General features: G+C 69.6%; 51 protein-coding genes and 1 pseudogene (1 of these 52 only partly in view). 26 read left to right on the forward strand and 26 right to left on the reverse strand.

The genetic code is table 11. From position 1 onward, the window contains the following. Positions 1–73: 73 nt before the first annotated feature. From AWC03_RS26100 to AWC03_RS26120, 5 genes are read right to left on the reverse strand one after another with little or no spacing between them, the layout of a single operon-like run. A complete protein-coding gene (locus tag AWC03_RS26100; protein ID WP_085243600.1) occupies positions 74–1,276 on the reverse strand; it encodes a thiolase family protein in 1,203 nt (400 codons plus the stop codon). After that, positions 1,273–1,728, reverse strand: coding sequence for a hotdog family protein (locus AWC03_RS26105; RefSeq protein ID WP_085243601.1), 456 nt, complete (start codon positions 1,726–1,728; stop codon positions 1,273–1,275). The genes AWC03_RS26100 and AWC03_RS26105 overlap by 4 nt, the downstream gene beginning before the upstream one ends. 7 nt (positions 1,729–1,735) lie before the next feature. Further along, complete coding sequence (locus AWC03_RS26110) at positions 1,736–2,221, reverse strand: MaoC family dehydratase (RefSeq protein WP_085243642.1); 486 nt, start codon at positions 2,219–2,221, stop codon at positions 1,736–1,738. Between the two features lie 4 nt (positions 2,222–2,225). Next, complete coding sequence (locus tag AWC03_RS26115) at positions 2,226–3,362, reverse strand: acyl-CoA dehydrogenase family protein (RefSeq protein WP_085243602.1); 1,137 nt, start codon at positions 3,360–3,362, stop codon at positions 2,226–2,228. A gap of 3 nt (positions 3,363–3,365) precedes the next feature. Continuing rightward, on the reverse strand, positions 3,366–4,556 hold the full coding sequence (locus AWC03_RS26120) for an acyl-CoA dehydrogenase family protein (protein WP_085243603.1): 1,191 nt from the start codon (positions 4,554–4,556) through the stop codon (positions 3,366–3,368). 259 nt (positions 4,557–4,815) lie between these two features. Between AWC03_RS26120 and AWC03_RS27570 the strand changes: the two genes are divergently transcribed. Beyond that, on the forward strand, positions 4,816–4,980 hold the full coding sequence (locus AWC03_RS27570; protein ID WP_167542718.1) for a hypothetical protein: 165 nt from the start codon (positions 4,816–4,818) through the stop codon (positions 4,978–4,980). A 15-nt stretch (positions 4,981–4,995) separates the two neighbouring features. Here the strand turns inward: AWC03_RS27570 and AWC03_RS26125 are convergent, their stop codons facing one another. From AWC03_RS26125 to AWC03_RS26135, 3 genes are all read right to left on the reverse strand, one after another. After that, positions 4,996–5,715, reverse strand: a complete 720-nt coding sequence (locus tag AWC03_RS26125) for an aquaporin (protein WP_085243604.1) — start codon at positions 5,713–5,715, stop codon at positions 4,996–4,998. Positions 5,716–5,826: 111 nt separating this feature from the next. Beyond that, complete coding sequence (locus tag AWC03_RS26130; RefSeq protein ID WP_085243605.1) at positions 5,827–8,493, reverse strand: FHA domain-containing protein; 2,667 nt, start codon at positions 8,491–8,493, stop codon at positions 5,827–5,829. An 89-nt stretch (positions 8,494–8,582) separates the two neighbouring features. After that, positions 8,583–9,620, reverse strand: coding sequence for an alpha/beta hydrolase (locus tag AWC03_RS26135; RefSeq protein WP_085243606.1), 1,038 nt, complete (start codon positions 9,618–9,620; stop codon positions 8,583–8,585). A 184-nt stretch (positions 9,621–9,804) separates the two neighbouring features. On the opposite strand from AWC03_RS26135, the gene AWC03_RS26140 reads away from it, so the two are divergent. Beyond that, positions 9,805–10,650, forward strand: a complete 846-nt coding sequence (locus tag AWC03_RS26140) for an SDR family NAD(P)-dependent oxidoreductase (RefSeq protein ID WP_085243607.1) — start codon at positions 9,805–9,807, stop codon at positions 10,648–10,650. A gap of 12 nt (positions 10,651–10,662) precedes the next feature. Here AWC03_RS26140 and AWC03_RS26145 read toward each other — a convergent pair whose 3' ends face one another. From AWC03_RS26145 to AWC03_RS26155, 3 genes are all read right to left on the reverse strand, one after another. Continuing rightward, complete coding sequence (locus AWC03_RS26145) at positions 10,663–11,166, reverse strand: isoprenylcysteine carboxyl methyltransferase family protein (protein WP_085243608.1); 504 nt, start codon at positions 11,164–11,166, stop codon at positions 10,663–10,665. Between the two features lie 11 nt (positions 11,167–11,177). Next, a complete protein-coding gene (locus AWC03_RS26150; protein WP_085243643.1) occupies positions 11,178–12,284 on the reverse strand; it encodes a type III polyketide synthase in 1,107 nt (368 codons plus the stop codon). Positions 12,285–12,403: 119 nt separating this feature from the next. Further along, positions 12,404–14,638, reverse strand: coding sequence for a molybdopterin-dependent oxidoreductase (locus AWC03_RS26155; protein ID WP_085243609.1), 2,235 nt, complete (start codon positions 14,636–14,638; stop codon positions 12,404–12,406). 205 nt (positions 14,639–14,843) lie between these two features. Between AWC03_RS26155 and AWC03_RS27340 the strand changes: the two genes are divergently transcribed. The 4 genes from AWC03_RS27340 to AWC03_RS26170 all read left to right on the forward strand — a co-directional run bounded on the left by AWC03_RS27340 (position 14,844) and on the right by AWC03_RS26170 (position 18,070). Continuing rightward, complete coding sequence (locus tag AWC03_RS27340; protein WP_158090007.1) at positions 14,844–15,020, forward strand: hypothetical protein; 177 nt, start codon at positions 14,844–14,846, stop codon at positions 15,018–15,020. Positions 15,021–15,143: 123 nt separating this feature from the next. Beyond that, complete coding sequence (locus tag AWC03_RS26160; protein ID WP_085243610.1) at positions 15,144–15,578, forward strand: nuclear transport factor 2 family protein; 435 nt, start codon at positions 15,144–15,146, stop codon at positions 15,576–15,578. A gap of 182 nt (positions 15,579–15,760) precedes the next feature. Then, a complete protein-coding gene (locus AWC03_RS26165; protein WP_085243611.1) occupies positions 15,761–17,149 on the forward strand; it encodes a WS/DGAT/MGAT family O-acyltransferase in 1,389 nt (462 codons plus the stop codon). Positions 17,150–17,197: 48 nt separating this feature from the next. Then, on the forward strand, positions 17,198–18,070 hold the full coding sequence (locus AWC03_RS26170; RefSeq protein WP_420845700.1) for an alpha/beta fold hydrolase: 873 nt from the start codon (positions 17,198–17,200) through the stop codon (positions 18,068–18,070). An 84-nt stretch (positions 18,071–18,154) separates the two neighbouring features. Here the strand turns inward: AWC03_RS26170 and AWC03_RS26175 are convergent, their stop codons facing one another. After that, entirely contained in the window at positions 18,155–18,625 is a 471-nt protein-coding gene (locus AWC03_RS26175; protein ID WP_085243613.1) for a nuclear transport factor 2 family protein, read from the reverse strand. A gap of 319 nt (positions 18,626–18,944) precedes the next feature. Here AWC03_RS26175 and AWC03_RS26180 point away from each other — a divergent pair, with 319 nt between their 5' ends. The 4 genes from AWC03_RS26180 (at position 18,945) to AWC03_RS26200 (ending at position 27,407) form a co-directional block, all read left to right on the forward strand. Continuing rightward, complete coding sequence (locus tag AWC03_RS26180) at positions 18,945–23,372, forward strand: HAD-IC family P-type ATPase (protein ID WP_085243614.1); 4,428 nt, start codon at positions 18,945–18,947, stop codon at positions 23,370–23,372. 436 nt (positions 23,373–23,808) lie between these two features. Beyond that, positions 23,809–24,993, forward strand: coding sequence for an acyl-CoA dehydrogenase family protein (locus AWC03_RS26190; protein WP_085243615.1), 1,185 nt, complete (start codon positions 23,809–23,811; stop codon positions 24,991–24,993). Between the two features lie 9 nt (positions 24,994–25,002). Beyond that, positions 25,003–25,911 carry a biphenyl-2,3-diol 1,2-dioxygenase gene (gene bphC, locus AWC03_RS26195; RefSeq protein WP_085243616.1) on the forward strand — a complete coding sequence of 303 codons (909 nt, stop codon included), beginning with the start codon at positions 25,003–25,005 and terminating at the stop codon, positions 25,909–25,911. Next, on the forward strand, positions 25,908–27,407 hold the full coding sequence (locus tag AWC03_RS26200) for an FAD-dependent oxidoreductase (RefSeq protein ID WP_085243617.1): 1,500 nt from the start codon (positions 25,908–25,910) through the stop codon (positions 27,405–27,407). The genes bphC and AWC03_RS26200 overlap by 4 nt, the downstream gene beginning before the upstream one ends. On the opposite strand, the gene pstS is transcribed toward AWC03_RS26200, so the two are convergent. Further along, a complete protein-coding gene (pstS, locus tag AWC03_RS26205) occupies positions 27,378–28,493 on the reverse strand; it encodes a phosphate ABC transporter substrate-binding protein PstS (protein WP_085243644.1) in 1,116 nt (371 codons plus the stop codon). The two genes, AWC03_RS26200 and pstS, sit on opposite strands and share 30 nt — an antisense overlap. A 453-nt stretch (positions 28,494–28,946) precedes the next feature. Here pstS and AWC03_RS26210 point away from each other — a divergent pair, with 453 nt between their 5' ends. Next, a complete protein-coding gene (locus AWC03_RS26210; protein ID WP_085243618.1) occupies positions 28,947–29,270 on the forward strand; it encodes a DUF732 domain-containing protein in 324 nt (107 codons plus the stop codon). A gap of 52 nt (positions 29,271–29,322) precedes the next feature. Here AWC03_RS26210 and AWC03_RS26215 read toward each other — a convergent pair whose 3' ends face one another. Together AWC03_RS26215 and AWC03_RS26220 are read right to left on the reverse strand one after the other, a co-directional pair. Continuing rightward, positions 29,323–29,625: a ferredoxin gene (locus AWC03_RS26215; RefSeq protein WP_085243619.1), complete on the reverse strand. Its 303-nt coding sequence runs from the start codon at positions 29,623–29,625 to the stop codon at positions 29,323–29,325. Beyond that, positions 29,622–30,764: a 3-ketosteroid-9-alpha-monooxygenase, oxygenase component gene (locus AWC03_RS26220; protein ID WP_085243620.1), complete on the reverse strand. Its 1,143-nt coding sequence runs from the start codon at positions 30,762–30,764 to the stop codon at positions 29,622–29,624. The genes AWC03_RS26215 and AWC03_RS26220 overlap by 4 nt, the downstream gene beginning before the upstream one ends. A gap of 90 nt (positions 30,765–30,854) precedes the next feature. Between AWC03_RS26220 and AWC03_RS26225 the strand changes: the two genes are divergently transcribed. Further along, positions 30,855–32,567: a 3-ketosteroid-delta-1-dehydrogenase gene (locus AWC03_RS26225; protein ID WP_085243621.1), complete on the forward strand. Its 1,713-nt coding sequence runs from the start codon at positions 30,855–30,857 to the stop codon at positions 32,565–32,567. A gap of 4 nt (positions 32,568–32,571) precedes the next feature. Here AWC03_RS26225 and AWC03_RS26230 read toward each other — a convergent pair whose 3' ends face one another. Then, positions 32,572–33,465, reverse strand: a complete 894-nt coding sequence (locus tag AWC03_RS26230; RefSeq protein WP_420845701.1) for a hypothetical protein — start codon at positions 33,463–33,465, stop codon at positions 32,572–32,574. A 68-nt stretch (positions 33,466–33,533) separates the two neighbouring features. Between AWC03_RS26230 and AWC03_RS26235 the strand changes: the two genes are divergently transcribed. Next, the gene (locus AWC03_RS26235; protein WP_085243622.1) at positions 33,534–34,658 is read left to right on the forward strand and encodes an FAD-dependent oxidoreductase; all 1,125 of its coding nucleotides are present in this window, start codon (positions 33,534–33,536) and stop codon (positions 34,656–34,658) included. Positions 34,659–34,669: 11 nt separating this feature from the next. Here AWC03_RS26235 and AWC03_RS26240 read toward each other — a convergent pair whose 3' ends face one another. Next, the gene (locus tag AWC03_RS26240) at positions 34,670–36,142 is read right to left on the reverse strand and encodes a multicopper oxidase family protein (RefSeq protein WP_085243647.1); all 1,473 of its coding nucleotides are present in this window, start codon (positions 36,140–36,142) and stop codon (positions 34,670–34,672) included. After that, complete coding sequence (locus AWC03_RS28170; RefSeq protein WP_276327162.1) at positions 36,139–36,882, reverse strand: arsenate reductase/protein-tyrosine-phosphatase family protein; 744 nt, start codon at positions 36,880–36,882, stop codon at positions 36,139–36,141. The genes AWC03_RS26240 and AWC03_RS28170 overlap by 4 nt, the downstream gene beginning before the upstream one ends. 64 nt (positions 36,883–36,946) lie before the next feature. Here AWC03_RS28170 and AWC03_RS26250 point away from each other — a divergent pair, with 64 nt between their 5' ends. The 9 genes and pseudogenes from AWC03_RS26250 (at position 36,947) to AWC03_RS26295 (ending at position 43,357) form a co-directional block, all read left to right on the forward strand. Further along, complete coding sequence (locus AWC03_RS26250; RefSeq protein ID WP_085243623.1) at positions 36,947–38,221, forward strand: APC family permease; 1,275 nt, start codon at positions 36,947–36,949, stop codon at positions 38,219–38,221. Then, positions 38,214–38,708, forward strand: coding sequence for a DoxX family protein (locus AWC03_RS26255; protein ID WP_085243624.1), 495 nt, complete (start codon positions 38,214–38,216; stop codon positions 38,706–38,708). The genes AWC03_RS26250 and AWC03_RS26255 overlap by 8 nt, the downstream gene beginning before the upstream one ends. Before the next feature lie 38 nt (positions 38,709–38,746). Next, the gene (locus AWC03_RS26260) at positions 38,747–39,073 is read left to right on the forward strand and encodes an ArsR/SmtB family transcription factor (protein ID WP_085243625.1); all 327 of its coding nucleotides are present in this window, start codon (positions 38,747–38,749) and stop codon (positions 39,071–39,073) included. Further along, positions 39,070–40,573, forward strand: a pseudogene (gene arsB / locus AWC03_RS26265) (ACR3 family arsenite efflux transporter). The gene AWC03_RS26260 and the pseudogene arsB overlap by 4 nt, the downstream one beginning before the upstream one ends. A gap of 23 nt (positions 40,574–40,596) precedes the next feature. Continuing rightward, positions 40,597–41,004, forward strand: a complete 408-nt coding sequence (locus AWC03_RS26275) for an ArsI/CadI family heavy metal resistance metalloenzyme (RefSeq protein ID WP_085243628.1) — start codon at positions 40,597–40,599, stop codon at positions 41,002–41,004. A 46-nt stretch (positions 41,005–41,050) separates the two neighbouring features. Continuing rightward, positions 41,051–41,548, forward strand: coding sequence for a flavin reductase family protein (locus AWC03_RS26280; protein ID WP_085243629.1), 498 nt, complete (start codon positions 41,051–41,053; stop codon positions 41,546–41,548). A 2-nt stretch (positions 41,549–41,550) separates the two neighbouring features. Continuing rightward, positions 41,551–42,240, forward strand: coding sequence for a pyrimidine reductase family protein (locus tag AWC03_RS26285; protein WP_085243630.1), 690 nt, complete (start codon positions 41,551–41,553; stop codon positions 42,238–42,240). Between the two features lie 44 nt (positions 42,241–42,284). After that, positions 42,285–42,671 (forward strand): ArsR/SmtB family transcription factor, encoded by a 387-nt coding sequence (locus AWC03_RS26290; protein WP_420845702.1) that lies wholly within the window; start codon positions 42,285–42,287, stop codon positions 42,669–42,671. Continuing rightward, positions 42,668–43,357, forward strand: coding sequence for a cation efflux transmembrane domain-containing protein (locus AWC03_RS26295; protein WP_085243632.1), 690 nt, complete (start codon positions 42,668–42,670; stop codon positions 43,355–43,357). The genes AWC03_RS26290 and AWC03_RS26295 overlap by 4 nt, the downstream gene beginning before the upstream one ends. A gap of 22 nt (positions 43,358–43,379) precedes the next feature. On the opposite strand, the gene AWC03_RS26300 is transcribed toward AWC03_RS26295, so the two are convergent. The 4 genes from AWC03_RS26300 to csoR all read right to left on the reverse strand — a co-directional run bounded on the left by AWC03_RS26300 (position 43,380) and on the right by csoR (position 47,121). Further along, positions 43,380–43,964, reverse strand: coding sequence for a hypothetical protein (locus AWC03_RS26300; protein ID WP_085243648.1), 585 nt, complete (start codon positions 43,962–43,964; stop codon positions 43,380–43,382). A gap of 14 nt (positions 43,965–43,978) precedes the next feature. After that, positions 43,979–46,351 (reverse strand): copper-translocating P-type ATPase, encoded by a 2,373-nt coding sequence (locus AWC03_RS26305; protein WP_142278529.1) that lies wholly within the window; start codon positions 46,349–46,351, stop codon positions 43,979–43,981. A gap of 59 nt (positions 46,352–46,410) precedes the next feature. Beyond that, complete coding sequence (locus AWC03_RS26310) at positions 46,411–46,689, reverse strand: DUF1490 family protein (protein WP_085243633.1); 279 nt, start codon at positions 46,687–46,689, stop codon at positions 46,411–46,413. A gap of 69 nt (positions 46,690–46,758) precedes the next feature. Beyond that, positions 46,759–47,121: a copper-sensing transcriptional repressor CsoR gene (gene csoR, locus AWC03_RS26315; protein WP_085243634.1), complete on the reverse strand. Its 363-nt coding sequence runs from the start codon at positions 47,119–47,121 to the stop codon at positions 46,759–46,761. 103 nt (positions 47,122–47,224) lie between these two features. Between csoR and AWC03_RS26320 the strand changes: the two genes are divergently transcribed. The 3 genes from AWC03_RS26320 to AWC03_RS26330 all read left to right on the forward strand — a co-directional run bounded on the left by AWC03_RS26320 (position 47,225) and on the right by AWC03_RS26330 (position 50,395). Further along, positions 47,225–47,974 (forward strand): DUF2182 domain-containing protein, encoded by a 750-nt coding sequence (locus AWC03_RS26320; protein WP_085243635.1) that lies wholly within the window; start codon positions 47,225–47,227, stop codon positions 47,972–47,974. Positions 47,975–48,169: 195 nt separating this feature from the next. Next, positions 48,170–48,511 (forward strand): hypothetical protein, encoded by a 342-nt coding sequence (locus AWC03_RS26325; protein WP_085243636.1) that lies wholly within the window; start codon positions 48,170–48,172, stop codon positions 48,509–48,511. Positions 48,512–48,613: 102 nt separating this feature from the next. Beyond that, positions 48,614–50,395, forward strand: a complete 1,782-nt coding sequence (locus AWC03_RS26330; protein ID WP_085243637.1) for a serine/threonine protein kinase PknE — start codon at positions 48,614–48,616, stop codon at positions 50,393–50,395. Between the two features lie 15 nt (positions 50,396–50,410). Here the strand turns inward: AWC03_RS26330 and AWC03_RS26335 are convergent, their stop codons facing one another. The 3 genes from AWC03_RS26335 to AWC03_RS26345 are packed head-to-tail and all read right to left on the reverse strand — an operon-like array spanning position 50,411 to position 55,546. Further along, complete coding sequence (locus AWC03_RS26335; protein ID WP_085243638.1) at positions 50,411–51,895, reverse strand: MFS transporter; 1,485 nt, start codon at positions 51,893–51,895, stop codon at positions 50,411–50,413. 55 nt (positions 51,896–51,950) lie between these two features. Continuing rightward, positions 51,951–53,744: an N-acetylglutaminylglutamine synthetase gene (ngg, locus tag AWC03_RS26340; protein WP_085243639.1), complete on the reverse strand. Its 1,794-nt coding sequence runs from the start codon at positions 53,742–53,744 to the stop codon at positions 51,951–51,953. Next, positions 53,741–55,546 (reverse strand): N-acetylglutaminylglutamine amidotransferase, encoded by a 1,806-nt coding sequence (locus AWC03_RS26345; protein WP_085243640.1) that lies wholly within the window; start codon positions 55,544–55,546, stop codon positions 53,741–53,743. The genes ngg and AWC03_RS26345 overlap by 4 nt, the downstream gene beginning before the upstream one ends. Before the next feature lie 538 nt (positions 55,547–56,084). Between AWC03_RS26345 and AWC03_RS26350 the strand changes: the two genes are divergently transcribed. Then, the gene (locus AWC03_RS26350; protein WP_085243641.1) at positions 56,085–56,423 is read left to right on the forward strand and encodes a DUF732 domain-containing protein; all 339 of its coding nucleotides are present in this window, start codon (positions 56,085–56,087) and stop codon (positions 56,421–56,423) included. Between the two features lie 17 nt (positions 56,424–56,440). On the opposite strand, the gene AWC03_RS26355 is transcribed toward AWC03_RS26350, so the two are convergent. Further along, positions 56,441–57,486: part of a non-ribosomal peptide synthetase coding region (locus tag AWC03_RS26355; protein WP_142278527.1), annotated on the reverse strand (this coding region is incomplete at its 5' end). Its footprint extends 7,685 nt past the window's final position; the window shows 1,046 of its 8,731 annotated nt.

The raw sequence follows: 57,486 nt of genomic DNA on the forward strand, positions 1-57,486 counted from the left end.
TCTGGACCAAGACAGCCGACCAAATCCTGACCAGCATCGCCAACTACTGCACCCAAATTAATGACTCAGGACACTAGTCCCCCCGCATCAGCAGCGCGACCTGCTCGCTCATGATGCCGCCGTTGCCGGTGACGAACCCGGTGTGGCAGTCGCGCACCTGCGCGTCGCCCGCCCGCCCCATCACCTGCCTGGCGCCGTCGACGACGTGGTGCATGCCGCCGGCCATCCCGGCCTGCCCGAACGACAGTTGCCCACCGGCGGTGTTGAGCGGGAAGTCGCCGCGGTAGGTCAGATCGTGGCCGCTGATCCACGACATCCCGTCGCCCTTGTCGCAGAAGCCGGCGTCCTCGAGGCTCATCAGCACGGTGATGGTGTAGCAGTCGTAGATCGACGCCACGTCCACGTCCGAGCGTTGCAGGCCGGCCATGGCGAACGCCTTGTCGGCGGCGCGGGCGATCGGGGTGCGCAGCACGTCCTCGGCATAGGTCGGGGTCTTGAAGGCGATGTGCTCGCCAAAACCCTTGATCCACACCGGTCGGTGGCGGCCGCCGCGGGCGATGTCGGCGTTGGCGATCAGGACGCCCGCTCCCCCGTGCACCCGCATCACGGTCTCGAGCATGTGAATGGGATCGGCGATCATCGGGCTGGCGAGCACGTCGTCCACCGTGATCGGGGTGCCGTGGAACACCGCGCCGGGGTGGGCGCACGCGTTGGTCCGCTGATCGACGGCGATTTTGGCCACCGCGGCGGGGTCGTAACCGAATTCGGCGGTGTAGCGCTGGGCGATCTGCGCGTACGGCGCGTTCTGGCCGACGTTGCCATACGGAATCTCGAATTCCGCCTGCGGCGACCCGTAGTTGTTCGACGACGCGCCATACCAATTCGGGGCCGGCGGGGGCCGCTTCTCGGACTGCGGCTGCGATGCCGAGCCGGGGACGACGGCCAGGACGGCGTCGCAGATGCCCAGCTCCACCGCGGCCGCCGCCCGCCAGATCATGCCCGCCGCCGTGGCCCCGCCCAGGTCGACCCGCTCACCGAAGTCCAGGGGCAGGCCGAGGTATTCGCACAGGGTGGCGGGCGCGAACATCGCCGACTCGGCGATGCCGTGCGTCAGCAGGCCGTTGACGGATGAGGCGCCGACGCCCGCGTCGTCGATCACCATCTTCGCCAGCAGGGCGTACTGGTCGAGGGTGAACAGCGGCGGCCGGGTGGGACGCCGCTGCGCAGGCAGCTCGGCGATGCCGACGATCGCGGCGTCGCCGCGCAGCCCGGTCACTGATCGGCTTCCCGGGGCGTTCCGCGCCGGGGCAGCTCGACCGTTGCGGTTCCGGGCATCAGCACCGTCTGCTCGCGACGGCCGGCGATGTCGAGGTCCACCATCCCGGCGCCCTCGTCGGAGAGGCGCTTGCCGGTGATCGTGCCGCCGAAGCTCAGCGGCTGGCCGGGATGGGCGACCGCGCGATTCTGGACGGAAAAGGACACCAGCCGGCCCCGCCCGCCGATCCAGTCCCCGATGGCCCGGCCGAGCAGCGCGGCCTGCAGGGGTCCGTGGACCAGCACGTCGTCGTAGCCTTCGACGTTGCGCGCCCAGTCTTTGTCGTAGTGGATCCGGTGCCCGTTGTAGGTGGCGGCGCTGAAGAAGAACAGCTGGGTTTCGTCGACGGTCACGGTGAGTTCGGGCATCTGGTGGCCCACCTCGACGTCCTCGTAAAAGACTTGGCCGGTCATCGGGCTCCTAGGGACGGGCGATCATGGATGTCGACGCTTCGGCGAGCAGGTCTTGATACTGGTTGTGGTACACCGTGTGCCAGGTGACCAAGACGAATCTGCCGGAGCGGCCTTGCTTTTCGACGATGGAGGAGATGGTGCGCACCATCTCGACTTCGTCGCGGTGATACGCCGGCAGGTGGAAGGCGAAGCTTTCCCCGCCGGCCATCCGCTTGGGAGCACGCGGAAACGCGAGGCTGCCCGAGACCGCTCCGGAGGAACCGTCGGGCCGCAGCGCCTCGAGGGGCGTGACACCGAGCACGGCGTACTGCAGGAACAGCGGCGGGCAGACGATGTCCCGAAAGCCGTTGGCCCTGGCGTAGTCCGGATCGAACCACAGCGGGTTGTGGTCACCGATCGCCGCCGCCCACCGTTGCCAGTCGCGCCGGTTCACCTCGCCCGTCGCCGTCGCGGCGACCGTGCCGACGCGCGACGCCGCGTCGGCGTCGATCAGGTTGTCATCGTTCGGGCTCACCGGCGCTCCTCGAAGTTTCGTCCCAGGCCTCCTCCAGCCACGACGCGGCGACCTCCGCGCCGCCGCCCCAGGTCGATCCCAGCCGTGCCCGCTCGGACCACAGATGCAGATCGGTCTCGGTGACATACCCCATGCCGCCGTGCAATTGGTGGGCGTCCAACGTGATCGACCTGGAAGCGGCGGCGGCGTGCATGCGCGCGATGGCGGTTTCCCGGGTCGCCGTGCGACCGCGCGCGATCCAGAAGACCGCCGCATGCGCGGCCAGCCGGGCCGCCGCGAGGGCGATGTGCATGTCGGCGACGAGGTGTTGGGCGGCCTGGAAAGACGCGATGGGCCGGCCGAATTGGTGACGCAGCTTGGTGTAGTCGACGGTGCGGTCGATGACCGCCTGCCCGACGCCCACCAAGTCCAGCGACCCCAATGCCACCGCCGTGTTGGCCGTGCGCCGCAACGCCGTGGCGGTGACCTCCCCCACCAGCGCATCGACGCCGACCATGACGCCGTCGAAGCGGACGGTGGCGGCCCGGTGACCGCCCGCCATGGCGAGCGGTTCCGTCGTCACACCGGGCGCTTCGGCGTCGACAGCGAACACGAGGGTATTCCCTTGTGCCGCAGCCGACACCACGATGACGTCGGCGACGTCGGCGTCGGCGACGTACTCCGCGGTGCCGTTCAGCCGCCATCGCGCGGACACGGGGTCGGCGCGCAGCGCGGCCGACACCACCGCGGCGTCCCGTGCGCTCCACAGCGCGGTGGTGCCGCGGACCGCGCCGGAAGCCAGGCCCGGCAGCCAGGTGTGCTTGCCCTCCGGGGAGCCGAGCTGGTCGATCGCCAGCGCCGCGTGGATGCTGCTGGAGATCGCCGTCGGGCACAGCGCGCGACCGGCCTCGGTGGCGAAGACGGCGAGGTCGTCCAGCGTGCCGCCGGAGCCGCCGTATTCCTCGCCGATGGCCAGCCCGAGGACACCCGCCTCGATCAGTGCCTTCCACAGCGCCGGGGTGCGCCGGTCGGCGCCCGGTTCGTTCAGCGCGCGCACCAGCGGCACCGGGCACTCGGCGGCCAGCAGGGCCCGCAGCGACGAGGCGAACTCGCGCTGTTCGGCGGTGGGGATCACCTTCATGCGTCAGCGCCCGTAGCTGGGCATCTTGTGCCCGCGCTGGGCGATGATGTCGCGGAGCACCTCGTTGGTGCCGCCGCCGAAACGCATCAGGGGCGCGGCCCGGTAGAGCCGCTCGAAGGTGCCGGCCAGCGGCGCGGCGGGGCTGCGGTGCGCCAGCAATCCGTCCGGGCCGAGCAGATCCAGCGCGAGCACGGCGATGCGCTGGCGCAGCTCGCTGGTGAACACCTTTTCGACGCTGACCTCCACCGACGGGATGACACCGCCGTCGAGGATGGAGGCGGCCTCGTAGCCCATCAGCGTGGCGACCGCCACGTCGGCTTCGGCCTGAGCGAGCCTGCGGCGCAGCGGGGGGCTCTCGGCGGGCACCGTGCCGTCGCGGCGCGGCCGCCGCGCGAGCTCGCGCAGCTCGTCCACGGCGCGGCGCAGGTCGCCCGGGTTGGTCAGCGCACCGCGTTCCAGATCCAGCGCGCCGGTGATGTATGTCCAGCCGCGGTTGACTTCGCCCACCAGGTTGGTGACCGGCACCCGCACGTCGCGAAAGTGCACCTCGTTGGTGCGATAGCCCGACCACGCGTAGAGCGGGCGGACCGTCACGCCGGGACTGTCGATCGGGACGACGATGACCGAGATGCCGCGATGGCGCGCAGCATTGGGGTCGGTGCGCACGCAGAGCCACTCGTGGGTGGCGCGCTGCGCGCCGCTGTTCCAGATCTTGGTGCCGTTGATCACCCACTCGTCGCCGTCGCGGACCGCACTGGTGCGCAGGTTGGCCAGGTCGGTGCCGGCGTCGGGTTCGGAATATCCGACGGCGCAGATCATTTCGCCCCTGGCTATCAGTGGTAGCCATTCGGATTTGTTTTGTTCGGTGCCGTGCCGCATGATCATCGGCGCCACCGAGGTGACCGTCAGGTCGGGCCCGGGGACGCCCCAGTACTCGAATTCGCTCATCAGCAGGTGCAGGTGAATGGCGCCGAGGCCCTCTTTGTCGGCAAGACCGCCGTACTCACGTGGCCAGTTCAGCCCGAACCAGCCCTTCTCGCCGATCTTGCGGCGGAACCGCGCCACCTCGCCGCCCGGGAACTCCAGGTCATGCTCGGCGAGCTCGGCGCGCAGCTCTGCGGTGACGTTCTCGTGGAGGAACTCGCGGACCTCGGCCAGCCACGCGCGCTGCCCGGCGTCGAGTTCAAAGTCCATGCGGGCGCCCGCGCCTTTCTGCCGGCCTTACACCTAGCAGCGTCAGCGTAACGCGAAGGCGATCGTACGCCCGGAATTTCGCCGCGGCGATACGCCCGGCGCCAACAACCCGGGCGCGCCCGCTGTAAACACGCCGTCAAACTCCCGTTAATTCGGATCGGCGCTCTCGCCGATCGCCGGCGCGGCTGCGAAAATGTGTCAATCGGTTGGTCGACGCGGACCAGGACCCTTTGCCCGGCCGCAGCCCGAGGGAGATGTCATGCCCACTGTCGAGACGCGTCTCCGCGACGACTTGCGCAACTATGCCGTCGAATTGCGGCAATTGGCCTACACCCTTCCGCTCGGTGTGGGCGAGCACGCGCTCTTGCAGTTGTCTGACCGCATGCGCGCCGCCGCCGAGCAGGCCATGCGCAAGGGAGCCTGACCGCGGTCGGACGGCTCATATCTCGTCCGGGTTCAGACCGACATACGTCAGGCCCGCGGCGACGGCGGCCATGGCCTGCGCAACGAGATAGATCCATAACGTCGGCCAAGCAAACAGGCCGACGACCGCGGCGCCCACGGTGACCGACGGGTTGAACGCGCCACCGGAAATGGCACCGACCGCGAATGCTCCTGACACCACGGTGAAACCGATGGCCAGGCCGAAGTACGAGTTGTCGGATCGCTTGCTGCTCGTGGCGACGTTGAGCACCACGTAGCACAGGGCGAAGGTGAACAGGAATTCCACGACGAACACGGCGGCCAGCCTGTCGGTCGGCACGATCAACGTCGCCGGCGTCCCGGTGTGGGCGGGATCGACGACCCAATGGACCACCGCCGCCGCGATCAGCCCGGCGCCGAATTGCACGGCCCAGTACCAGGCGGCGTCCCGGAGCGATATCCGCCGCCGCACCAGCACGGCCAGCGTGACCGCCGGGTTGTAGTGGCCCCCGGAGATGTGGCCGCCCGCGTACACCATCACCATCAGCACGGCACCGATGGCCAACGGCGCCAGTGGGTTGCCGCTGCTGACCGCGGCGCCGCAGGTGAACACCAGAAAGAGGGTCCCGATCGCCTCGACCACGCACTTCGCTGTGGTACGCGGCGGGCCGGCGGCACCGGCTTGGTCGGCATCGGCGGTGACGTCGTCGCGCTCGAGCGGGGTGATTCGTTGCATGGCACCACCTTCACCCGAAACGGGGGGTGCCGTCGTCGGTGCTGGCGCCCGTCAAGGCCACCGGCTGGCATCAGTTGCCCGGTACCTGCCAGCTGCAAACGCCGTGCGGGCTCAGCCGCCCCTGAGCCGGATCTTCCAGCGGACGAAGCTCAGGTAGAAGACGCTGATCACCACGAGCATGGCGATGTCGAACCACCACGCGGCAGGCGTATGCCGCCAGTGCGAGTCCTTCGGGCTGAGCGGTCCGGGCACCAGCTTGGTCAGGTCGGCGGTCGAGGCCGACGCGGCGAAGCCCCAGCGCGCCGGGGTGACCCAGGACATCTGGTCCAGCCCGAGTCGTCCGGTCACCGGAATCATGCCGCCGGAGAACACCAGCTGCGACATGACGGCCACCACCAGCAGCGGCATGATCTGTTCGTTCGACCTGGCGATGGCCGACAGCGCCAGCCCGAGCATGGCCGAGGCCACGCAGGTCAACGCGACGTCGGCGAACAGTTCGAGACCGGGCCGGCCCAGGGCCACCGCGCCCTGGGTGGGACCGCCCTTGCCGATCAGCACGATCACGGTCACGATCGCCGACTGGATGACCGCGAAAACCGTGTAGACGCAGACCTTGGCCAGCAGGTAGGCGCTGGTGGACAGCCCGACCGCCTGTTCGCGCAGGAAGATGGGGCGTTCACCGATCAGGTCGCGGATGGTCAGCGCCGTCCCCATGAACACCGCTCCGACGTTGAGCAGCACCAGGATCTGCCCGGGCTCGTTGGGCGCGGCGCCGTAGGGGTTGGGGATGCCGAACCCGACGTTGCCGGGCACCGACATGGACAGCGAGCCCATGATGAACGGCAGCACCGCCAGGAACACGAAGTAGCCCCGGTCGGAGAAGATCAGCCGGACCTGCCGCCGCGCGATCGTGGAGAACTGCCGGAACAGGCTGGTGTGCGACGGGTCGCCCAGGTCGGCGGGCTGCTGCGCCGGGGGCGGGGGCGGTGTCGGGCCCGTGCGCGCCAGGTAGCGCGCCTTCGCCCCGTCCGGGTCGCCCGCGACGCTGCTGAAGATGTCGGCCCAGTTCGTGGTCCCCATGGCCGACCCGATCTGGCTGGGCGGCCCACAGAAGGCGGTCTTGCCGCCGGGGGCCAGCAGCAGCACCTGGTCGCAGACGTCCAGGTAGGTCAGCGAGTGGGTGACCACGAGCACGACGCGACCGGCGTCGGCCAGCTGTCGCAGCATGGTCATCACCTGGCGGTCCAGCGCCGGGTCCAGGCCGGAGGTCGGCTCGTCGAGGATCAGCAGCGACGGCCCGGTGAGCAACTCCAAGGCAACCGAGGCGCGCTTGCGCTGGCCGCCGGAGAGCTTGTCGACCCGGGTGTGCAGGTGCTGGGTCATCTCGAGTTCCTCGAGCACCCGGGCGACCACCTGGGCGCGGTCTTCCTTGGTGGTGTCGGGCGGCAACCGCAGTTCGGCGGCATACATCAGCGCCTGCTGCACCGTCAGCTGCCCGTGCACCACGTCGTCCTGGGGCACCATGCCGATCCGGCTGCGCAGCGAGGCGTACTCGGCGTGGACGTTGTGGCCCTCGAACGCGACCGTGCCCCTGGTCGGGTGCGTGTATCCCGCGACCAGCCGGGCGAAGGTCGACTTGCCCGCGCCCGACGGCCCGATGACGGCCGTCAGCGTCCCCGGCTGCGCGCCCAACGAGATGTCGTCCAGCAGCGTCTTGTTGTTCTCGATCGTCCACGTCACGCCGCGCACGTCCAGGCCGCCGGTGGGGGTTGCGGTCGCACTCTCGTCGCGGCGGGCCAGCGTGCCGCCGGCGAAGACGAGGTCGATATTGCCGATCGTGACGACGTCGCCCTCGTGCAGCACGGCCGAGTCGACCCGGGCGCCGTTGACGAACGTGCCGTTGATGCTGCGGTTGTCGCGGATCTCGGTGCCGTGCGGCGTCGGGACCAAGGTGGCGTGATGGCGCGACGCCAGCACCTCGGGAATGACGATGTCGTTGTCGTTGGCCCGACCGATCTTGATCGCGCCCGGTACCGATTCCACCGCCTTGCCCGGCCGCAGGATCTTCATCATCGATGTCGCGATGTTGGACGCGTCCCCGCCGACCCGCCCGGTCTCCAGGCCCGCCGGCTGCCCGCCATGGGCCGGGGGCGCGGTGGTGGCCTGCGGGCGGTAGATCTGCGGGGCGTGTTGCGGCCCGCTGTGCGGCGCCGCAGGTTGCCCGGCGGTCGGGTACCGCGGCTGCGGGGCTGACGGGTGGCTCGGCATCGATCCACTCGGTGGCTGGACGGGCTGGGGTCCGCTGGGCTGATGTGTGGGCTGCCGGAACGAGGCGGACGCCGGCTGCTGGGGCTGGCCGGGCCAGTGCGCGCCGGGCGGCTGGGGGTGGGTCACGCGGGGGCCCGCCGCGCCGGCCGGGTTGACGATCGGGATGGACGTCGTCAGCGGGGGCCGCCCGGCCGAGCCCTGGTGTCGGCCGACCTCGAAGGTCAGCGCCGGGCCGTCCGGATTGCCGATGTTCACGCGCATGCCGTCCTGGATGTCGAGCATGGGCACGCGCTGGTGGTTGACGAACAGTCCGTTGAGGCTGCCGTTGTCGATGGCTATCCATCGGCCCTGGTCGAATCGAACGATGAGGTGCGTGCGGGAGATCAGGGGATGTGCCACTCGAACGTCGGCGCGGAGGTCACGCCCGATTGAGACATCGTTGCCTGCGGCGAACGTGCGCTCGGATCCTTCGTACCGGACGGTCAACACAGGTGGGGCTGGTCGGCTCATTACGACCCACTGTATCGGCAGCGGCGCGAAACGGGTCGCCGAATCTCGGCCGGGCCGACTTCACGCGGCCCGGGCACTTTCTGGGTCGGTTAGCCGGCGGCCGCGGCGGTGTGCAGGCCGCGCCGCCACGGCGTGGCCGCGGCGGTGACGTCCTTGACGAAATCGCCGAGGTAGCGGATGGCGCGCCTGCCCTCCGGCAGGATGTCCGCCGCCAACGGAAAATCGTGGATTTGCCCGTCCCACAAGTGCAGATCACACGGAACTCCACTGGCTTCCAAGCGCTTTGCCATCAGTTCGGCGTCCGGGAGCAGCAGCTCGTCGGAGCTGGCGTGAATCGTCACCGGCGGCAGCGAGGACAGATCGGCATCCACCGGCGAAGCCACGGTGGACTCGCCGCGCCCCTCCAAAACCTGTGCCTGACTAAGATATTGGGCGAACATCGACAACGCCCCGCGGGTGAACATCGAGCACTTGCGCGCGTTGCGGTGCCGCAGCTTTCGGGCCGGGTCGGCATCGGTGAACGGGGAGATGGTCGCGATCCCCGCCGGCCGCATCACCTCGCTGCTGATGGCCAGCAACGAGGTCATGAACGCAAGGTATCCCCCGGCAGAGTCGCCGGCGACGACCACCTGGTCGCCGTCGAAACCGCGATCCTGCAGCCAACGAAGCCCGCTCATCCCGTCGTCGATCGCGTCGGTGATGTGATGCGAAGGCAGCTTTCGGTATCCCAGGGTGAGCACGGCGGCATCCGCCGCCTTCGACAAGCGGGTGACCACCGAGCGATGCGTGTTGAGACCGCAGGTGAGGAAGGCGCCGCCGTGCAAATAGAGGATCGCCCGGTCGGTCGACGCCCCGTGGGCGCAAACCCATTCGGCGGCACAGTTTTCCAGTTGAACCGGTTCGATTTCTGCGGAGATGCCGAACCGCGGCACCATTCCCGCGAGCCCGTCGACATATTCGAATGGCCAGTGCAGATTCGGGGTGGCGGCCCAGGCGCGCACGGTGTTCTTCACGATCATTCGGCTGGCCAGGGAGACCGCGACCGACTGCGGGCTGTGGCGACGGTGCACCCGCCGCTTCATTGCGCCACTTGGCAATAAGCGATGTGGATCGGTGGTGCTAACCATGCAATCCCTCCTAAGTGGGCACGGAATACCCACGCGGGGCCGGGAAAAACTGCGGGTGAAGGGGCCACGAATGTTGGGTACATCACGGTTTACCGCGGGTAGCCGATGGGTATAGGTCGACGCTTCCGGCTCTTCACCGGGCCCGGGCCCCGTGGATTTCGCCCGGTGGCCCAGGATATGAGCGATGAACCACGATTCGCGCGCTGACGCGTTGTTGAGTGGCCGGGTAGCGGTGGTGACCGGCGGTGGCGGCGGCATCGGCGCGGCCACCGCCAGGGTGTTCGCGGGGCAGGGCGCCCACGTGGTGATCGTCGATGTCGACGCCGGGCTTGCCGCGGGGACGGTCGACGAGATCGCGGCCGCGGGCGGATCGGCTGTGGCGGTGGTCAGCGACGTCCGGGACGCGGATGCCGTCGACGACTTGGCGCGATCGGTGCTGGATCGCTACGGCCGGGCGGACGTCCTGGTCAACAACGTGGGCCACTGGCTGCGGCATCCGGGCAACTTCGTCGACACCGATCCCGAGTTCTGGGCCGAGCTTTACCGGATCAACCTGCACCACGTCTTGCTTGTCACCCGCGCTTTCCTGCCGGCGATGGTCGCCCGGCGGGCCGGCGCGATCGTCAACGTCTCCTCCGTCGAGGGGCTGCGCGGCTACCCGGAGGACCCGGTCTACGCGGCCTTCAAGGCCGCCGTCATCCAGTTCACCCGCAGCCTCGCCGTACAGGTGGGCGGGCACGGGGTGCGGGTCAACGCGATCGCCCCCGACGTCACCGAATCGCTGCAGGTGCCCTACTCGCAATGGCTGTCGGCCGAGGAGCAGGCGCAGTGGCCGCAATGGGTCCCGGTCGGCCGGATGGGTGTGCCCGAGGACCAGGCCGACGTGATCCTCTTTCTGGCATCCGACCTCTCGGCGTTCGTCACCGGCCATACCATCCCGACCGACGGCGGCACCGGCGCGGCGGGCGGCTGGTTCCGCTCGACGCGCCGGCCCGACCGCGAGTGGACGAATCGTCCGATCGCCCCCTGATGGCTCGGGCGCTCACACCAGGCCCAACGCGGCGTTCTCCGCCCGGATGCGGACGTTGAGCACCAGTGCGTTGGCGATGCTGAACGCGATCGCCGTCAGCCACGCCGAGTGCACCAGCGGCAGCGCGGCCACCTCGGCCGCGACGGCGGTGTAGTTCGGGTGGCGCACCCATCGATAGAGCCCGTCACGCACCAAGGGTGCGCCCGGGATGACGATGAGCCGTGGATTCCAATGCCTGCCGAGCACGCTCACGCAACGCCAGCGCACCACGGTGCTCAGCGCCACGACCGCGAGCATCGGCCAGCCCAGCCATCCGATGAAGGGCCGTGCGAAGACCCAGGTTTCCACGACGCACGAAACCAGCAGCAGGGCATGCATGCTGACCATGGCCGGGTAGTGGTCGCGGCCGAATTCCTTGCCGCCGTGCGCCAGTGACCATTTGGTGTTCCGTTGTGAGACCGCGAGCTCGACCAGGCGCTCGGCGCCGATGGCCAGAATGAACAGGTAGTAGTACATGGCCTCGCCCCTCACCACTGCAGCAGCAGCAGCTCGAAGCTGAAGCCCGGGCCCATCGCCAGCATCACCCCGAAGGCCCCTTCGGCCGGCGGTTGGGCGACCGTGCGGCGTAGCACGTCGAGCACCGACGCCGAGGAGATGTTGCCGTTGTCGCGCATCGAGTTTCGGCTGTGAACCAGCGCCTCCGACGAAAGACCGAGTGCTTCTTCTATCGAGTCCAGGACCTTCGGGCCGCCGGGATGACACACCCACGTCGAGATGTCGGCCAGGGACAGGCCGTGGTCGGCCAGGAAACCGTCGACCTCGTCCCGCAGGTAGGCATCGGCCATCTTGGGCACGTCGCGCGACATCACCAGCTGGAAGCCGGTGGATCCCACGTTCCACCCCATGACGTCAACGGTCTCGGGCACCACGCAGCTGCGCGTCCCCAGGAGCCGGGGCGCACGACGTCCGTTGTGGGCAGGCGGGATTCGGTCGGCTCCGGTGGCGACCACGGCGGCGGCACCGTCGCCGAACAGGGAGACCCCGATCAGCGCGGGGATCGAGGTGTCGTCGCGCTGCAGCGTGAGGGAACACAGCTCGACGGACAGGAGCAGGGCCACATCCCCCGGGTAGCCGTGCAGGTAGTCGTGCACGCGCGCCATCCCGGCGGCGCCGGCCACACAGCCGAGGCCGAACAGCGGAACGCGTTTAACGTTGGGCCGCAGTCCGATTCGGGTCATCAGCCGTGCATCGATGGTGGGTACCGCGATGCCGGTGCTGGAGACCATCACGATGGTGTCCACCTCGTGTGCCGCGATGCCGGCCTCCTCCAACGCCGAACGTATCGCCCGTTCCCCGAGATCGACCGCGACCTCGAGATAAGCATCGTTGGCTTCGGTGAAGCCGCTCAGCTGTGGGTAGCGTGACAGCGGCAGCGCGAGACTGCGGTGGTCTACCCCCGTCGTCTCGGCGAAACGCAGGAACCGCGGATCGGTGAATTCGGTGAGCTCGCGGGCGACTTCGTCTTGGTTGTAGCGGTGCGGGGTGAAGGCCACCGCCGCCCCGGCGATGTGCGGTGCGCCCTGCTCGCGGTGAGCGGCCCGGCGCGGCGATGTGAGATGCGTTGTTGCGGTCATGCCTATGCCGACGACGGGCCACGCCGCGGGGTTCATCCGAATGACTCGGGGGTGAGATGAACCACAAGGCGGCGCTTGCCGTTAATCAACCGAGGGGGTGGCAGGGGACGTAGCGCGACTCAGGGTGTCTGCGCGGGGCGGAACCGGGCCTGGTCGTCGATGATCGTGACCGGTATGCCGTTGAGCGCACCGTTTCCGGACGGCTCGTCGATGAATGTCGGTGGGGAAAGCACATTCGTGTTGACCCCCGGTGAATTGTTGGCGACCGCCAGGCGAGTGCCCGGCTTGCCGTGCCCCCATCCGTGGGGCATCGACACCACGCCCGGTTTGATCGCGTCGGTGATCTCCACGGGCACTTTGATCTCGCCGGCCGCCGATTTCACGGTGACGACGTCGTCGTCGGCGACACCGCAGCGCACCGCGTCGTCGGGATGAATCAGCAACGTGCAGCGGTCCTTTCCCTTCATCAGCGCCGGCACGTTGTGCAGCCAGGTGTTGTTCGAGCGCAGGTGCCTGCGACTGACCAGGACCAGCGGCTCGGCGGGCCGCTCCAGCCGCGCCGTGAGCCTCGGCAGGTCATCCAGCAGGTATTGCGGGGCGAGATGGATCTTCTTGTCGAGGGTGCCCAAGATCTCGGGTAGCTGCGGCACCATCGGCCCGAAGTCGATGCCGTTCGGGTTGGCCTTGAGCAGGTCCAGGGTGAGCCCGCCCGGGTTCTTGCCGTACTGGTCACCGAACGGTCCGGTCCGCAGCGTGAGGTCGAGCATGCGTTCGGGGCCGCCCTGCGTGTAGAGCTCGCGGATCTCCGCGCCATCAAGCCCTTTGGTGAACGCCAGGTAGTCGAAGAATCCGTCGTCGATCGCCGCGACGTCGACGTCCTCCGCCGGCGTCCCGGTGCACAGGCCGGTCAGCCGGATCAGGATCTCCCATTCGTGCGGGCGGTCTCCAGGATCGAACACCGGCGCCGAGTAGTTCGCGATGCTGCGGATCGCAAAAAGCAGGATCAGGTCGTCGTGGTGCGGCTGCTCGAGCGGGGACAGGCCGGGCAGGATCACATCGGCGTGCCGCGTCGTCTCGTTGAGCCAAAGGTCAACGGAGATCATCGCTTCCAGCATTGGAAGCACCTCGTCGAGCTTGTCTCCGCCCGGGGTGGACAAGACGGGATTGCCGGCGACGGTGATCAGCGCCTTCAGCTGCCCCTCTCCCGGGGTGGCGATCTCCTCGGCCATGCAGGACACCGGCGCCTGGCCCAGCACTTCCTTCGCCCCGCGCACCCGGGTGTGCCAGCGGCCGAATTCCGGGAGGCCACCCTCCAGGCCGGGCAATGGCTGGGTGGTGATCGACCACGCCGCCGGCTTCGGAAACATCGCTCCCCCGGGCACGTCGAAGTGGCCGGTCAAGATGTTGATCACGTCCACCAGCCAGCTGGCCAGGCTGCCGAACTCCTGGTTACACAAGCCGATTCGCCCGTACACCACGGACTTATCGGTGCCGGCCAGTTCCCGGGCCAACCGCCGGATGCGGTCCTCGTCGATGCCGGTGACCGCGCTGACGCGTTCCGGCGGCCAATCCGCGGCCACCCGGCGCATGGTGTCGACACCGTCGACGTATGGTCCGGGATTGATCAAATCTTCGTCGAACAGCGTGTGCGCCACGGCCAGCAGCAGCGCGGCGTCGGTCCCGGGCACGACGGGCAGCCACTCGTCGGCGCGGGCCGCGGTCTGCGTGCGCACCGGGTCGATCACGATCACCTTGCCGCGCTTGCGGATCGCCTCGATCAGGCCCATCACGTCGGGCGCGGCCAGCAGCGAGCCCTGCGACGCTGCGGGGTTGGCACCCATGATGACCATCAGGTCGGTGCGTTCGATGTCGGGCACGGGGAAGTTCCACCAGAGGCCGTACATCAGGTGCGAGGACAGGTTCTTCGGCCATTGGTCGACGGTCCCCGGTGAATACGTCACCGGCATCCCGGACATCCCCATCAGCACTCCGGCGTACCGGGCCAGCGAAAACGAGTGTGCCAGCGGGTTGCCGGTGTAAGCGGTGACCGCGCCGATCCCGTATTTCTCGATCACCGGCGTCAGCAACTCGGTGCAGCGGCGGAACGCCGCGTCCCAGCCGACCTCGTGCCATTGGCCGTCGACCTTGATCATGGGCCGGCGGATGCGGTCCGGGTCGTCGTGCAGCGCCGCAAGTGAGACACCCTTCGGGCAGATGTGTCCGCGGCTCCACACGTCGTCGCGGTTTCCCCGGATGCTGGTGACCTTGCCGTCGTTGACCTGAATCTCCAAGCCGCACATGGCTTCACAGAGGGGGCAGGTGCGCACGTGCCTGCCGTCTTCGCCCGTCGTCACCCACCCACTGTATTCCGCTACTGTCCGTCGCGGAAGTGGCAAAGTCCGCTGCCGGGCCCAACGAATTCCTTGAGAGCCATTTGAATCGGGCCGGTGCGCTGTACAAGGCGAGTCGCCGAACTTAGCGTCGACGCCGGACGCCACATTCAGGGGAGGGAGCTGGCTCGTTGAGGATCGAAGCGGACCCCGCGGATCGGGATCTGCCATGAGCGATCAGGCCATCGGCATCGACTACCTGCGCGCTGAAGTCATCGACCGGATCGACGCCCAGCCCTTCGAGGACTGGTCCCCCGCCCTGCTGCGGGCCCTGATCGCGGTCTTCGACCTCAACGGCGTGGTCCCGGCCGCCCCCCGCGGCCTCCGCCCTCACCTCGTGAAGTAGCCGCCACGACCGCGAAAGCGCCACTGACAGCGCGGCTTCCGCAAAGACCCGCCCCCGAGGGATCTTCCACGGATTAGGCTCCGGCATAGTCCGGCGACCCGGCGCGAGAACGGAGCCACCGCGGTGGAGATGTGGGAATTGTCCGCCCGAGAGCGGATCCGCGACACCATCGCCCGCTACAACTGGGCGGGAGACTCCGGCGACGTGGACGGCCTCGCCGAGACGTTCTGCGCGGAGGGCGTCCTGGAAATCCGCGGCTCCGAGCCGCTGCGGGGCCGAACGGCGATCGCCGCGTTCCTGCGTGGTGTCGCCGTCGCGCGGCAGCCCGGCGTCAAGCCGATCGTCCGGCACATCGTCACCAACGTGCTGTTCGCCGGGCTGGATCGCGACACGGCGCATGTGTCGTCGTACTTCACCGTGCTCACCCACGTCGGACTCGACCACGCCGGCCGCTACCGCGACACCCTGGTGCGCGATGGCGACACCTGGCTCATCAGCCACCGGAAGGTCTCGACCGACTGGGCGGCCCCGAACTCGGCCATGGCGCGCCGGAGGTGAACGGCCGTGGCGATTCCGTTGAATGTCTGGCTGACAATGTTTGCCGTCGGCCGCTCAACGGCTACAGATAGAAATCACACCTAGACATTGCGGTTGATCCTGATTGCGTTCGCCGGTCGGATCCGGGGCTGAGCGCATGCTGTATGACCAGCGGTCATAGCGCACCGACGAGACGAGCGGATATGCAACGACTGAGCGGCTTAGACGCATTCTTCCTGTACCTGGAATCACCGACGCAACCATTGAATATTTGCTGCGTGCTGGAGCTGGACCCGTCGACCATGCCGGGCGGTTACACCTTCGACGGGCTGCGCGAAGCGCTGTCGGCGCGAATGGACGCGGTGCCCGAATTCCGTCTCAAGCTGGCCGACAGCCAGCTGAACTTCGACCACCCGGTCTGGACCGACGACGGTGATTTCGACCTCGGACGCCATCTGCACCGGGCCGCCGTCCCCGCCCCCGGCGGCCCCCGGGAGTTAGCGGAGATCTGCGGCCACGTCGCCGGGCTCCCGCTCGATCGCGATCGACCGCTGTGGGAGATGTGGGTGATCGAGGGCCTGCACGGCAACGAGGCGCTGGCCGTCGTCCTCAAGGTGCACCACGCGGTGGTGGACGGGGTGGGCGGGGCCAACCTGTTGGCCCAGTTGTGCAGCAGCGTGCCGGACGCCCCGGCGCCCGCACCCGCCACCCGATCCGGCGCGGCGAATCCCCTTCAGATCGCCGCCTCGGGGCTGCTCGCCGCCGGGCTGCGGCCGTGGCGCCTGGCCAAGGTGATACCGGCGACCGCACTGACGCTGGCCCAAACCGTGCTGCGCGCCCGCGGCGGTGGGCACACGATGGCGGCCCCATTCGCCGGGCCGCCGACGCCGTTCAACGGACGCTTCACCAAGCGCCGCAACGTCGCCCTGGCCAACCTGGACCTGGAGGACGTCAAGAAGGTCAAAACCAGGTTCGGGGTCACGGTCAACGACGTGGTGACCGCGCTGTGCGCGGGGGCGCTGCGGCAGTTCCTGCTGGATCGGGGCGAACTGACCGACGCCCCGATGGTGGCCAGCGTGCCGGTCTCGGTCCGGGGCAAATCGGACCGTCCGGGCCGCAACCAGACCACCTGGATGCTGTGCCGGCTGGAGACGCACATCGACGATCCGGGGCAACGACTGCGCAGCATCGCGGCAGGCAACGCCGCGGCCAAGGATCACGCCGCCGCCCTGGGTCCCAGCCTGCTGCAGGACTGGACGCAGGTGGCCGGGCAGACGATGTTCGGCGCCGCGATGAAGCTGTTGCCACGCATCCCGCTGCCCGAGAAACCGCCACACAACCTGGTGATGTCCAACGTGCCCGGCCCGCAGGAACAGCTCTACTTCCTGGGCTGCCGACTCGACGCCATGTATCCGCTGGGTCCGATCATCGCCGGCGCCGCGCTCAACATCACCGTGATGTCGCTCAACGGACGGCTCGGCGTGGGCCTGATCGCCTGCCCCGACCTGGTCGCCGACCTGTGGGACCTTGCCGACGCGTTCCCCGCCGCGCTCAAAGAGCTGCTGAACTGCAGCGAGCCCAGCCACGACTAGACGGGGCCCGCGGAACCCCGTGGGGCCGTCTGGCCGCGGCATGGCAAGGTGACTTCCGTGGCAGACACCGTTGCGCAACCTGACCTGCGTGAAATCAGCACTCCCAAGGGCGCTTTGCGCTACTACGACACCGGACCGGAGTCCGCCCCGGTGCTGTTGTTCCTGCACGGCTCCGGCCCGGGCGTCACCGGGTGGCGCAACTTCCGCGGCATCCTGCCCGCATTCGCCGAGCGGTTCCGCTGCCTGATCCTGGAGTTTCCCGGCTTCGGCGTCAGTGACGACTTCGGCGGCCACCCGATGGTCACCGCGTTCGGCACCGTGTCGCCCTTCCTGGACGCGCTCGATGTCAAGAAGGTGCACATCGTCGGCAACTCGATGGGCGGCGGGGTCGGCATCAACTTCGCTACCCACAACCCCGACCGCGTCGACCGGTTGGTGACGATCGGCGGCATCGGGACCAACATCTTCAGCCCGAGCCCCAGCGAGGGCATCCGGCTGCTGCAGGAGTTCGTCGAGGACCCCACCCGGCAGCGGCTGGTCGACTGGCTCAAGTCGATGGTCTACGACCAGGCGCTGATCACCGAGGAGCTGATCGGGGAACGCTGGAAGCTGGCCACCGACCCGGACACGCTGGCCGCGGCGCGCCGCATGTACGGGAAAGCGGCCTTCGCCGCGATGAACGCCGCGATGGCAGCCTCCGACCGCCCGATGCCGTGGGCCGTCATGCACAAGCTGACCGCGCCCACCCTGCTGACGTGGGGACGGGACGACCGGGTGAGCCCGCCGGACATGGCGCTCATCCCGATGCGCACCATCCCCAACGCGGAGCTGCACATCTTCCCCAACTCCGGGCACTGGGCGATGATCGAGGCCCGCGAGGCGTTCGAGAGCGTCGTGCTGGCGTTTCTCTCGCGGGCCTAGGCGCCCACGCCCCCTCGAGATCGACGCCAGCGCGAAAAAGTGCGAGAAGCCTTGGCGCTGACGTCGATTTCGACGAACCGCGGGCTAGCCCGTCAGGCCTCTGGTCAACAACGCGTGCGCGTCGGGGTTGCCGTCCAGGACGCGGGTGGTGCGAACGCCGATCCGCCACTCGCCCTCGATCCTTAGCAGCGCAAAATGGTTTGCGGCGCAACGCCATACCCGGTAGCCATCACCGTCTCGGATCAGAACCACAGACTCGCACACCGCCTCCGCCGTGTCGCCGCTGACGGTGACGACGCACGGACCCAGGAAGTGACAGCACCCCTTGGCCACCAGCTTCTGGTGGGCCGACGACTGCACCATGGCGTGCACCTGCTCCCGGCCCTCCATGCGCCAGCCGTCGACGTCATAGATTCCGTCGGGCGCCCACAACCGTGCGGCCGCGTCGGCATCCCCCGCATCCACCGCCGGTCCGTACGAGGCGATGAGCCGGGCGATGTCGCGTTCGTCCTCGAGTCGGCGCAGCCGCATGGACAAGTCGTCGGTGTCGGTCATGGTTCCTCATCATCGTCGGGATTGGTGCGGCGGACCATCATCAGGCGTGACCACGACGGCCCATTGGGTTTGCTCAATATATGGATCAGGCGGCCCGAAGATTTCGATCGAAGCCTCCTAACAGCTGCGACCAGTTTTTACATGATCGTTACGCGGATTCATCTCAAGTTGCTGGAGCGTTGACCGCGGGTTAGGTTGGTCGGGTTTTCGGTCGCGGCCAACGTCGGTCGGCGGCCTCCCTCGCGGATGACCGCGTAGCCACCATTCGTCAGGTGCGGGAAAGGGGTTGCGGGTGCGACAGCTTTCGCCGCTGCGAGTCATGTCGACCGGACTCGGGGCCGCCGCGGGACTCGGCGACGCGGCCGGCAAACTCGCCGCCGCCGGCCTTGATGTCGTCGCCCTGCCCGTCCGGACGGGCGCAAAGGCGCTCTCGGGCGAGGTTTCCCGCTCGACGCTGACCCGGCGTTGCGGGCGAGGGGACGGCCGCATCTGGATCGAGGTCCGCGGCCTCGACGGCACCGGTGGGGCGGCGCGTGGCCGGGCCGCCGTTGCCGCGCTGCGGGCACAGCCCGGCGTCACGAATGCCGTCCTGAACCGTCCGCTGTCGCGGGTGGTCGTCGAGATCGACGACGGGGCGTCCCCCGACGACCTCTGTGCGGCGCTCGACGCCGTCGAAAAGGACGATGGGACCACCGATTCCGCGCGTTGCGACAGCTTGCCCGGTGACGGTCTGCTGCTGGCGGCCCGCGGCGCGATGGTAGCGGTCAACGCCGCCGGGTTCGCGGTCGCAGTAGCCGGCCGGGCCCTGCGCTTGCCGGCGGCCCCGATCGCCGTCGAGGCGGTGTCCGCGATCGCGAATTATCAACCGTGGCTGCGCCGTGCGCTCGAGGCAGGGATCGGCCCAGGCGCGACGAACACCGCGTTGTCGCTGTTCGGCACCGCCGCCCATGTTGTCACGCTGTCGCCGGCGAAGCTGTCGGTCGACCTGGCGATGCAGGCTTTCCGGGCGGCCGAGTGCCGGGCCGCCGCGCGGGCATGGGCCCGTTATGAGCCGGAACTGGCCCGGCATGCCGACGAGCCGGAAATGCACCGCCTACCGCGCCCGGTTCCCGCGCCGGCCGGCCCGGTCGACCGTCATGGGAAACGCGTGGCGTGGGCGCAGCTGATCGGTGTCGGCCTGACGGGGGCCCTCACCCGCAACGTCACGATGGCTTCGAACGCGGCGCTGGCGGCCTCGCCGAAGGCGATGCGCACCTCGCATGAGGCGTTTGCGGCCACGCTCGGACGCGGCCTGGCCGATCGGCACGCGGTCCTGCCGCTGCGGCCGGAGGGTTTGCGCCGGCTCGACAAGGTCGATGCGCTGCTGATCGATCCGCGCGTGCTGTGCGGCGAGGCGATGCGGGTGGTGCGCGTGCGCGGCGCCCGCGACGGCGAGCTGTTCAGCGCCTGGACGCGCGCCCAGGAACTGCTCGACGAGGGGGCGGCCCCGGGCTGGCACCGGGTTGACACACCCTCGATCGACGAGCCGGTCGAGGCGCTCATCGCACCGGCCGCCCACCCGCTCGCGTCGGCCCTGATCACCCGGGCGCGTGACTCCGGCGCACGCCTGGTGTCGGTCGACACCGAACTGCTCGGCGACTTGCGCCCCGCGTTCGACGACGTCCTCCCGGTCGGCAACGGCGGCATCGATGATGAGCTCGCCGATGCGGTGTCGCGACTGCAACATGACGGGCACACCGTCGCGGTGCTGTCTTCGTCCGGCGCACAAGCACTTTCGGGAGCCGACGTGGCATTGGGAATCAGGCCGAGCGCCGACACCCCGCCGCCCTGGAATGCGGACCTGATGATGGAGGACCTGGCGGCGGCCTGGCTGGTGCTGCATGCGTTGCCCGCGGCGCGAGAGGCGAGCCGGCAGGGCATCGCGATATCGGTGGGCGCGTCGGCGCTGGGCGCGCTGTTCATGGTGCCCGGGGTACGCAGGTTGCGCGGGCCCGGCCCGGTGACCGTCGGCGCCGTCGCGGGCATGCTGTCGGGATACCTGTTGGCGCGCGGCGCGATTCGCACCCCGACACCCCGGCCGGCGCCGGCCTACGAGTGGCATGCGATGTCGGCCGAGCAGGCCCGCGAGGTGCTGGCGGCGCTGCGTGACCCCGACGAGCGTTCTGCCGCAACCGAACCCGCAGAAGCCGGCACCGGGTTCCCCGCCGCGGCGTGGGAGTTCGCCAGGGCCGCCGCCGCCGAGCTGACCGGTGACCCGTTGACGCCGATCCTCGGGCTGTGTTCGGCGGCGACCGCGCTGCTGGGATCGCCGACCGACGCGGTCATGGTCGGCACCGTGCTGACCGGCAACGCGATGCTGTCGACGTACCAACAGCTGCAGGCCGAGAAGCGGCTGAACCGGCTGCTGGCCCAGCAGGCCCCGCCGGCGCGGCTGGTGACCGACGCGCGACGCTACCGGGAAGTCGTCGTCGAGCGGCTGCGGCCGGGCGACGTGATCGAGGTGCGCAGCGACGAGGTGGTGCCCGCCGACGCCCGGGTGATCGAGGCGCACGACCTGGAGGTCGACGAATCGTCGCTGACCGGTGAATCCCTGTCCGTGCAGAAGCAGGTCGAGGCCACACCGGGGGCCGAACTGGCCGAACGTCGCTGCATGATCTACGCCGGAACCACCGTGGTGGCGGGCACCGCCGTCGCGGTGGTCACCGCGGTCGGGGCCGACACCCAGACGCGTCGCGCGGCCGAACTCGCCTCCGGTGAGCTGCCGACCGTCGGGCTGCACCACCAGCTCAGCCAGCTGATGAGGCGAGCGTTCCCCTTCAGCGCGGGCGGCGGCGTCGCGGTCGGTGCACTCGGCCTGCTCCGCGCCGGCGGCCTGCGCCAGGCGCTGAGTAGCGCCATCGCGGTCTCCGTGGCGGCCATCCCCGAGGGCATGCCCCTGATGGCCACCCTGGCCCAGTCCGCGTCGGCGCAGCGGCTGGGCGAAGCCGGGGCGTTGGTGCGGGTGCCACGGGCGGCGGAAGCGCTCGGCCGCGTCGAGGTGGTCTGCTTCGACAAGACCGGGACGCTGAGCGAGAACCGCCTTCGCGTCGCCGAGGTGCGCCCCATGGCGGGGCATTCCCGCGACGACGTTTTGCGGTGCGCCGCCCGGGCCGCACCCGCCGACGACGGCAACCCGCACGTCCACGCCACGGACGAAGCCATCGTCAAGGCGGCGGATGCGGTGGCGGATTCCGGTTCGCGACCCGAGCCCGACGCGCATCTGCCGTTCCGGTCCGGCCGGGCCTTCTCGGCCTCGGTGACGGGCACGCAGTTGACCGTCAAGGGCGCGCCGGAAGTGGTCTTGGCGGCGTGCCCGAACGTCGGCGGGGAGGTGGAGGACGCGGTCGCCGCCCTGACGACCGCCGGACTGCGGACGATCGCCGTCGCGCAGCGCCGCCTCAGCGCGGCGCAGGCGCGGTCGTTGCGGAACGACCCCGACGGCATCACCGAACTGTGCGGCGGGGGGCTGACGCTGACCGGATTCCTGGGGCTGTCGGACACACCGCGCCCCCAGGCGCCTCAGTTGCTGGCCGACCTGGCCGACCGGGGCGTGGCGATCCGGCTGATCACCGGCGATCATCCCGTCACCGCCACCGCGATCGCCCGCGAGCTCGGCGTGCCGGTGAGCGCCGGCCAGGTGATCACCGGAGCCGAGTGGAACGCCCTGTCACGGCCGGATCAGGTGCGCGCGGTGGGCGACCGGGTGATCTTTGCCCGGATGTCGCCGGAGAACAAGGTGCAGGTGGTCCAGACCCTCGAGCGCTCCGGCCGGGTGTGCGCCATGGTCGGTGACGGCGCCAACGACGCCGCCGCGATCCGGGCGGCCAGCGTCGGGGTCGGTGTGGTCGCGCGCGGCAGCGACTCCGCGCACACGACCGCCGACGTGGTGCTGACCGACGGCCGCATCGAGACGCTGGTTGCCGCCATCGACGAGGGACGCCGGCTGTGGCGCGGGGTCCAGGCGGCCGTGGCCGGGCTGCTGGCCGGCAATGCCGGTGAGGTGATCTTCTCGGTCATCGGGACCGCGATCACCGGGACCTCGCCGCTGAACACCCGCCAGTTGCTGCTGATGAACATGCTCACCGACGCGCTGCCCGCGACCGCGGTCGCCGTCAGCACGCCCGCCGGGCCGGTGCAGCGCGTCGGGCGCGGCATCGACGAACGCGCACTGCGCCGCGCCGTGGCGGCGCGCGGGTCGATCACCGCCGTCTCCGCCACGGCGGCCTGGGCGCTGGCCTCGGTCACCGGACTGCCGCAGCGGGCCTCCACTGTCGCGTTGATTTCGTTGGTCGCCGTCGAACTCGGCCAGACGGTGGTCGACTCACACGCACCTCTGGTGTTGCTCACCGCGGCCGGCTCGTTCGCCGCGTTCGCCGCGATGATCACCACCCCGGGAATCAGCCAACTCGTGGGCTGCACACCGGTCGGCCCCGTGGGCTGGGCCCAGGGGCTGGGCACCGCCGCGGCCGCCGTCCTCGCCGTCGCGGCCACCAATCGATTGCGGTCGGGTCACCGGGACGCGGAGTCACCGCTCACCGATGACCCGGAACTCGACGAGCCCGCCGAGTCACCCCCACAACCAGCGCAGCACAGCGGATCACGCGCTCCGCATACCGCGATGGCTCCGGCAAAGGCCGCGCGTGCCCTGAAACTGGTGGACCGACACCAGCATCGGATTTCGGCGGAGGCCGTCACCGATCGCCCGTGAGCCTCGGGTCACGGTCACCGCGGCGGCTCGGCGCGGACGATGAACACGCCTTCTGCGGCGACCGTGATTCCTCATTCGCGACGACGATGTCGAGGCGCCCCAGTGCCATGACGCCGTCGGCCACGGCACCCGTTACAGCCTCGAGGTCACTCACCTCGGCAACACCCGTCACGCAGCGCCGACCGCGGATTTCGACATCCCTTGGGTGCTGTGTGGCGACGGTCGTCGAAGGCGAGGTCGACATCATCGCGAAAACGACGTCATCGAACCGAACGACCGACTGGATGGCCTGATCCTGGCGGGCCGGGCCCGGCCCGTGAGCGCCGCATCGTGCATTCGATTCTGAGGCTTTTGCTTCCGCTCATCGGGAAGGGCTTCGGCTGAGGCACGAACTGCGGTAGACCATTACTAAGCCCCAGACGTAAAGGACACCAACATGAGCGAACGGTTACTCGACCGGGTCGTGGCGATGGCGGACCAGTTGCGCGACCAGGCCCCCGAGGCCGAGCGGATCGGGCGGCTCACCGACGACACCGTCAAGCTGATGAAGGGTGCCGGCCTGATCCGGCTGCTGCAAACCAAGCAGTATCAAGGCTTCGAGGTGCACCCGCGCGAGTTCGCCGAGACGACGATGGCGACCGCGGCGCTGGATCCGGCCGCCGGCTGGATCGTCGGCGTGGTCGGCGTGCACCCCTACCAGTTGGCGTACGCGGACCCGAAGGTCGCCGCCGAGATCTGGGCCGACGACGTCGACACCTGGATGGCCTCGCCGTACGCGCCGCAGGGGGTGGCCAAGCCCGTCGACGGTGGCTACCTGTTCAACGGCCGCTGGCAGTTCAGCTCCGGCACCGACCACTGCGACTGGATCATCCTGGGCGCAATGCTCGGCGACGACAAGGGCATACCGATCATGCCGCCGCAGATGCTGCACATGATCCTGCCGCGCAAGGACTACGAGATCGTCGAGGACTCGTGGGACGTGGTGGGGCTGCGCGGCACCGGGTCCAAGGACGTGATCGTCTCCGACGCGTTCGTCCCGTCGTACCGGACGATGGACGCGACCAAGGTGATGGACGGCACCGCCCAGCGCGAGGCCGGGATGACCGAGCCGCTCTATCTGATGCCGTGGTCGACGATGTTCCCGCTGGGCATCTCCGCGGCGACCATCGGCATCGCCGAGGGCGCGCTGGCCGCGCACCTGGACTACCAGCGGGAGCGCGTGGGCGCCACCGGAACCGCCATCAAGGACGACCCGTACGTGATGTACGCCATCGGCGAGGCCGCCGCCGACATCAACGCCGCCCGCCAGGAGCTGCTGGCCAACGCCGACCGCATCTACGACATGGTCGCCGCCGGCAAGGAGGTCTCGTTCGCCGACCGCGCGGCCGGCCGGCGCACCCAGATCCGCGCGGTGTGGCGCGCGGTGTCGGCGGTCGACGAGATCTTCGCCCGCTCGGGCGGCAACGCCGCCCGCATGGACAAGCCGCTGCAACGGTATTGGCGCGACGTGCATGTCGGCCAACTGCACGCCATCCACATGCCCGGCACGGCCTATCACGCGTCGGCCCTGAGTTCGCTGGGTATCGATCCGCCCGAGGGCCCCCTGCGGGCTTTGATCTAGGAGAGCACGTTGACCGACCTGAAAAGCCTTGGCTACATCACCATTTCGACGAACGACATCGACCGCTGGCGGCACTTCGCCTTCAGTGTCCTGGGTTTCGCCGAGGGCAAGGGACCGGACCCGGAGGCGCTGTACCTGCGGATGGACGAGCGCGCGGCCCGGCTCATCGTGGTGCCCGGCGAGACCGACCGGGTGCTGACCGTCGGCTGGGAGGTGCGTGACCGCCCGGCGCTGCAACGGGTCAAAGCGACCCTGGACGCCGCCGGGACCCCGTTCAAGCAACTGTCCACCGACCAGGCGGAGTCCCGCCGGGTGGAAGAGGTGATCACCTTCGAGGACCCGGCCGGCACCACGCTCGAGGTGTTCCACGGGGCGGTGCTCGACCACAGCCCCGTCGTCACCCCGTTCGGCGCGAGGTTCGTCACCGGCGACCAGGGCATGGGCCACGTGGTCGTACCCGCCACCGACCCCAATGGGCTGTTCGACTTCTACACCGAGGTGCTGGGGTTCCGCGCCCGCGGCGCGTTCCGGGTGCCCTTGCCCAAAGAGTTTGGGCCCGTGCGGGTCCGGTTCCTGGGCATCAACGAACGCCACCACAGCCTGGCGATCGTGCCGGCCGCACACCAGCGCGACCCGCGCCTGGTGCACATCATGGTCGAGGTCGACAGCCTCGACGCCGTCGGGCAGGCGCTGGACCGGGTGAACGCCGAGGGCTTTCAGCTGTCCTCCACCCTGGGCCGGCACACCAACGACAAGATGGTCTCGTTCTACGTCCGCGCGCCCGGTGACTGGGACATCGAATTCGGCACCGACGGCATGCGTGTCGACGAAACCTATTACACCGCAGAGGAAATCACCGCCGACAGCTACTGGGGACACCAGTGGATCGGCGAAATGCCCGCGGCCATGCGGTTATGACGCCCGATTCCGACGTCACCCCGGTCCCGGCCTCCTCGGTCACCTCCTGGGATGACGAGGCCGACGTCGTCATCGCCGGCTACGGGGTGGCCGGGGCCGCCGCGGCGGTCGAAGCCGCCCGCGCCGGTGTCGACGTGCTGGTACTGGAACGCACCGGATCCTGGGGCGGCGCCGCGGCGATGGCCGGCGGGTTCATCTACCTCGGCGGCGGCACGCCCTTGCAAAAAGCCTGCGGCTTCGACGATTCCGTCGACAACATGGCGGCGTTCCTCAATGTCGCGATGGGACCCGGCGCCGACGCGAACCGCATCGCCGACTACTGCGCGGGCAGCGTCGCGCACTTCGACTGGCTCCTCGGCTGCGGCGTGCCGTTCAAGGCCGAGTTCTTCTCCGAACCCGGGTGGGAACCCATGGGTGACCAGGGCCTGATGTACAGCGGCGGGGAAAACGCCTACCCCTTCAACACGATCGCCTCCCCCGCCCCGCGCGGCCACGTCCCGCAGATGTCCAACAAGAAGCAGGGCGAAGCCAGCGCGGGCTACATGCTGATGAAGCCCCTCGTCGAGACCGCCACCGCTGCTGGCGCACGCGCGCTCTACGACGTGCGGGTGCAACGCCTCGTCGTCGAAGCCGACGGCCGGGTGGTCGGCATCCGCGCCCGCCGGTACGGCACCGAGATCACGGTCCGGGCCCGCACCGGTGTGGTGCTCGCGACCGGCAGCTTCGCCTACAACGACGCGATGGTGGCCCGCTACGCCCCGCGCATCGCCGGCCGCCCGGCCGCCTCGATCGAGCAGCACGACGGGCAGGCCATCCGCATGGCCCAGGCACTCGGCGCCGATTTGGCGCACATGGACGCCACCGAGGTCGCCATCTTCATCGACCCCCAACAGCTGGTGCGCGGGATCCTGGTCAACGGCCGCGGCCAGCGCTACGTCGCCGAGGACACCTATCCGGGCCGCGTCGGCCAACTCACGCTCTACCAGCAGGACAACACCGCTTACCTGATCATCGACGACGACGCCCAGCAGGAGGCGATGGCATCGTGGTCCCCGAAATTCATGCTGAGAGAGGCGACGTGGGTGGCCGACACCGTCGCCGACCTGGAGCGCGACATGGGTCTGGCACCGGGTTGCCTGCAGGCCACCGTCGCCGCCTACAACGAGGGTGCCGCCCGCGGCGAGGATCCGCTGCTGCACAAGAAACCTGAGTGGCTCAAGCCCATCGGTTCGCCGGTCGGCGCCATCGACTTGCGGGAGAACACCGGCGGTTTCACATTGGGCGGTCTGGCCACCACGCTGGACGCCGAGGTGCTCCACGTCAGCGGTGAACCGATCCCCGGCCTGTTCGCCGCCGGCCGCTGCACCGCCGGGCTGGCCGCGTGGGGCTACGCCAGCGGTATCTCGCTGGGCGACGGTAGCTTCTACGGCCGCCGCGCCGGCCGATCCGCGGCCCAGGTTGATCGATCAGGAAACGGCGTTGACCGCCGTCGATAGCCTGCTCTTGAACGCGTCGGGAATGGGGATGTACCCATGATCCGCCAAGCCGGTTTGGCCCGCGCCAATGGTGCTCTGCAGGAAAGCCTTTACCGCCATACCGAGCTGGGGATCGGAATACTTCGAGCAGACGATCTCATAGGTCGCCAGCACGATCGGGTATGAGCCGGGCTGGCTTGGCCGGTAGAACGAGATCGTGTCGAGAACAAGGTCGTTGGTCTTATTGATGACGCCTGCCGTCGCGATCGTCTTTCCCACCGAGTCCGCGCTGATCGAGACGGGGTCCGGACCGGCCGACGTGATGATCCTGGCCATGTTGAGCTGTTGCGCTTGGGCGAACGACCATTCGTTGTAAGTGATCGCGCCCTCCGTGCGCTTGACGGCCGCGGCGGTACCGTCATTGCCCATGGCGCTCTCGCCGACGCCGCCGTTGAACGTCTTTCCGGCACCCTTGGCCCACGCGTCACCACCGGCGGTATCGAGATATTTCTGGAAGTTGTCCGTAGTCCCGGACAAGTCGCTGCGGGACACGACGTGAATAGGCTCGGCGGGCAAGGTGATACCCGAGTTCAGCGCGCGGATCGCGGGGTCATTCCACGTGGTGATGGCACCGTTGAAGATCTTGGCCGCGGTCGGACCGTCGAGAGCCAACGAAGTGACGCCGTTGACGTTGTAGGTGATGGCGATCGGGCCGAACACCACCGGTAGGTTCCACGCCGGCGAGCCGCAGCGTTGCTGGGCGGCGGCGTACTCCGCCGGAATCAGGGGTGAGTCGGACCCACCGAAATCGGTCTGATTGCGAATGAACTCGCTGATTCCGGCGCCGGAGCCATTGGCCGTGTAATTGAGCGTCTGGCCCGAGCAGGCCTGCTCGAACGCATTCACGAACCGGGCCATCGCGTTGGCCTGGGCCGTCGATCCGCTGGCCCTGAGCGTCTTGTTCCCGCCGCAACTCACGTTCGCTGGGGGTGGCGAACCGGTCGATGAGCTTGGCGCACTTGCCTGTTTGTTGCTGTCACACCCCGACAACACCAGCGCGGCGGTAACCAAGACACACGGCAAGGCACTAAATCGGTTGACTTTCAACACAGTTCCCTATGTTCTTACTTCCCTCGGCTGGAAGCTGAACCACGGTCGCCGCGCCTGTAGCCATGCCATTTCGACGGGCTATTCAGGCAGCCGCCACCGAATTCGACCGCCATTTCGAAATCGACCTCGGCCGGCTCAGATGGTATCCCACTCCGCCGCAGAAAACAGCACGGCTGACCTTATGGTGAACTGGGAATCTGTTGTGCGCGTGCCGGGGCGGCGCCCCCGGCGTTGCGACCCAACGTATGTCAGCGCGGGAATGGCGTTAAGGCTGCGGAACGTTCGCAACCCGCGGTTAGCCGTCAAGTGAACAAAACATGTACAACCAGTCTTCCGGCTGGAAGCGCGGTCGCACCGAACGCCAGAATTACTCCAAAAGTTCGAACCAATCAGTCCCCGGCGGCTTAACTTGGTGTCAGCGCGATATCTCACATCTGAAAGCACCCAAAAATGGTTACCCGTCTGCAACTAGCCATGGGGATCGTGGTGATTGGTCTCACGGCCGCAGCGCCTACCGCTCATGCCGACAGCACCGACGACAAGTTCGTGGCGAAGCTGAAGGCCCAAGGCATCAGCGACAACGTATCTCCCGGACACGAAATCGAAGCCGGTCATTTCGTATGTGTGAAGCTCGACAACGGCGCCACACCGATGGATGTGATGGAAGACATCATGAAGAGCAGTGGGTTGCCGGAGTTTCACTCCGGCTACTTCGTCGGCGCGAGCATCGACGCCTACTGCCCGCGGCATAAGGGTGAAGTGCCGGAGGGGTAGGCCTCGGACGCGACCCCCTGGTTCGACGGCGGCGCGCGCTCGATCCCTCGAGCTACGGTCGTTGACCGCCGGCCCCGTCGACGATCGCCAGGGCGCCCCGGCGCACCGCGTCCACGATCGACGCGCTCAGCGCCGAGCACGCCAGGAACACGCATCGGCCCCCGTGCCCGGAGATCTTGCGCGCCTCGGCGAGTTCGACGCACCGGGCCGTCGCGTCGGCATTCCACTGCACGCTGGTCTGGTTCCAGGTGCTCTTGCGCGCCAGCACGCGGGCGCCGCAGTCCCGGCACACCACCGGCGCCATCGGCATCTCGTCGAGCCGGTTGTCCGTCCTGACGGACGAATCCAGCGTCATCGCGGACCCGCGGCGGCCGCCTGGGCCGCCATGTTGTCCTCGACCTCTTTCATCCACGCCTCGTACGGGCGGGTGGTGTCGAGCTCGAATTCGAAGCGGTCCACCATGTCCGGCGTCACGTCGGCGGCGGCGACGTAGAACTGCTGGTACCAGCGCCGGAGCTGGTACACCGGCCCGTCCTCCTCGACCAGCAGCGGATTGTCGATGCGCGCCTTGTGCCGCCAGATCTGCACGTCCTGTTCGAACCCCAGCTTGATGTAGTCGCCGAGCTTGATCGCGGTCTGCATGGCCTGGTCGGCGGGCATGGCGTCCGACTTCTTCACGATGATGCCGTACTGCAGCACAAAGGAATTCGCGTCGATCGGATAGTGGCAATTGATCAGAATCGAATGCGCGTCACCGGTCCGGTAGTGGTAGGTCAGGTCGTCGATCATGAAGGACGGGCCGTAGTAGGACGCGACCGACGTCGTGCCGAGCATCTCGGCACCCACCGTGCCGCCGAGGTCGGGCCGGCCCTCGCCGTTCATGTACTGCGTCGCCACGTGGCCGGAGAAGATGTTCTTGAAATACGTGGGCAGCGAGCCGTGGATGTAGAAGAAGTGCGCCATGTCCACGACGTTGTCGATGATCTCGCGGCAGTTGCTTCCCACCACGGTGGTGTACCAGTGCCAGTCGGTCCAGTCGTTGCTCGTCGCACCCTCGATGCGTGGAATCGTGACCTCGGGCGGCGGCGGATTGCCCTCGGGGTCGTTCCACAGGAACAGCATCCCGTCCTGTTGCAGCGTCGTCCAGGCCCGCGTGCGGGCCAGCCGCGGCGTGCGTCTGGCGTAGGGCACCCGTTTGCATCGGCCGTCGCCGCCCCAGCGCCAGTCGTGGAAGGGGCAGGCGATCTCGTTGCCTTTGACCTCGCCCTGCGAGAGGTCACCGCCCATGTGTCGGCAGTAGCCGTCGAGCACACTGATCTCGCCGTCCCCGCTACGGAAGACGACCAGCTTCTGCCCGAAGGCGTTGATGGGGTGGGGCTTGCCGTCACCGAAGTCCCGGATCAGGCCCAGGCAGTGCCAGCCGCGGGCGAACCGGGCGGGCGCGGGCTGCGCTTCGATGAGCCGAACCTCGTCGGCTTCCGACTGCATCGTCATAGGCATTGATTTAACGCCTGCTGCCGGAGTTGTGGGGCCACTTGTTCCCGCCTCTTCCTCTGCCACCCCGCCCGGCATACCGTTCACAGCGTGAGCCCGCGCAGCGCGACCATCCCGGCCGGCCTACCGGCGACCGACACCACCGTCGACCTGCTGGTGGTCGGCTCGGGAACCGGTATGGCCGCCGCGCTGGCCGCGCACGAGGGCGGGCTCTCAGTGCTGATCGTCGAGAAGTCGCCGTTCGTCGGGGGCTCGACGGCCCGCTCCGGCGGTGCGCTCTGGCTGCCCGCCTGTCCCGTGCTGCGCGAGGCCGGCGCCAACGACACCGCCGAGCGCGCCGCCACCTACCTGGACGCGGTGGTCGCCGGGTCGGCGCCCGCGGCACGCTCGGCCGCGTTCCTGGCGCACGTGTCCGCGACGGTCGACATGCTGCGCCGCACGACTGCCCTGCGCCTGTTCTGGGCTCGCGACTACTCCGACTACCACCCCGAGGAGCCGGGCGGCAGCGCCGCGGGCCGCACCTGCGAGTGCCACCCGCTGGACACGTCGATCCTCGGTGAATACCGCACCCGGTTGCGGCCCGGCGTGTTGGAGGCCGGCTTCTCAATACCGACGACGGGCGCTGACTATCGCTGGATGAATCTGGTCGCGCGGGTACCGCGCCGCGGCATCCCGACGTTCGCCAAGCGGGTGACGCAAGGACTGGGTGGGCGGCTGCTGGGCCGCCGCTACGCGGCGGGCGGCCAGGCCCTGGCGGCCGGCCTGTTCGCCGGAGTGCTGCGCGCCGGCATCCCGGTCTGGACCGGCACCACGCTGCTGCGCCTGACCGGCGACGCCGACCGCGTGACCGGCGCGGTCGTCGGCCACGACGGCCGCGAGGTGGCGATCACCGCCCGGCGCGGCGTGGTGCTGGCCACCGGCGGTTTCGACCACAACATGGAGATGCGGCGGAAGTTCCAGACCGAGTCGCTGGAAGCCAACCTCAGCCTGGGCGCTGAGACCAACACCGGCGAGGGAATCCGCGCCGCGCAGGACGTGGGCGCCGGCATCGATCTGATGGACCAGGCGTGGTGGTTCCCCGCCATCGCGCCGCTGCCCGGCAAGCCGCCCGGGGTGATGCTGGCCGAGCGGTCGCTGCCGGGTTGTCTGATCGTGGACCAGAACGGCCGCCGATTCACCAACGAGTCCTCGGATTACATGTCGTTCGGTCAACGGTTACTTGATCTAGAGCGGTCGGGCACCCCTGTCGAAGCGATGTGGATCGTCTTCGATCAGCAGTACCGCAACGGCTACGTCTTCGGCGCCGAACTGTTTCCGCGCATGCCGATTCCGCAATCGTGGTACGGCGCGGGCATCGCGGTGCGCGCCGAGAGCCTCTCCGAACTGGCCGCGCTCATCGGTGTTCCGGCCCACGAGTTCGTTGCGACGATGACCCGGTTCAACGAAAGCGCCTCCGCGGGGCAGGATCTCGACTTCGGCCGGGGCCGCAGCGCCTACGACCGGTACTACGGCGACCCCACCGTCACACCGAACCCCAACCTGCGTCCACTGCTCAAGGGTCCGTTCTATGCGGTCAAGATGGCCCTCAGCGACCTGGGCACCTGCGGTGGGCTGACGGCCGACGAACGAGCGCGGGTGCTGCGCGAGGACGGCACCGCGATCCCCGGGCTGTATGCGATCGGCAACGCCGCCGCCAACGCGTTCGGCACCACCTACCCCGGCGCGGGTGCGACGATCGCGCAGGGATTGGTGTACGGCTACATCGCGGCCCGCGACGCAGCGCACGCCGAGCCCCGGCGATGACCGGTCACCTGATCGCCACCCCGCGCCTGCGCACCCACGCCAGGGCGCCGACCGTGCCGAGGACCCAGATGGCCGTGGCGATGGCCAGGTGCACGAAGCTCTTGGTGTCGCGCCCGAACACCGGCCAGATCAACGAGGGAATCTGGTACCAGAGAACTTTGTGCTCGACCCCGTTCATGGGATCGGCGACGTAGTACACCGCGTACGGCAGCGCCAGCGCGGCCAGCCAGCCGACGGTGCGGCGCCGGTCGCCGCGCTGCCGCCACCGCCGGGTCAGCGGCTCGACGCCGACCGGGTACAGCACCGAGACGAGGTTGCCCAACCCGAGCCAGGACAGGAGGGGCACGGCGACAGTGGGAATCGTGATCCCCAGCCGTCCGGGCGTCTCCAGGCACAGGGTCAACACCACCGCGGCCGCCACGGTGGGCAGCCCGACGATCGCGAGCAGGGCAAGGTTCTTGACCAGCAGGATCCGCCCGACGGGCACGCCGTCGGCCAGTGCCTCCCGGACGCGGTAGTGGTCGGCACCGAGCAGGTTGGTGGTGGTGACGTCGGCCAGCACCCACGACGAGAAGTAGGTGCCCACCAGGATGACCCAGTCCGTGTGGTGCAGCCCGATCGTCAGCGGCTGGACCAGCATCCACGCCGCGGCGAACATCACATTGGCGACCACGCCCATCAGCCAGGTCCGGGGCGGGGTGAACGCCCACCGGATCTCCGCGACCACCGCCGCCCACAAACCCGGCGTCCGCAAGTCGTGGGCGGCCCGCCGGGCGGCGGACGGACGGGGGGCCGACGCCCGCACGGCGGCGCGCAGCGCGGCACGCGCGCGCGGCGGCATCGACCACTGCACGCCGGTCATGCATTCGGCGCGGCCGCTCCTGGGCGAGACGATCAAGTGGCGTGCTCCTGGCAATCGGTCGAGCGGCCGTCGGCCCTGAATTTCGTCCCAGGCAGGATAACGGCATGAACCGCAAGCGCGTCGTCATTGCCGGGCTCGGAGACGCCGGTGTCCTGGCGGCGATCCGGCTCTCCGGGTACGCAGACGTCGTCGGCATCTCCGCCAAGCCCGCGCTGGTCAGCGGGCAGGAACTCGGCGTGCGGCTGTCCCGCCCGCACGACTGGGCGCGCGATTACTGGATTCCGTTCGACAGGTTCCGGCGCCTGGACCGGGTCCGGACGGTGCAGGCCGAGCTGACCGGGGTGGACCTGGCCGCCCGCACCGTCGTGGGCAAACGCGCCGACGGCTCGGCGCTGGCCGAGGAGTACGACGCGCTGATCATCTCGACCGGGGTGAGCAACGGCTTCTGGCGCCGGCCGACGCTGCAGTCGGCGGCCGAGGTCGGCGCGGAGCTGCGCGCCGCGCATCACCGGTTGGCGGCGGCCGACTCGATCATCGTCGTGGGCGGCGGCGCGGCGGCGGTCAGCAGCGCGCTCAACATGGCCACCACCTGGCCGGGGAAGCGGATCGACCTGTACTTCCCCGGGCACGCCGCGCTGGAGGGGCACCATCCCCGGATTTGGGCCCGGATTCGTGAACGACTCGACCGCCTGGGCGTGGGCATCCACCCCGGCCATCGTGCCGTGCTGCCCGACGGGTTCGCGGGCGACGAGATCACCGGTGAGCCGGTGCGCTGGAGCACCGGGCAGCCCCCGGCGTGCGCCGACGCGGTGCTGTGGGCGATCGGGCGGGTGCGGCCCAACACCGGCTGGCTGCCACCGGAGCTGCTCGACGAGCGCGGCTTCGTGCGCGTGACGCCGGAGCTGCGCGTGCCCGGTCACCGGGGTGTCTTCGCGGTCGGCGACGTCGCGGCGACCGATCCCCTGCGCAGCTCGGCCCGCAACCGGGGGGACGCCCTGGTGGCCCGCAACGTGCGCGCCGAGCTCAGCGGCGGGCGGCCGGGGGCCTACCGGGCGCCGACGCGCCGGTGGGGCTCGCTGGTGGGCGCGCAACGCGACGGGCTGGAGGTGTTTCTGCCCACCGGCCACGCGTTCCGGTTCCCGGCGTGGTCGGTCGAGCGCATCGTGATGCCGTGGATCGTGCGGTGGGGCATGTATCGCGGAGTGCGGCGGAACAATCCGCTGGGGTGAGGCCGGCCGGATCAGGCGCTGTTGAGCAAGAGCATGAGGCCGTAATCCATGTGGATCTGCTGGTGGCAGTGCAGCAGCGACAGGCCGGGCTGGTCGGCGACGAAGTCGACCTCCATGCTCTGGTAGCCGCCCAGCATCGCGACGTCCTTGCGCACGCCGGCCGTTGGCGTGCCGGCGAATCCGGTGATCTCGAACGTGTGCCGATGCAGATGCATCGGGTGCATGTCGTCGCTGGCATTGCGGAAGCGCAGCCGGTAGCGCTTGTCCCGTTCCAGGTCGAGCACCGGTCGGTTGGTGTCCATGGAAAACGGTGTGCCGTTGAAGGTCCAGAGGTTGAAACCGTTGTCGGCGGCGTTGCGCTTCTCGATCAGCAGCTCGATCGTGCGCTCGGGTGGCGGAACGGGGGCGGGCCGCGCGAACAGCCGGTAATCCCACTTGAACGACGGCGGCGGCGCCCACTGCGGATCCCCGCCGCGGCCGGCATACTCCACGACGACGCCCATGCCGTGGCCGCGGTCGTCGTCGGACACGTCCCCCAGCACCCACACCCCCGGGTTGATCATCGCGACGAGGGCCGAAACGCGTTCGCCGGCACCGAGCCACAGCACCGGCACCGACGCCGGGGTGGGTACCGGGTTACCGTCCAGCGCCACCACGGTGAAGGCGTGACCCGGCAGGGCCAGGCTCCGCGTTTCGGTGGCGCTCGCGTTCAGCACGTGCAGCAGCACCCGCTGACCGGTCCGGACCCGGATGGGGTCGCTGTGGCCCAGCATCCGTCCGTTGACGGCGAACGCCCCGTAGCCGACCTCGAACCCGCGCGGGTCGCCACGGCCGAGCGACGCCGCCATCGATGACTCCCCCTTGTCTTTCAAGTCGGGTTGCTGTTCACCGGCCAGGAAGTCCGCGGCCATGTCGCCCCCGCGGGTGAGACTGGGCTCGAATTCCTTGAGCGTCAGGAAGATCTCTTGGTCGTACGCACCGACGTGCTGCCTGGGCTCGATGTAGACGGGGCCGACCAGGCCGCTGTATTGGCCGCGGGACAGGTCGGCCCGCGGCACCACGTGCGTGTGGTAGAAGCGAAAACCCGCCGGCCCCGGCACGAAGGAAATCCGCCGCATGCCGTGCGCGGGGATGTAGGGCGTGCCCTCCTCCGCGGAACCGTCGACGTCGACGCCGACGTGCTGGCCGTGCCAATGCAGCTGCTCGGGCGAATCGGTGTCGTTGAAGACATCCACCGTCGTTCGCCGGCCCTCGTCGAACCGCAGCAGCGGGCCGGGGAACTGCCCGTTGTAGGTCAAGGTCGACACCACGTGGCCCGGGGCCAACTCCACGGTGGCGGTACCGATCCGCAACGTGTGATCGGCTTTGCCGAGGGGCCGGGTGGGCCGTGCGCAGGCGGAGACGGTGCCGGCGCCCCCACTTGCGGCCAGCGCCGCCAGGCCACCCCACTTGAAGAAGCCGCGCCGATCGAGCGACACGGTCATCGCCCCCGCGGACACGCGCCGAGGGCGGGCACCAGGAATTCGATGCGGTCTTCCAATTCGTCTGCCACCCGGCCGAATTCCGGGTATCTCGCGCCGTGGGCCGACGGGTCGGGCAGGCTCCAGTGCATCGTCACGTCCGGGCCATGCTCGTGCGCATACTCGCGGACCTTGTCGCACAGGGTGATCACGCAATCGAAGTTGCGGCGGGCCACCGCGGTCAACGGTTGGGGCCGGCGCCCGGCGAGGTCGATGCCGTACCTCTCGCGCATGACGCGTATCGCGTTGGGGTGCAGGTGCGGTTTGGGATGGCTGCCCGCGCTCGCCGCGCGGATGCGGCCCCGTCCCCGCGTCTTCAGCAGCGCCTCGGCCATGGGTGAGCGCGCGCTGTTGCCGGTGCACAAGAACAGCACCGACCGGGCGGGCGGCGTGGCGAGCGGCGCCGGCGCGAGCGCGGGATGCAGCGCCGCGGCCGCGTCCCGGAACGCTCCGGCGCATCCGGTCAGGTTCACGCGGTAGTAGGTGTCTCGACCGTCGAAACTGCTGCGCCGCGCGTGCACCAGCCCGGCCGAGCGCAGCAGCCGCAGGTGATACGAAACCAGGTTCTGCGGCTCGCCCACGGCGGCGGCCAACTCCCGCACCCGGTGGTCGCCGCCCACGAGTTCGCTCAGCAGCGCCCAGCGCACCGGATGCGACGCCATCCGCATCAGCTGCGGCACCGCGGGACGATCGGTAGCCGACACCCCTCGGACAATACCTCAAATCAATTTGATAGGTTGGGCGCTGCCTGCGCGGTGAGGAGAGCCATTGGGCGACAACGACACCGGCGGACTTCGCCGCAGCCTGGGCGTGTTCGACGCGGTGATGATCGGGCTGGGCTCCATGATCGGCGCCGGTATCTTCGCCGCTCTCGGCCCGGCGGCGCGCGCGGCGGGGCCCGGCCTGCTGCTGGGCCTGGCGCTGGCGGCGCTGGTGGCCTACTGCAACGCCACCTCCTCCGCCCGGCTGGCCGCTCGCTACCCCGCCTCCGGCGGCACCTACGTCTACGGCCGCGAGCGGTTGGGCGACTTCTGGGGATATCTGGCGGGTTGGGGTTTCGTCGTCGGCAAGACCGCCTCGTGCGCGGCGATGGCCCTGACCGTCGGCTCCTACGCGTGGCCGTCGCAGGCGCACGCGGTGGCGGTCGCCGCGGTGGTCGCGCTGACCGCGGTCAACTACGCCGGGGTGCAGAAGTCGGCCTGGCTGACCCGCGTGATCGTCGCGCTCGTGTTGGCCGTGCTCGCCGCGGTGGTGGTTGCCACCTTCGCGTCGGGAACGGTTAGCGCCGAACAACTTCGCCCGTCCGGGACGACGGTCGGCGGGGTGATTCAGGCGGCCGGGCTGCTGTTCTTCGCCTTCGCCGGCTACGCGCGCATCGCGACCCTGGGCGAGGAGGTGCGCGACCCGGCGCGCACCATTCCGCGGGCGATCCCGCTGGCGCTCGGCATCGCCCTGGCCGTCTACACCCTGGTGGCGGTGGCCGCGGTCGCGGTGTTGGGGCCACGGCGCCTCGGCCACGCGACGGCGCCGCTGGTCGACACCGTGCGGGCGGCCGGGACGGGGTGGCTCGTCCCCGTCGTACAGGTGGGCGCGGCGGTCGCGGCGCTGGGATCGCTGCTGGCACTGGTCCTCGGCGTCTCGCGCACCACCTTGGCCATGGCCCGCGACCACCACCTCCCCCACTGGCTGACCGCCGTGCACCCGAGCTTCCGGGTGCCGCACCGCGCCGAGCTGCTGATCGGTGCCGTCGTGGCAGCGTTGGCCGCCACCGTCGACCTCAGGGATGCGATCGGTTTTTCCTCGTTCGCGGTGTTGATCTACTACGCGGTCGCCAACGCCTCCGCTTTCACCCTCCGGCCGGACGAGGGCCGCCCGGTCCGCGCGATCCCGGTAGTCGGGTTGATCGGCTGCGCGATACTGGCATTCGCGATGCCCCTGTCGTCGGTGCTGTCCGGCCTGGTGGTGCTCGCCATCGGCATCGCCGCCTACGCGATTCGGCGGGCCCCAAGGGATTCTGATCACGAGGAGGCCACACATGATTAGCCCCGGATCGCGACTCGCACCGGCGCTCTCGACACGCGCCCCGGCCGCGGTGGTGCTGATTCGCTTCTATGTGGGACTGGTGTTCCTGTGCGAGGGCGTTCTGAAGTTTCTTCGACCGGCCGCGCTGGGCACCGGCAGGTTCGAGAAGGCGGGCATCCCGGCACCTGCGTTCTTTTCCACGCTGGACGGAGCCTTCGAAATCGGCTGCGGCACGCTGATCCTCCTCGGGCTGTTGACCCGGCTGGCCGCCTCGCCGATGATCGTCGACATGCTCGGGGCGTTGCTCATCACCAAGCTGCCCCTCTTGTGTTGCCAGGCCCCGCTCTTCGGCCGCGAACACGGGTGGTGGGACTTCATCCACGAATCCCGCGTCGACCTGGCCCAGCTATGCGGCAGCCTGTTCCTACTATTCGCCGGGGCCGGCACATTGTCGCTCGATGCCTGGCTCACCGGGTCGGCGCTGCGGTCACCACCGACGACCACGTGAGGGTGGCACATTGATTCGATATGTGTTTATATAGAAGAATGTCGAATCAACTGCAGACCTGCTGCCCGACGCTGGGAACGGCCGCGATGGCCGATTCGCAGGCGTCCGAATTGGCGGCCATGTTCAAAGCGCTGGGCGATCCGGTGCGCCTGAGGTTGTTGAGCCTGATCGCCAGCCACCCTGGCGGGGAGGCGTGCGTCTGCGAGATCTCGGCGACCTTCGATCTGTCGCAGCCGACGATCTCCCATCACCTCAAGCTGCTGCGTTCGGCCGGGCTGCTGGACTGCGAGCGGCGCGGCACCTGGGTGTACTACTGGGTGATTCCCGCTGCGCTGCAGCGTCTTTCGTCGGTGCTGAAGCCATGACCGACATTCGTGCCACGGCGCCCACCGCGGCGGCGAGCCGGCTCCCCACCATGGACCGGTTCCTGCCGGTATGGATCGGCGCGGCGATGGCCGCCGGCCTGTTGTTGGGCCGCATCGTGCCGGGACTCGGGTCGGCCCTGAGTGCCGTTAGCGTGCAAGGCGTTTCGCTCCCGATCGCACTGGGCCTGTTGGTCATGATGTATCCGGTGCTGGCCAAGGTCCGCTACGACCGGCTCGACGAGGTCACGACCGACCGGAAGCTGATGGTGTCCTCCCTGGTGCTCAACTGGGTGGTGGGACCCGCGGTGATGTTCGTGTTGGCCTGGGCCCTGCTGCCCGACCTGCCCGAGTACCGCACCGGGCTGATCATCGTCGGATTGGCGCGCTGCATCGCCATGGTCATCATCTGGAACGACCTGGCCTGCGGGGACCGGGAGGCCGCCGCCGTGCTGGTCGCGCTGAATTCACTGTTCCAGGTGGTCATGTTCGCCGCGCTGGGCTGGTTCTACCTGTCAGTGCTGCCCGGCTGGCTGGGCCTGTCGCAGACGGGCATCCACGTCTCCCCATGGCAGATCGCCAAGGCCGTGCTCATCTTCCTCGGCATTCCGCTGCTGGCCGGATATTCCTCGCGCCGACTGGGCGAACGCTTCCGGGGCCGCGACTGGTACGAGACGCGGTTCCTCCCCCGCATCGGTCCCTGGGCCCTGTACGGGCTGCTGTTCACCATCGTGATCCTGTTCGCCCTGCAAGGCCACGAGATCACTTCCCGGCCACTGGATGTGGCCCGGATCGCGATCCCGCTGCTGGCCTACTTCGCGATCATGTGGGCGGGCGGGTATGCCCTCGGACTCGTGTTGCGCCTCGGCTACGCCCGCACCGCCACCCTGGCGTTCACCGCCGCCGGCAACAACTTCGAACTGGCCATCGCGGTGGCCATCGCCACGTACGGCGTCACGTCCGGGCAGGCCCTCGCCGGGGTGGTCGGCCCCCTGATCGAGGTACCCGTGCTGATCGGGTTGGTCTACGTGTCGCTTGCACTGCGCGCCCGGCTGTTCCGCGACGACCCGGCCCCAGGAGCCCCCACCGATGGCCGGTAAGCCCAGCGTCCTGTTCGTCTGCGTGCACAACGCCGGCCGCTCACAGATGGCCGCCGCCCTGCTGGGCCAGATGGCCGACGGACGCATCGAAGTCCGTTCCGCGGGAACGCAGCCCGCCGACGAGGTCAACCCCGTCGCGATCGCGGCCATGGCCGAACGGGGCATCGACATCACCGCCGCCAACCCGAAAATCCTCACCGGCGAAGACGTGCAGACCAGCGACGTGGTGATCACCATGGGCTGCGGCGACACCTGCCCCTACTTTCCGGGGGTGTCCTACCGCGACTGGAAAGTGCCCGACCCGGCGGGCCAACCGCTGGCCACCGTGCGTGCCATCCGCGACGACCTCGCCGAGCGCGTCGCGGCGTTGATCGCCGAACTGCTGCCCACGGCAACCGCCTAACCCGCACCCGAGGAAAGGACATCATGTCTCGCGTGCAACTCGCCCTCAACGTCAACGACCTACAGGAGGCGATCGCGTTCTACTCCAAGCTGTTCGACACCGAACCGGCCAAAATCAAGCCCGGCTACGCCAATTTCGCGATCGCCGAGCCGCCACTCAAGCTCGTGCTGCTCGAGAACCCCGGTCACGGCGGCAGCCTCAACCACCTCGGGGTGGAAGTCGCCTCCAGTGAGACGGTGCACGCCGAAATCGCCCGCCTGGGCGACCGGGGACTGGTCACCGACGAGGAGCTCGACACCACGTGTTGCTTCGCCACCCAGGACAAGGTGTGGGTCACCGGCCCCGGCGGGGAACGCTGGGAGGTCTACACCGTGATCGCCGACTCCGACACCTTTTCGGACACCGCCGACGAGCCCTGCTGCCAGAGCTAGGGGCGCCGCCCGGTTCGCCGGCGCCTCGAACGGGAAGACTGAGCGGATGACCGACCCGGGAGAAGACGCGTTCGAAAAGCTGGTGGGGCTGCTCAATTACCCGATGTACGTGGTGACCACGTCGGCCGGCGACGTCTCGGCGGGCTGTCTGGTCGGGTTCGCCTGCCAGACCAGCATTCACCCGCCCCGACTCCTGGTCGGCCTGTCCAAGAAGAACCACACCTTCCGCGTCGCCGCCAAGGCGACTCACTTGGCGGTGCACCTGTTCGACCACGACCACCTCGACGTCGTGGAGCTGTTCGGCAGCCAAACCGGCGACACCGTCGCCAAGTTCGACCGCTGCTCGTGGCACGCCGGCCCGGCCGGGGTGCCCATTCTCGACGACGCCGCCGCATGGTTCCTCGGCGAAATTCTCGACAGGTTCTCGCTGGGCGACCACGTCGGGCACCTGCTCGCGCCGGTGGACGGCAAGCCGCCGGAGGAACTCGAACGCTGGGTGTCCTTCCGCGACGTCCGCCATCTGGAACCCGGCCACGAGGCCTAGGCGTGACTCCCCGGGTGGGCACCGTCGCCGGTGTCAACGAACTCGCGCCGTTCTACGCCGATGCCCCGGACGGGGTGCGGGTCAACATGATCTTCAGCGCCGACGGCGCCGCCGCGTTCGGCGGCCGGGCGGGTCCGCTGTCGTGTCCGGCCGACCAGCAACTGCTGAGAATCCTGCGCGGCTTCGCCGACGTCGTGCTGGTGGGCGCGGGGACGGCGCGGGCGGAGAACTACGGGCCGGTGCGGCTCGCGGACCCGGGGCGGACCCCGCCGCCGATCGCGGTGATCAGCCGCAGCGGCCAGCTGCCGCCGAGGCTGCTCGGCGACCCCGGCCAGCCACCGATCCTGGTGACGTGCGCGCACGCCCCGGCGGTGCGAGACGACCCCGGCGACGCCGGCCGGCGGCAGGTGCTGGTGGCCGGCGAGGACGCCGTGGACGTGGCGCGCGCCGTCGCGCTGCTGCGCGCGGGGGGCTTGCGCCGCATCCTGTGCGAGGGCGGCCCGACCGTGCTCGACGAGCTGGTGGAGGCCGGCGCGGTCGACGAGATCTGCGTGACGCTGGCCCCCAAACTTGCCGCGAGCCAGCCGGTTGGGCAGCGATTGACCCCGTCGGCACTGACCGCGCCCGTGCCGATGCGCCTCGAACACGCACTGGTTTGTGACGACTACCTGTTCGTGAAATACCGCCGGTGAGCGGGCCGGGTACCGCGGTCGCCGCCAGGCGATAACATTCCCCAATGGGAATGAATGCGGCCGCTGCCGCGAAGGAAGTGCAGCGGATAGAACTCACCCCCGCCGCCGCATTGTTCCGGTCGCTGGGCGACCCCACCCGGCTCGCCATCGTGCGGCACCTGGCCGCCGGGCCGGCGCGGGTCACCGACATGGTCGGTGCGGTCGGGCTGACCCAGTCGACCGTCTCCAAACACCTGGGCTGCCTCAAGGATTGCGGCTTGGTGGATTCCGAACCGATCGGGCGCGCCTCGTTGTTCCGGCTGACTCAGCCCGCGCTGATCGACCTGCTGAGCGCCGCAGAGACGGTGCTGGCTGCGACGGGGCAGGCCGTCGCGCTCTGTCCCGTCTACGGGACGGAAGACGACGACCCCCGATGCGAGGTGACGCCATGACCATCGACCAGCCGGCCGACGCCACGACCCAGTGCGCGTGCAAAGGTCCCTGCGGCGACTCACTGCCCACGCCGCTCACGCGCGATGCCGCCTGGCATCGCGCGGCGCTGGCCGCTCGATGGCTGGCCTGGGCCAGCCTGGTCTGGATGCTCATCGAGGGTGCGGTCGGGCTCTGGCAGGGCTTCGCCGTCGGCTCGATCGCGCTGACCGGCTGGGCACTGGGCAGCGCAGTGGAGGGGCTCGCCAGCGTGATCGTCGTCTGGCGCTTCACGGGTTCGCGCACCCTGTCCGAGACCGCCGAACGGCGGGCCCAGCGTGGAGTGGCCGTCTCGTTCTGGCTCATCGCGCCCTACATCGCCGCCGAGTCGATCCACAACCTGCTCGACGAGCACCAAGCCCGGACCACGATGATCGGGATCGCGCTGACCGCCCTCGCGCTGATCGTCATGCCGGTACTCGGCTGGACGAAACACCGACTCGCCGCCCGTCTCGGCTCGGGGGCTACCGCCGGAGAGGGCAAGCAAAACTACCTGTGCGCCGCGCAGGCCGCGGCGGTGTTGGTCGGTCTGGCCGTCACCGCCGTGTGGCCCGGTGGCTGGTGGCTGGACCCGATGATCGGTCTCGGGGTGGCGGCAGCCGCCGTCTGGGAAGGCGTCGGATCGTGGCGCGGGGACGACTGCTGCTGACCCCGGCGTCCGGGCCGTGATGTCAGGGCGGTCCCATCATCCCGCCGGGACCCATCATGCCGCCGGGCCCTCTCATGCAGCCGGGCCCCATCATTCCCCGCATCATTGCCGGCATGCCGTCCTGTACGAACCCGGTCACCTCGCGGGCGTGGGCACGGATCACCTCGGTGAGCGCCGGGTCATCGGAGGTTTCCTCGGCGATGACGCCGGTGGGCGTGAGCGTCAGCTGGCGGCGGTAATTACCGGCGTTGCGGAACAGCGTCGGCAGGGTCTGGCTCATACACATCACCTCGGTGCCCTGATCCAAATGCGCGTACATGCTCGAGACGTGGGCGTGCAGCTGGGCGGTGAGGTCGGGGGCCGCGGATTGGGTCGTGGTGCGTACGCCGCCGGGGATCTCCTCAACCGTGCGGGTGATCTCCGCGTGTCGGTGGAACATGTCCATGTATGCCCGCATGTCGGCGTGGCCGGCGCCCATCATGCCGCCACAATCGGCCAGGCGGATCCGCACGGCGGGCCCCGCCGCGACGCGCAGCACGACCCCGACGCCCGCCGCGGCGCTGGCGCCGAGCGCAACGAGCGCCGTCCGCCGGCTGAATCCAGCCATCCCGACCTCCTCGGTCATCCTCTCCGAACGTCTTGATTCTCAACGCTTTTCGGCCCGGCAACGTCTCGTTCGTGGTCCATTTCACGACCGAAACGGCGGAGTCGCAGCGAATTCGTCACGACGCTGACCGACGAGAAACCCATCGCCGCGCCGGCCACCACGGGATTCAGTGAACCCAGGGCGGCGAGCGGGATGGCGGCGGTGTTGTAGCCGAAGGCCCAGCCGAGGTTCTGGTAAATGGTGCGCAGGGTTTGCCGGGAAAGCTGGATCGAGCGCACCACACCGTCGAGGCGATCGGACATCAGCGTGATGTCGGAGGCCTCGATGGCCACGTCGGTGCCAGTCCCGATCGCAATGCCCAGGTCGGCCTGCACCAGCGCCGGGGCGTCGTTGACACCATCGCCCACCATCGCGACGACCCGGCCCTCGTCCTGCAGGCGGCGCACCTCGGCGACTTTGTCCTGCGGCAGCACCTCGGCCAGCACGCGGTCGATGCCGAGCTGTCCGGCGATCGCGTGAGCCGTGCGGGCGTTGTCCCCGGTGATCATGGCGACCTGCAGCCCCATGTCGTGCAGCTGCCGGACCACGCCCGCGGCGTCGTCTTTCACCGTGTCCGCCACGGCGAGCACGCCGACGACCTGGCCGTCCTGGCCGACGAACACCGCGGTGCGGCCCTGCCCTTCCAGCTCGGCGGCCGCCGCGGCGAGGTCGTCGGGCAACTGCAGACCGTGCTCGTCGACGAGCTTGCGCCGCCCGACCACCACCGACTTGCCGTCCACCTCGGCGCGCACCCCGTGCCCGGCGACGCTCGCGAACCCCGTGACGGCCGGAACCTTCAGCTCCCGCTCGCGCGCGGCGGCGACGATCGCCGCGCCGATCGGGTGTTCGGAGCCCGACTCGACCGCGGCGGCGACCCGCAACACCGGATCGGGCTGGCGCCGCTTGCCCACGACGACGTCGGTCACCCGCATCCGGGCGCGGGTGAGGGTGCCGGTCTTGTCGAACACCACCGTGTCGACCTTCTTCGACGCTTCCAGGACCTCGCCGCCCTTGACCAGGATCCCGAGGTCGGCGCCCCGCCCGGTCCCGACCATGATCGCGGTCGGAGTGGCCAGCCCCAGCGCGCACGGGCAGGCGATGATCAGCACCGCGACCGCGGCGCTCATGCCGGCGACGGGATTGGCGGCGATCAGCGTCCAGCCCGCAAAGGTCGCGACCGCGACACCGATCACCGCCGGCACGAACACCGACGAGACGCGATCGGCCAGCCGCTGTACCGGAGCCTTGCCGCCCTGTGCCTGCTCCACCAGCCGGATGATCTGGGCCAACGCGGTGTTCGCCCCGACGGCGGTGGCGCGCACGGTCAAGATCCCGTCGGTGTTGACCGTCGCCCCGGCGACATGGTCGCCGACCGATTTCTCGACGGGAACCGACTCGCCGGTCAGCATCGATTCGTCGACTGCGGCGCGCCCGTCGACGACCTCGCCGTCGACGGGAATCTTCTCCCCCGGGCGCACCCGCACCAGGTCGCCGACTTGGACCTGATCGATCGGCACGAGAAGCTCCTCGCCGCCGACGAGCAGCGTGGCCTCCTTCGCGCCCATCTCCAGCAGCTTGCTGATGGCCTCTCGCGCCTTGCCGTGTGCCCTGGCCTCGAAATAGCGGCCCAACACCACGAACGCGATGATCAGCGCCGAGGTGTCGAAGAACAGCGGGCCACCGACCAACAACTGGTAGGTGGAGTAGACGAACGCGGTCAGCGTGCCCAGCGCCACCAGCGTGTCCATGCTGGAGGTCCCCGCCCGCGCCTGCCGCACCGCCCCCACCAGGAACGGCCACCCCGCGACGAACTGCACCGGCACCGTCGCGGCGAAGGCCACCCACCCCGCCCACGAATATGCGCCGAACAACATCGTCGACGCCATCGCCACCAGTCCCAGCGGGAAGGCCAGCAAAACCCGGCGCAGCCACGTGCGTCGCTCCCGCCTGCTCTGCTCGTCCGGCGGCAGCGACCCCGAGGTGACCGGTGGTGTGGAACCGCAGCCGCCGCAACTCGCGGCGTCGGCCGAACCCTCCGACGGGCGCTGCCGCAGGCCGAAGAGCGCCAACCCGATGCCGCTCGCCAGCCTGCGCACCACGCCCGTCTTGGGGATGTCGGCCGAGTGCGGAGCGCGCACGGGTACGGCCTCCGCGGGGACGTGTTCGGCTTCGGCGATCGCCGAGAGCACGGCAGCGGTGTCGCACTGCCCGGGCGAGTACCAGATCACCACCGACGCGGTGCGCGGATAGGCTTGCACCGCCTGCACGCCGGCCACCTCGGCGACCGTCTCCTCGATCGCGACGGCCCGCACCGCATCCACACCGAACCCGTTGACCTGCACGCGCATTCGCCCGGACGCGTCGGATATGACCTTCACGCCGGCGTCGACATCGCACAGGACAGCGGTCATTCGTCGTCGCCCGAACCCGCCACGGTCAGCGGCGCGCCTTCGGATCCGGCGCGCTCCCTTGCCTCGGCCATCAGGTCGGCGACCGTCAGCCGAGCCTGCTCGGCGCTCCGCCCCGCCTTGCGCTCCGCCTCGCGGGCCATCCGGATGCCCCATGCGGTGGCCACCACGGTTGCCTTCCGCCACGGCGCCTTCGCCAGGGTCTCGTAGGCGGCGGCCCCCACCACGCCGGTCACCACCGCGGGCATCGCCTTTGCCACAAATCCATGCAACGGCATGTCCTCACCAATCCCTTCGTCTCGTTGCCCGGTCGAAGCGGGCCGTCGCCGGCACCGCGAACCCCGTCGTCATCCCCGGCTTCCGGCGGCAGCCGGCTCGCCGTCGGCGGCGGCCTCGCCGACCGCCGCGCCGGTGAGCTGGGCCTGCGGCCCGGTCAACGCCGGCGTGAACTTGACCGCGTCGATCAGCTCCTCAATGGCGGCCTGACCGCGACCGTCGATCACCGCGGCGGAGAAGCACGTCTCCAAATGGTTGTGCAACATCACCCGGTTCGCGCGTTCGAGCGACGACTGCACCGCCGATATCTGCTTCATCACGTCGACGCAGTACGCGTCCGACTCCACCATGCGGATGATCCCGTCCAGGTGGCCCCGAACCGTCTTGAGCCGATTCAGCGCCGCGCGCTTCTTGTCCGTGAGGTCCTCGCCCATACCGCTCTCCATCCGGTCGACCGTCTACACCGTACCCTACCCCACCCGGGGTGGGGTAGGGTACGGTCAAATCGCGCTGGGATGTGGACGAAGGGGTGGCCTCGTGGGCGACAGCCAACAATCCAAGTGGTCGTGGAGCGACGTCTGGTTGCCGGCAACCCTGCTGGCGGTGGCCGGTCTGGGCTGGTGGTGGTCGGTGGCCATGGCCACCACGCAAGGCGACTCGATGCCGATGAACGCCCAGTCCGCGATGTCGCTGGCCGCCTTCCTCATCGCGTGGGTGGCGATGATGGCCGCGATGATGCTGCCGCCCGTCCTGCCCGTCGTCCGGCGCTACGCCCACGCCGCCACCGGCAAGGTTGCGCCGGCGATCATGTTCGTCACCGGATACCTGGCCATGTGGGCCGCCGTGGGCCTGCCGGCCTACGTTGCGTCCGTCCGCCTGGACCCGGTGCTTCACGCGTGCTCGTGGGTCGGCCGCGTCGCCGGCGCGGTGGCGGTGCTCGCGGGTCTGCATCAGCTCACGCCCTTCAAGGCGGCATGCCTGCGGCACTGCCGCTGGCCGATCGCCGCGCCCGCCGGATCCGGCCGCCTCGGCGGGGCGGGCCGCGCATTTGTCGCCGGTGGCCGGTACGGCGTTTATTGCGTCGGTTCCTGCTGGTTGCTGATGTTGTTGCTGATCGCCTTCGGCACAATGCAATTGGCATGGATGCTGGCGCTCGCGGTCGTGATCTGGCTGGAAAAGTCGACCCCGTTCGGCGATCAACTCAGACGCGTGACGGCGGCGGCCCTGGTGCTTCTGGGCGTTGCGCTGTTGATCCACCCGACACTGGTCAGCCACCTCCTCTCGTGATCTCGGCCTGGCAGGCGCGGCGGGTCACACCCGGGGGGCGAGTGCCCGGGCCGGCGCTCGAAATGCAGCGAACGCGCTCGCTTCCTATGATGGAAACGCCCGGTTTGACGCTCGCGTCGAATCGCCTGCGCGGCATCGTTTTCAGTTCCTCACCGTCCACTTTCTCGAGCCACACAGAGGAGGGCTATCGGCCAGGTGAGCAGCTCAATAGATGATCACGACTACCGCAACCTGGCGGTGAACCGGCTGCGGCCCAGCGAACTTCGGTGGGCGCTGAACCATGACGCCGTGCACGGGATCGCGTACGCCTTCAAGAATCCCGTCGCCGTCGCCGAGTCGATCGACGATCCGGACGACGACCGGCTGACCTACCTGATCCGCGTCAAGCGCGACGACCTGGCCAACGCGCTGGGCAAGATCAACGACTGGATCACCGAAAACCCCGGGCCGGCCGGGATGCAGGCCTTCGGATTCGTCCGCGCGCTGTCCCGCGAGGGGCTCGCCGAACGCAGCGGCGGTGACGACGAGCCCCGGTGATCGGGGCCCACCGAATTTGCTGGCTTTCACTATTCGCCGCGCCCGGCGGCCTGCGAAACCTTAGCCTTATGCCTGCGCACGGTCGGTGGCTGAGGAGTCGGGATGAGTGACACGACCGCGGATTCGCGGGAGGGTTCGCAGTTCGGTCCCTACCGGCTGCTGCGGCTGGTCGGCCGCGGCGGCATGGGCGACGTCTATGAGGCCGAGGACACGGTGCGCGAGCGGATCGTGGCGCTGAAGTTGATGTCGCAGACGCTGTCCAACGACCCCGTCTTCCGCTCCCGCATGCAGCGCGAGGCCCGCACGGCGGGCCGGCTGCACGAACCGCACGTCGTCCCGATTCATGACTTCGGCGAGATCGACGGCCAGCTCTACGTCGACATGCGCCTGATCGACGGGAAAGACCTGGCCACCATGCTGAGCCGGTACGGCCCGCTGTCGCCGCCGCGGGCGGTGGCCATCGTGCGCCAGATCGGCTCGGCGCTCGACGCCGCGCACGCCGCCGGGGTGCTGCATCGCGACGTCAAGCCGGAGAACATCCTGGTGAGCGGCGACGACTTCGCCTACCTCGTCGACTTCGGGATCGCCAGCGCCACGTCCGACGAGAAGCTGACGCAGATCGGCACCACGGTGGGAACCGTCAAATACATGGCCCCGGAGCGGTTCAGCGATGCCGAGATCACCCACCGGGCCGACATCTACGCCCTGGCCTGCGTGCTGTATGAGTGCTTGACCGGGTCCCCGCCGTACACCGGCGACCAGGTCGGCATCATGGGCGCCCACCTGCACCAGCCGATCCCGCGGCCCAGCGCCGCACGGCCCGGCATCCCGGTCGCCTTCGACGGGGTGATCGCGCGCGGGATGGCCAAGGATCCCGCGGACCGCTACGCCACCTGCGGTGACCTGTCCGCGGCCGCCTACGCGGCGCTGGCCGAGCCCGACCGGGACCGGGCCACCGACATCTTGCAGCGCAGCCAGGTGGCACGGATACCGGCCGCGTTCGCCAACCAGCACGCCGCCGGGATTGCCCAGGCGCCCCGGGCGCACGCCCCCGCGTCCGGGGCGATGTGGGCCGCGCCGGCGGCCCCCGGGGTTCCCGTCCCCCAGCCGACGGGCTGGGCGGGCGCCCCCGCGTGGGGATCCGCCGGGCCCGTCGGGGCGCCGCCCTGGGCCCAACCGCCGCGGCCGAGCCGCAAGCCCTGGCTGTGGGTCGGCGTCGCCGGTGTCGCGGTGCTGGCCGTCGCGGCCCTGGTCCTCGCGATAATCCGGCCGTGGGAATCGTCCCCGACCGCGCCGACCCCGCAACCGCCCCCGCCGGACGCCGTCGCGCTGCGCGTCCTCGACGACGGCGTGTATGTGGGCAGCTCGGCGGCGCCGTTGACGATCGACATCTTCAACGAACCCATCTGCCCGCCGTGCGGCAGTTTCATCCGGTCCAACGCGGGCGACATCGACACCGCGGTGAACAACAAGAAGCTCGCGGTGCGCTACCACCTGCTGGACTTCCTCGACGACAAGTCGCACAGCAAGAACTACTCGACCCGGGCCGTCGCGGCGTCGTACTGCGTCGCCGCGCAGAACGACCCGAAGCTGTACACCGCCTTCTATTCGGGCTTGTTCGCCAGCAACTTCCAGCCGGCCGAGGACGCGCCGGAGGACCGCACCGACGGGGAGCTCGCTTCGCTGGCCAAGACCGTGGGCGCGGACGCCGACGTCTTGACGTGCATCAAATCGGGCGACGACGTCGGTGCGGGCAAGACGAAGTCGGCGAACGGCTACGCGACGCTGTCGGGACTGAACGCCAATTCCACCCCGTTCGTGTGGGATGGCACCGCGTCGGTGAACTACCAGGACCCCACCTGGCTGACCAAGCTGCTCGGCTAAGCCGGCACGGCCGCGCTATCGCGTCGCGGCCTCGCCGGCCTCCCGGTGTGCGGCGTCGTCGACCGTCAGGGGCAATGCCAGCTCTTCGAGCGGGCGCCGTTCGGCGGCGATGCCGAGCCACAACTCGACCAGACCCGCGATCGCCATGACGGCGGCGCCGGTCAGGAAGGACCACAGCACCTGGCCGCGCTCCCCCGAATTGATCAGCTGGCCGAACAGCAGCGGGCCGGTGATGCCGCCGATCGCGGTTCCCATCGCGTAGAAGAACGCGATCGCCAGCGCCCTGGTCTCCATCGGGAAGATCTCGCTGACCGTCAGGTAGGCCGCGCTGGCACCCGCCGAGGCCAGGAAGAACGCCACCGCCAGGACGCCGATGAACGCCCAGACGCCGCCGGTCTGCGTCACGAACAGGATCGCGAGCACGACGGCCACGACGGCGGAGCCGAGGTAGGTGGCCGTGATCATCGGCTTGCGGCCGATGCTGTCGAACAGGTGCCCGAGCGCCAGCGGGCCGATGAAGTTGCTCAGCGCCCACAGGATGAAGAACAGCGGCACCTTCCCCGACGGCACCCCGTAGAACCCGCTCAACAGCGTGCCGAGGTTGAACGTCACCCCGTTGTAGAGGAAGGCCTGCCCGGTGAACAGCGCCAGCCCGAGGATCGCGCGCCGCGGGTAGAGCTTGAACGCCACCCGGGCGATCTCGCGGAACGAGATCGTCTCGCGCTGGCGGATCTTCAGCTTGCGCCCCTGTGGCTCGGGCAGCGGCTCGCCGGTTTCCGCCCGCACCGCTTCCTCGATCTGGCCGACGACGCGCTCGGCCTCCTCGTCGCGGCCGTGGATGAACAACCAGCGCGGACTCTCCGGGACGTTGCGCCGCACGAGCAGCACGAAGATGCCGAAGATGGCGCCGACGCCGAAGGCGAGCCGCCAGCCGACGTTGGGCGCGAAGTTCGACGTGTCCAGCAACACGAGCGCACCGGCGGCGCCCGCGGCGGAGCCGAGCCAGTACGTGCCGTTGATGATGAGGTCGACGCGGCCGCGCAGGCGGGCGGGGATCAGTTCGTCGATCGCCGAGTTGATCGCGGCGTATTCGCCGCCGATGCCGGCGCCGGTGAAGAACCGGGTGACGAAGAAATACCAGGGGGCGAAAGCGAACGCGGTCGCCACCGTGGCCACCAGGTACACCGCCAGGGTCAGCATGAACAGGTTGCGCCGCCCGAACCGGTCGGTCAGGTGCCCGAAGAACAGCGCGCCCAGGCACGCGCCCGCGATGTAGAACGCGGCCGCCAGGCCGATCTGCGCCGGGTTGAGGTCGATACCGCTGCCCTTTTCGGTGAGGCGAGCGGACACGTTGCCCACCATCGTGACCTCGAGCCCGTCCAGGATCCACACGCCGCCGAGCCCGATCACGACGCGCCAGTGGAATCGCGACCAGGGCAGGCGGTCCAGCCGCGCCGGCACGTGGGTGGTGATGGTCCCGGTTTGCACGCTTCCGCTCATCTGGCTCCTCTCTGAGTGATCTTCAGAATTACCCCAGCGAAGCGGATGGCAAGCCTCAGCCACGGTCGGCGCGCGACTCCTCGGGGGTCCAGGCCGCCGGCTGGCCCGGGTGGCCGGGGAACAGGAAGTCGATGAAAGCCGCCGCCGTGGGCTGGGGTTCGTGGTTGGCCAGCCCCGGCCGCTCGTTGGCCTCGATGAAGGCGTACTCGGCGCCGGTGACGTCGGGCACCAGCAGGTCGATGCCCGTCACCGGGATACCGATCGCCTCGGCGGCCGTCACCGCGACGCGGCACAGCTCGGGATTCACCACGGCGGTGACGTCGTGGATGGTGCCGCCCTGGTGCAGGTTGGCGGTGCGGCGGACGCGCAGGCGGCTGCCCTGGGGCAGCACGTCGTCCAGCGTCCAGCCCGCCTCGGCGACCGTCGCCTCGGTGAGGTCGTCGAGCGGGATGAGTGACTCGCCACCGGTGGCTGCGGAGCGCCGCCGGCTTTCGGCCGCGATCAGGTCCCGGATACTGTGCTCGCCCGTCCCGATGATCTCCGGCGGCATCCGCAGCGCCGCTGCGACCACCCGGCCGTCGATCACCACCAGCCGAAGGTCGTCACCCTGCACCCGCTGCTCGATCAACACGTCCGGGTATTGCTCACGCGCGCGGGCCAGGGCGTCGGCGAGGTCCTGGAAACCATTTTCGGCGGTCACGCCGACGGTGATGCCCTTCCCCTGCTCCCCGCGGGTCGGTTTGACGACCACCTCGCCGACCTCGGTGAGGAAGTTGTGGTCGCCTTCGTCGAACGTGGCCAGGCGGGCGCGCGGCACCGTGATTCCCGCCTCGGAGACGAGGCGGCGGGTGCGGCGCTTGTCGTCGCAGCGGCACATGGCGACCGCCGAGGTGTACTCGGACAGCGACTCGCGGGTCACCACGCTGCGGCCGCCGTGGGTGAGTCGCATCTCGCCGGTCTCGGCATCGAGCACCTCGACCCAGATCCCGCGGCGCAGCGCCTCGTCGGCGATGATCCGCGCGTAGGGGTTGAGGTCGTCGACCGTCTCGGGCGGCGGGCTGAACAGGGGCTCGTTGATCGCGTTCTTGCGCTTGATCGCCAGCACCGGGACGCGGCGGAAGCCGAGCTTCTCGTACAGGCCGATGGCGGCGGCGTTGTCGTGCGCGACCGACAGATCCATGTAGGCGCGGCCCGCGGTGCGGAAGCGTTCGGCCAGCGCCCGGGTGAGGGCCGCGCCGATCCCGGGCAGTCCGGCGGCGGGGTCGACGGCCAGGGTCCACAGGCTCGACCCCTGCTCGGGATCGGAGAACAGCAACTCGTGGTCGACGCCGGTGACGGTGCCCACCACGGCGCCGTCCGCGTCCCGCACCGCCAGCAGATAGGTCACCGCCGGCACGTTGAGGTGGTTGTTCCAGATGACGTCGACCCCGGCGGGCACCATGCCGCAGCGCACGTAGACGCGGTTCATGGCGTCGGCGTCGACCGGGTCGTTCAGCGTGCGCACGGTGATGCCCAGCGGCGGCGCCGACAGGTCCTCGGGTGTGGCATCGGCGAAGCGCAGGCGGTAGGTGTGGCTGGGGTCGATGAAGAGCTCGGTCGGCGCTTCGGCCACCACCACGTGGGATTCGCGGGCGTAGATGCAGATGTCGCGGCGGCCGGGCCCCTCCCGGCGCAGCGCCTCCACCAGCTGCTGCGAATCGGCGAACGTCTGTCCGAAAATGAGCCGGCCCCAGCCCAACTCGAGCTCGACGTCCTTGGCCATCGCCTCCACCAGCTCCGGCGGCGAGGCGTCGTGCAGGCCCATCGTGATCGCCTCGGTGTGGTCGCCGGGGGGATCGGCCACGGTCATGCCACCGGACCCGTGATGCCGTGCCGTTGCAGCCAGAGTTCCAGCAGGGCGATCTGCCAGAGTTCGTTGCCGCGCAGCGGTGTCAGCTTGCTGTTGGGATCGGCCAGCAGGGCGTCGACCGCCTCGGCGCGGAACAGGCCGCGCTCCTTGGCGACCGGCGCGTAGAGCGCGTCGCGCACCATGTCCAAGTACGGCCCCTCCAGGTGGGTGAGCGCCGGAACCGGGAAATACCCCTTGGGCCGGTCGATGACCGCCGACGGAATCACCCGCCGCGCGGCCTGCTTGAGGACGCCCTTGCCCTCGTGCGCGATCTTCAACTCCGGCGGGCAGGTCGCCGCCAGCTCGACCAGCTCGTGGTCGAGGAACGGCACCCGGCCCTCCAGGCCCCAGGCCATGGTCATGTTGTCGACCCGCTTCACCGGGTCGTCCACCAACATCACGGTGGTGTCGAGCCGCAGCGCCCGATCGACGCCCGTCTCGGCGCCGGCGCGCGCGAAGTGTTCGGTGACGAAGCGCTCGCTGGGGTCGCCGGGGGCCATGATGCCCGGCCCCAGCAGGCCGGCCAGCTCCGCCGAGTCGCGGTCGAAGAAGGCCCCGCGATACTCGGCGACCGCGCCCTGAAGCGACGCCGCGGCCGGCGAGCCCATCGGCGGGTACCAGTGGTAGCCGGCGAACACCTCGTCGGCGCCCTGACCCGACTGCACGACCTTCACATGCCGCGCCACTTCCTGGCTGAGCAGATAGAAGGCGACGCAGTCGTGGCTGACCATGGGCTCGCTCATCGCGCCGATCGCGCCGTCGAGCGCGGGCAGCATCCGGTCGGTGCCGATGCGGATCTGATGGTGGTCGGTTTCGAAACGCTTCGCGATGATGTCCGACCACCGGAACTCGTCACCCTCGACGCCGCCGGCCGCCTCGAAGCCGATGGAGAACGTCATCAGGCCGTGTTGGCCCGCCTCGGCGAGCAGGCCGACGATCAGGCTGGAGTCGACCCCGCCGGACAACAGGCAGCCGACCGGCACGTCGGCGACCAGCCGGCGCTTGACGGCGATGCGAAGCGCGTCGAGCACCGCCTCTTCCCAGTCGGTTTCCGACCAGCCGGCGCGGTTGGCGTGCCGGGTGAAGTCCGGGGTCCAGTACGTGGTGGTGGTGCGCCGGCCGTCGGGCTCGATGGCGATCAGCGACGCCGGCGGCACCTTGCGGACGCCCCGGAGGATGGTCAGCGGCGCGGGGACGACCGAGTGGAACGTCATGTAGTGGTGCAGCGCGATGGGGTCGATGCGGGTGTCCACGCCGCCGCCGGCCAACAGCGCCGGCAGGGCCGAGGCGAACCGGATCCGCTGGCCGTCCTCGGTCAGGTAGAGCGGCTTGATCCCCAGCCGGTCGCGACCGAGCAACACCCGGCCGCTGTCGCGCTCGACGATGGCAAACGCGAACATGCCGTGCAGGTGGCTGACGAAGTCGTCGCCCCAGCGGTGGTAGGCCTTGAGCAGAACCTCGGTGTCACTGTGCGAGAAGAACCGGTAGCCGTGCCCGGTGAGTTCGCTCCGCAGCTCCTTGTAGTTGTAGATGCAGCCGTTGAAGGCGATGGACAGACCCAGCTCCGGGTCGACCATCGGCTGCGCGCCGGCCTCGCTGAGGTCGATGATTTTGAGGCGACGATGTCCGAGCGCGACGCGGCCCTGTGACCAGGCGCCGGACGCGTCCGGGCCCCTTCGGGTCATCACGGCGGCCATTGCCGACACCGCTGCTACATCGGGGACCCGCCCGTCGAGCCGTACCTCCCCGGTGACTCCGCACACTCCTTGGACCATACCGAAGGCGGCTGCGGCGCGCCCGTACGGCCACCGGGCAATGCATCGGCGGCGCCGCTTCGGGCGCGGTGAAAGCGTTGCGTTCCGGCCGCCCCGGCTCGCGGGCGGACCGACGACCGCGGCTGCACGGCACGGAATGGGGCGGGCAGGATTTCTCGCCGCGGGACGGGATTTGGCGCGTGGCGACCCCCGCCCGGGTTAAATCTTCGTTGCGGTTTGCTCTCGCCGGCGGCGCCCGCGCCGGCCGATCGCGACGCCCGCCCCCGCGGATTCCGCTCGGCGGCCGACCCGCGACTCGCCGACAGGCGCCGGTAATCCCTGTCCCCCAATAGATTTCGATGTCCGCGCCGCCGCGGCCGTCCGGCCCGCCCGGACGTGAACCGCCGGCAGAGCCCCGCGATGCGCGACGAATGGTGTGAGGCGGCGCGGTTAACTCCGGCGAGAAAGATCCCGCGATTCTGGTTAACGTTCAGCCACCGTTGGCACTACGGAACCCAGCCGCACTTTGAGGAAGATCTTGACGCGAATGAATGGGCATCGCGGGAATTGGCCGGCGATCGGCGCGCTCGCCCTCACCGCCGCCGCGGTGGTTTTCGCCGCACCGGCGTCGGCCGATCAACAGGACGATTCGTTCATCGCGGAGATTCAGCGACACGGAGTCGTCTTCGGCGACCGCGGCGCCGCGATCGCCGCGGGGCACAACATGTGCGCCGGACTCGACAAGGGCAGGACGCCGAGCTCGCTGGTGATGGGCGTCGCCAGGGCCACCGATCTGTCGGCCCATGAAGCCGCCTTCCTGCTCGGCGCCTCGGTGGCGTCCTATTGCCCCCAGCACAGGGCCACCCTCGCCGCCTCGACGTCCTGAGCGCCGCGTCGGGTTCGCTAGCCGGCGCGCTCCCCGGGCACCTTGCCCTCCCGCGACGCCGCGGTGTGCTGAGCGCCGTGGGCCAGTTCGAGGCGACGTTCGGCGAGGACCAGCAAACGCCTGAGCCGCTGCCCGTACAGGCCGACCGATTCGCTGGTCAGCATGTCGTCGTGCCCGCACTCGATCGCGTAGGTGAGGATCTCGCCGGAAACGTGCGGTCGCCAGGACCGCGACAGGAAGGCGCCGCGATCGCCGCCGTCCTGCGCGGCGGAGAACACGGTGATGTCCCCGGTGAAAACCTCGGGCCGGTGCGCCCGGTACCGCTCGACGTTCTTGCGGAGGTTGTCGGCGAGGAGATCGAACAGCCGCCCGGAGCGCGCGGCCTCCGGCAGCTGGCCGGCACCGAGGGCTTCTTCCGGCGGGGCCGCGCCGTCGTCCATGGCCGGCTGGGCGTCGAGCAGGACCAGGCGGGCGACCACGCACCCGCGCCGCTGCAGCTCGACCGCCACCGCGTGGGCGACGACCCCGCCGAACGACCAGCCGAGAAGGTTGTAGGGGCCGGAGGGGTAGGCCTCCTGCAGCCTGTCGGCGTAGGTCGCCGCCATCTCCGGGATGGACCGCGGTTCTCGTTCGGCGCCCCCGCGGACCTGTTGAATGCCGATGATCGGGCAGTCCAGGTAGTTGCCGAGAACCTGGTACGGCCAGCTCACGCCGCCCGCCGGGTGGATGCAGAACACCGGGATGCCCGCGCCGCGCTTGAGGGTCTGGACCGGAACGACGTCCGGGCCGGACGGGGTGTCCGTGGTCAGTCGCCGGCTCAGGCTCCGCACCGAGGGTGCGTCGAACAGGGAGCGCACCGCGAGGTCGACGGCCAGCTCGGCGTTGACGGTGGCGATCAACCGCATCGCCGAGATGCTGTCGCCGCCGAGGTCGAAGAAGGAGTCGTCGACGCCGACCCGCTCGACCCCGAGCACCCGGGCGAAGACGCCGGCCAGGATCTCCTCGGTCGCGTTCGACGGGGCCCGGTATGCGCCGCCGGTGTATTCCGGTGCCGGCAGGGCGC

It is taken from the genome of Mycobacterium europaeum, assembly GCF_002102155.1.
In the GTDB taxonomy this organism is placed as follows: Bacteria; Actinomycetota; Actinomycetes; order Mycobacteriales; family Mycobacteriaceae; genus Mycobacterium; species Mycobacterium europaeum.

Bases quoted from the DNA above. Each gene is read 5' to 3' on its own strand.
- AWC03_RS26200 (WP_085243617.1), top strand. From the start codon at position 25,908: ATGACGCCCGATTCCGACGTCACCCCGGTCCCGGCCTCCTCGGTCACC.
- AWC03_RS26120 (WP_085243603.1), bottom strand. From the start codon at position 4,556: ATGGACTTTGAACTCGACGCCGGGCAGCGCGCGTGGCTGGCCGAGGTC.
- AWC03_RS26130 (WP_085243605.1), bottom strand. From the start codon at position 8,493: ATGAGCCGACCAGCCCCACCTGTGTTGACCGTCCGGTACGAAGGATCC.
- AWC03_RS26290 (WP_420845702.1), top strand. From the start codon at position 42,285: ATGGGAATGAATGCGGCCGCTGCCGCGAAGGAAGTGCAGCGGATAGAA.
- AWC03_RS26275 (WP_085243628.1), top strand. From the start codon at position 40,597: ATGTCTCGCGTGCAACTCGCCCTCAACGTCAACGACCTACAGGAGGCG.
- AWC03_RS26295 (WP_085243632.1), top strand. From the start codon at position 42,668: ATGACCATCGACCAGCCGGCCGACGCCACGACCCAGTGCGCGTGCAAA.
- AWC03_RS26115 (WP_085243602.1), bottom strand. From the start codon at position 3,362: ATGAAGGTGATCCCCACCGCCGAACAGCGCGAGTTCGCCTCGTCGCTG.
- AWC03_RS26190 (WP_085243615.1), top strand. From the start codon at position 23,809: ATGAGCGAACGGTTACTCGACCGGGTCGTGGCGATGGCGGACCAGTTG.
- AWC03_RS26105 (WP_085243601.1), bottom strand. From the start codon at position 1,728: ATGACCGGCCAAGTCTTTTACGAGGACGTCGAGGTGGGCCACCAGATG.
- AWC03_RS26240 (WP_085243647.1), bottom strand. From the start codon at position 36,142: ATGACCGTGTCGCTCGATCGGCGCGGCTTCTTCAAGTGGGGTGGCCTG.
- AWC03_RS26310 (WP_085243633.1), bottom strand. From the start codon at position 46,689: ATGCCGTTGCATGGATTTGTGGCAAAGGCGATGCCCGCGGTGGTGACC.
- AWC03_RS26140 (WP_085243607.1), top strand. From the start codon at position 9,805: ATGAACCACGATTCGCGCGCTGACGCGTTGTTGAGTGGCCGGGTAGCG.
- AWC03_RS26215 (WP_085243619.1), bottom strand. From the start codon at position 29,625: ATGACGCTGGATTCGTCCGTCAGGACGGACAACCGGCTCGACGAGATG.
- csoR (WP_085243634.1), bottom strand. From the start codon at position 47,121: ATGGGCGAGGACCTCACGGACAAGAAGCGCGCGGCGCTGAATCGGCTC.
- AWC03_RS26280 (WP_085243629.1), top strand. From the start codon at position 41,051: ATGACCGACCCGGGAGAAGACGCGTTCGAAAAGCTGGTGGGGCTGCTC.
- AWC03_RS26125 (WP_085243604.1), bottom strand. From the start codon at position 5,715: ATGCAACGAATCACCCCGCTCGAGCGCGACGACGTCACCGCCGATGCC.
- AWC03_RS26180 (WP_085243614.1), top strand. From the start codon at position 18,945: ATGTCGACCGGACTCGGGGCCGCCGCGGGACTCGGCGACGCGGCCGGC.
- AWC03_RS26145 (WP_085243608.1), bottom strand. From the start codon at position 11,166: ATGTACTACTACCTGTTCATTCTGGCCATCGGCGCCGAGCGCCTGGTC.
- AWC03_RS26330 (WP_085243637.1), top strand. From the start codon at position 48,614: ATGAGTGACACGACCGCGGATTCGCGGGAGGGTTCGCAGTTCGGTCCC.
- AWC03_RS26150 (WP_085243643.1), bottom strand. From the start codon at position 12,284: ATGACCGCAACAACGCATCTCACATCGCCGCGCCGGGCCGCTCACCGC.
- AWC03_RS26210 (WP_085243618.1), top strand. From the start codon at position 28,947: ATGGTTACCCGTCTGCAACTAGCCATGGGGATCGTGGTGATTGGTCTC.
- AWC03_RS26305 (WP_142278529.1), bottom strand. From the start codon at position 46,351: ATGCGCGTGCAGGTCAACGGGTTCGGTGTGGATGCGGTGCGGGCCGTC.
- AWC03_RS27340 (WP_158090007.1), top strand. From the start codon at position 14,844: ATGAGCGATCAGGCCATCGGCATCGACTACCTGCGCGCTGAAGTCATC.
- ngg (WP_085243639.1), bottom strand. From the start codon at position 53,744: ATGACCGTGGCCGATCCCCCCGGCGACCACACCGAGGCGATCACGATG.
- AWC03_RS26300 (WP_085243648.1), bottom strand. From the start codon at position 43,964: ATGGCTGGATTCAGCCGGCGGACGGCGCTCGTTGCGCTCGGCGCCAGC.
- AWC03_RS26165 (WP_085243611.1), top strand. From the start codon at position 15,761: ATGCAACGACTGAGCGGCTTAGACGCATTCTTCCTGTACCTGGAATCA.
- AWC03_RS26135 (WP_085243606.1), bottom strand. From the start codon at position 9,620: ATGGTTAGCACCACCGATCCACATCGCTTATTGCCAAGTGGCGCAATG.
- AWC03_RS26175 (WP_085243613.1), bottom strand. From the start codon at position 18,625: ATGACCGACACCGACGACTTGTCCATGCGGCTGCGCCGACTCGAGGAC.
- AWC03_RS26235 (WP_085243622.1), top strand. From the start codon at position 33,534: ATGAACCGCAAGCGCGTCGTCATTGCCGGGCTCGGAGACGCCGGTGTC.
- AWC03_RS26335 (WP_085243638.1), bottom strand. From the start codon at position 51,895: ATGAGCGGAAGCGTGCAAACCGGGACCATCACCACCCACGTGCCGGCG.
- AWC03_RS26260 (WP_085243625.1), top strand. From the start codon at position 38,747: ATGTCGAATCAACTGCAGACCTGCTGCCCGACGCTGGGAACGGCCGCG.
- AWC03_RS26255 (WP_085243624.1), top strand. From the start codon at position 38,214: ATGATTAGCCCCGGATCGCGACTCGCACCGGCGCTCTCGACACGCGCC.
- AWC03_RS26350 (WP_085243641.1), top strand. From the start codon at position 56,085: ATGAATGGGCATCGCGGGAATTGGCCGGCGATCGGCGCGCTCGCCCTC.
- AWC03_RS27570 (WP_167542718.1), top strand. From the start codon at position 4,816: ATGCCCACTGTCGAGACGCGTCTCCGCGACGACTTGCGCAACTATGCC.
- AWC03_RS26220 (WP_085243620.1), bottom strand. From the start codon at position 30,764: ATGACGATGCAGTCGGAAGCCGACGAGGTTCGGCTCATCGAAGCGCAG.